This is a genomic window from Rugamonas sp. (assembly GCF_025354735.1).
Classification (GTDB): domain Bacteria; phylum Pseudomonadota; class Gammaproteobacteria; order Burkholderiales; family Burkholderiaceae_D; genus Rugamonas.
In genome coordinates this window covers 1-42400 of record NZ_JANXMI010000143.1, presented here as the reverse complement: position 1 = coordinate 42400, position 42400 = coordinate 1, and the positions used below count along the sequence as shown (strand labels likewise).

Annotated in this window: 39 protein-coding genes; 9 read left to right on the top strand and 30 right to left on the bottom strand. The window is 65.7% G+C overall.

Annotated elements, in window-relative coordinates:
• The 8 genes from Q0S71_RS12040 to rfbB form a co-directional block, all read right to left on the bottom strand.
• A partial coding sequence (locus tag Q0S71_RS12040; RefSeq protein ID WP_295995541.1) for a 3-deoxy-D-manno-octulosonic acid transferase occupies window positions 1-996 on the bottom strand: 996 nt, incomplete at its 3' end.
• Between the two features lie 2 nt (window positions 997-998).
• Complete coding sequence (waaC, locus tag Q0S71_RS12035) at window positions 999-2006, bottom strand: lipopolysaccharide heptosyltransferase I (protein WP_295995538.1); 1008 nt, start codon at window positions 2004-2006, stop codon at window positions 999-1001.
• Between the two features lie 4 nt (window positions 2007-2010).
• Entirely contained in the window at window positions 2011-3396 is a 1386-nt protein-coding gene (locus tag Q0S71_RS12030) for a phosphomannomutase/phosphoglucomutase (protein ID WP_295995536.1), read from the bottom strand.
• 148 nt (window positions 3397-3544) lie between these two features.
• The gene (locus tag Q0S71_RS12025) at window positions 3545-4639 is read right to left on the bottom strand and encodes a glycosyltransferase family 4 protein (RefSeq protein WP_295995533.1); all 1095 of its coding nucleotides are present in this window, start codon (window positions 4637-4639) and stop codon (window positions 3545-3547) included.
• 359 nt (window positions 4640-4998) lie between these two features.
• Complete coding sequence (gene rfbD / locus Q0S71_RS12020; protein WP_295995532.1) at window positions 4999-5871, bottom strand: dTDP-4-dehydrorhamnose reductase; 873 nt, start codon at window positions 5869-5871, stop codon at window positions 4999-5001.
• On the bottom strand, window positions 5868-6413 hold the full coding sequence (gene rfbC, locus Q0S71_RS12015) for a dTDP-4-dehydrorhamnose 3,5-epimerase (RefSeq protein ID WP_295995531.1): 546 nt from the start codon (window positions 6411-6413) through the stop codon (window positions 5868-5870). The genes rfbD and rfbC overlap by 4 nt, the downstream gene beginning before the upstream one ends.
• The gene (gene rfbA, locus Q0S71_RS12010) at window positions 6410-7312 is read right to left on the bottom strand and encodes a glucose-1-phosphate thymidylyltransferase RfbA (protein ID WP_295995529.1); all 903 of its coding nucleotides are present in this window, start codon (window positions 7310-7312) and stop codon (window positions 6410-6412) included. Before rfbA ends, rfbC begins: the two co-directional genes overlap by 4 nt.
• Complete coding sequence (gene rfbB / locus Q0S71_RS12005; RefSeq protein WP_295995526.1) at window positions 7312-8382, bottom strand: dTDP-glucose 4,6-dehydratase; 1071 nt, start codon at window positions 8380-8382, stop codon at window positions 7312-7314. Before rfbB ends, rfbA begins: the two co-directional genes overlap by 1 nt.
• A gap of 153 nt (window positions 8383-8535) precedes the next feature.
• Here rfbB and Q0S71_RS12000 point away from each other — a divergent pair, with 153 nt between their 5' ends.
• Complete coding sequence (locus tag Q0S71_RS12000) at window positions 8536-9387, top strand: symmetrical bis(5'-nucleosyl)-tetraphosphatase (RefSeq protein ID WP_295995523.1); 852 nt, start codon at window positions 8536-8538, stop codon at window positions 9385-9387.
• A 20-nt stretch (window positions 9388-9407) separates the two neighbouring features.
• On the opposite strand, the gene Q0S71_RS11995 is transcribed toward Q0S71_RS12000, so the two are convergent.
• The 6 genes from Q0S71_RS11995 to Q0S71_RS11970 form a co-directional block, all read right to left on the bottom strand.
• Window positions 9408-10154, bottom strand: a complete 747-nt coding sequence (locus tag Q0S71_RS11995) for a 1-acyl-sn-glycerol-3-phosphate acyltransferase (RefSeq protein ID WP_295995520.1) — start codon at window positions 10152-10154, stop codon at window positions 9408-9410.
• Window positions 10155-10246: 92 nt separating this feature from the next.
• On the bottom strand, window positions 10247-11584 hold the full coding sequence (locus Q0S71_RS11990) for a dihydroorotase (protein WP_295995517.1): 1338 nt from the start codon (window positions 11582-11584) through the stop codon (window positions 10247-10249).
• Entirely contained in the window at window positions 11581-12546 is a 966-nt protein-coding gene (locus tag Q0S71_RS11985; RefSeq protein ID WP_295995514.1) for an aspartate carbamoyltransferase catalytic subunit, read from the bottom strand. Before Q0S71_RS11985 ends, Q0S71_RS11990 begins: the two co-directional genes overlap by 4 nt.
• Window positions 12539-13069, bottom strand: coding sequence for a bifunctional pyr operon transcriptional regulator/uracil phosphoribosyltransferase PyrR (gene pyrR / locus Q0S71_RS11980; RefSeq protein ID WP_295995512.1), 531 nt, complete (start codon window positions 13067-13069; stop codon window positions 12539-12541). The genes Q0S71_RS11985 and pyrR overlap by 8 nt, the downstream gene beginning before the upstream one ends.
• On the bottom strand, window positions 13056-13457 hold the full coding sequence (ruvX, locus tag Q0S71_RS11975; protein ID WP_295995509.1) for a Holliday junction resolvase RuvX: 402 nt from the start codon (window positions 13455-13457) through the stop codon (window positions 13056-13058). The genes pyrR and ruvX overlap by 14 nt, the downstream gene beginning before the upstream one ends.
• A 36-nt stretch (window positions 13458-13493) precedes the next feature.
• A complete protein-coding gene (locus tag Q0S71_RS11970; RefSeq protein ID WP_295995505.1) occupies window positions 13494-14156 on the bottom strand; it encodes a YqgE/AlgH family protein in 663 nt (220 codons plus the stop codon).
• Window positions 14157-14358: 202 nt separating this feature from the next.
• Between Q0S71_RS11970 and Q0S71_RS11965 the strand changes: the two genes are divergently transcribed.
• On the top strand, window positions 14359-15819 hold the full coding sequence (locus Q0S71_RS11965; RefSeq protein WP_295995504.1) for a deoxyribodipyrimidine photo-lyase: 1461 nt from the start codon (window positions 14359-14361) through the stop codon (window positions 15817-15819).
• Window positions 15820-15871: 52 nt separating this feature from the next.
• On the opposite strand, the gene Q0S71_RS11960 is transcribed toward Q0S71_RS11965, so the two are convergent.
• The 6 genes from Q0S71_RS11960 to Q0S71_RS11935 all read right to left on the bottom strand — a co-directional run bounded on the left by Q0S71_RS11960 (window position 15872) and on the right by Q0S71_RS11935 (window position 26018).
• The gene (locus Q0S71_RS11960; RefSeq protein ID WP_295995501.1) at window positions 15872-21754 is read right to left on the bottom strand and encodes an Hpt domain-containing protein; all 5883 of its coding nucleotides are present in this window, start codon (window positions 21752-21754) and stop codon (window positions 15872-15874) included.
• Between the two features lie 69 nt (window positions 21755-21823).
• Window positions 21824-24163: a methyl-accepting chemotaxis protein gene (locus tag Q0S71_RS11955; RefSeq protein WP_295995497.1), complete on the bottom strand. Its 2340-nt coding sequence runs from the start codon at window positions 24161-24163 to the stop codon at window positions 21824-21826.
• Window positions 24164-24260: 97 nt separating this feature from the next.
• Entirely contained in the window at window positions 24261-24866 is a 606-nt protein-coding gene (locus Q0S71_RS11950) for a chemotaxis protein CheW (protein ID WP_295995495.1), read from the bottom strand.
• Window positions 24863-25234: a response regulator gene (locus tag Q0S71_RS11945; protein WP_295995492.1), complete on the bottom strand. Its 372-nt coding sequence runs from the start codon at window positions 25232-25234 to the stop codon at window positions 24863-24865. The genes Q0S71_RS11950 and Q0S71_RS11945 overlap by 4 nt, the downstream gene beginning before the upstream one ends.
• Window positions 25235-25269: 35 nt before the next feature.
• The gene (locus Q0S71_RS11940) at window positions 25270-25671 is read right to left on the bottom strand and encodes a response regulator (RefSeq protein WP_295995489.1); all 402 of its coding nucleotides are present in this window, start codon (window positions 25669-25671) and stop codon (window positions 25270-25272) included.
• 155 nt (window positions 25672-25826) lie between these two features.
• Window positions 25827-26018, bottom strand: coding sequence for a rubredoxin (locus Q0S71_RS11935; protein ID WP_295995486.1), 192 nt, complete (start codon window positions 26016-26018; stop codon window positions 25827-25829).
• A gap of 56 nt (window positions 26019-26074) precedes the next feature.
• Here Q0S71_RS11935 and Q0S71_RS11930 point away from each other — a divergent pair, with 56 nt between their 5' ends.
• Window positions 26075-26917 (top strand): hydroxymethylpyrimidine/phosphomethylpyrimidine kinase, encoded by an 843-nt coding sequence (locus Q0S71_RS11930; protein WP_295995483.1) that lies wholly within the window; start codon window positions 26075-26077, stop codon window positions 26915-26917.
• A 40-nt stretch (window positions 26918-26957) separates the two neighbouring features.
• Complete coding sequence (gene hemL / locus Q0S71_RS11925) at window positions 26958-28247, top strand: glutamate-1-semialdehyde 2,1-aminomutase (protein ID WP_295995482.1); 1290 nt, start codon at window positions 26958-26960, stop codon at window positions 28245-28247.
• Window positions 28248-28297: 50 nt separating this feature from the next.
• Here hemL and Q0S71_RS11920 read toward each other — a convergent pair whose 3' ends face one another.
• The 10 genes from Q0S71_RS11920 to mpl all read right to left on the bottom strand — a co-directional run bounded on the left by Q0S71_RS11920 (window position 28298) and on the right by mpl (window position 39257).
• Entirely contained in the window at window positions 28298-29605 is a 1308-nt protein-coding gene (locus Q0S71_RS11920; RefSeq protein ID WP_295995480.1) for a nitrate/sulfonate/bicarbonate ABC transporter ATP-binding protein, read from the bottom strand.
• A gap of 17 nt (window positions 29606-29622) precedes the next feature.
• Window positions 29623-31353: an ABC transporter permease subunit gene (locus tag Q0S71_RS11915; protein WP_295995477.1), complete on the bottom strand. Its 1731-nt coding sequence runs from the start codon at window positions 31351-31353 to the stop codon at window positions 29623-29625.
• A 218-nt stretch (window positions 31354-31571) separates the two neighbouring features.
• Complete coding sequence (locus Q0S71_RS11910; protein WP_295995475.1) at window positions 31572-32021, bottom strand: DUF4124 domain-containing protein; 450 nt, start codon at window positions 32019-32021, stop codon at window positions 31572-31574.
• A gap of 15 nt (window positions 32022-32036) precedes the next feature.
• The gene (mtgA, locus tag Q0S71_RS11905; protein ID WP_295995472.1) at window positions 32037-32750 is read right to left on the bottom strand and encodes a monofunctional biosynthetic peptidoglycan transglycosylase; all 714 of its coding nucleotides are present in this window, start codon (window positions 32748-32750) and stop codon (window positions 32037-32039) included.
• Window positions 32747-33565, bottom strand: a complete 819-nt coding sequence (gene aroE, locus Q0S71_RS11900) for a shikimate dehydrogenase (protein ID WP_295995470.1) — start codon at window positions 33563-33565, stop codon at window positions 32747-32749. The genes mtgA and aroE overlap by 4 nt, the downstream gene beginning before the upstream one ends.
• Window positions 33565-34458 (bottom strand): energy transducer TonB, encoded by an 894-nt coding sequence (locus Q0S71_RS11895; RefSeq protein WP_295995468.1) that lies wholly within the window; start codon window positions 34456-34458, stop codon window positions 33565-33567. The genes aroE and Q0S71_RS11895 overlap by 1 nt, the downstream gene beginning before the upstream one ends.
• A gap of 176 nt (window positions 34459-34634) precedes the next feature.
• Window positions 34635-36701, bottom strand: coding sequence for an RNB domain-containing ribonuclease (locus Q0S71_RS11890; RefSeq protein WP_295995465.1), 2067 nt, complete (start codon window positions 36699-36701; stop codon window positions 34635-34637).
• Between the two features lie 2 nt (window positions 36702-36703).
• Window positions 36704-37294 (bottom strand): chorismate lyase, encoded by a 591-nt coding sequence (locus Q0S71_RS11885; protein ID WP_295995462.1) that lies wholly within the window; start codon window positions 37292-37294, stop codon window positions 36704-36706.
• Window positions 37291-37869: a YqiA/YcfP family alpha/beta fold hydrolase gene (locus Q0S71_RS11880; protein WP_295995459.1), complete on the bottom strand. Its 579-nt coding sequence runs from the start codon at window positions 37867-37869 to the stop codon at window positions 37291-37293. Before Q0S71_RS11880 ends, Q0S71_RS11885 begins: the two co-directional genes overlap by 4 nt.
• Window positions 37866-39257, bottom strand: coding sequence for a UDP-N-acetylmuramate:L-alanyl-gamma-D-glutamyl-meso-diaminopimelate ligase (mpl, locus tag Q0S71_RS11875; RefSeq protein WP_295995456.1), 1392 nt, complete (start codon window positions 39255-39257; stop codon window positions 37866-37868). Before mpl ends, Q0S71_RS11880 begins: the two co-directional genes overlap by 4 nt.
• A 97-nt stretch (window positions 39258-39354) precedes the next feature.
• Here mpl and Q0S71_RS11870 point away from each other — a divergent pair, with 97 nt between their 5' ends.
• From Q0S71_RS11870 to Q0S71_RS11850, 5 genes are all read left to right on the top strand, one after another.
• Window positions 39355-39996 carry a hypothetical protein gene (locus tag Q0S71_RS11870; protein ID WP_295995453.1) on the top strand — a complete coding sequence of 214 codons (642 nt, stop codon included), beginning with the start codon at window positions 39355-39357 and terminating at the stop codon, window positions 39994-39996.
• On the top strand, window positions 39983-40573 hold the full coding sequence (locus Q0S71_RS11865; RefSeq protein ID WP_295995450.1) for a TlpA disulfide reductase family protein: 591 nt from the start codon (window positions 39983-39985) through the stop codon (window positions 40571-40573). The genes Q0S71_RS11870 and Q0S71_RS11865 overlap by 14 nt, the downstream gene beginning before the upstream one ends.
• A 95-nt stretch (window positions 40574-40668) precedes the next feature.
• Entirely contained in the window at window positions 40669-41106 is a 438-nt protein-coding gene (gene aroQ / locus Q0S71_RS11860; protein WP_295995447.1) for a type II 3-dehydroquinate dehydratase, read from the top strand.
• An 89-nt stretch (window positions 41107-41195) separates the two neighbouring features.
• Window positions 41196-41657 carry an acetyl-CoA carboxylase biotin carboxyl carrier protein gene (gene accB, locus Q0S71_RS11855; RefSeq protein WP_295995444.1) on the top strand — a complete coding sequence of 154 codons (462 nt, stop codon included), beginning with the start codon at window positions 41196-41198 and terminating at the stop codon, window positions 41655-41657.
• Between the two features lie 126 nt (window positions 41658-41783).
• Window positions 41784-42400: biotin carboxylase N-terminal domain-containing protein (locus Q0S71_RS11850; protein ID WP_295995441.1), on the top strand; the 617-nt coding region annotated here is incomplete at its 3' end.

Below are 42400 nucleotides of genomic sequence, written 5' to 3'. Positions count from 1 at the left end.
GGCGGCGTAGTAGGCGAACATCTCGCCCATCGAATCGCCCAGCAGCACCGTGACTTCGGCCGGCAGCGACGGCGCCTCGCCCTGCGCCGCGCCGTCGTCCAGCGCCAGCCTGCTGCGCCGTTGCAGCGCCAGGCCGCGCGCGGCGACCATCTTTTCCACTTCGTCGAAGCGCTGCGGGTGGCGCGGCACGATCAGCAGCAGCACGTCCGCCGGCAGCGCGGCCCGCGCGCGCGCGAAGGCGTCGAGTATCAATTCTTCCTCGCCTTCGCGGGTGCTGGCGCACAGCAGCACGGGACGCGCGCCGATCTGCGCGCGCAGCGCGGCGCCGGTCTTGAGCGCCGCATCGGGCACGACGACGTCGAACTTGATGCTGCCGGTGACTGCGACTTTCGCCACGCCGAGCGTACGCACGCGCGCCGCATCGGCCTCGGTCTGCGCGGCGACCAGCGAGATGCCGCGCGCCGCGTACAACATCAATTTGCCGATGCGGTAGGCGCGGCGCAGCGAACGCTCCGACAGCCGCGCATTGGCCAGCACCACCGGCACCTGATGGCTCACGCATTCGGCGATCAGGTTGGGCCACACTTCCGTCTCCATCAGGATGCAGATGCGCGGCGCGTAGTGCCGGATGAAACGGCGCACCATGGTCGCGGTGTCGTAGGGCAGATAAGACTGCGCCAGCCGCGCGCCATGTTTGGCGAACAGCTGCCTGCCGGTGGCGCGGCCGGTCGGCGTCATGTGGGTGAGGATGATGCGGCTGTCCGGATAGGCCAGCAGCAGCGCGTCGATCAGCGGCTCGGCGGCGCGCGTTTCGCCGACCGAGACGGCATGCACCCAGATCGCCGGCGAGCCAGCATCGGCGGGCCGGCCGCCATACAGGCCGAGGCGCTCGCTCCAATGCTGGCGATAGCCGGGCTCCTTGCGGCCGCGCAGCCACAGGCGCGCCAGCACCAGCGGCATCGCCAGCCACCACATCGCGGAATAAAAAATACGCATGCTCAGGCCAGCAGCCTTTGGGCCGCGCTGTACACTTCCGCGACCGACGGCGGCGCGCCAAGGTCGCCCAGGTTGATGATCCTGGACGACCAGTTGCCTTCGGTTTTCCAGCGCGGCGAGTCGGCGTAGATTTCGACGGTGGGACTGGTGAAGGCGGCGGCGATATGGGTCAGGCCCGTGTCGACGCCGACGGCCAGCGCGGCGTGGCGGGCCAGCAGCACGGCGTCGGCCATAGTCAGTTTCGGCAGCACGCGCGCGTTCGGCAGGCTGGCGGCCAAATGTTCGGCTTCAGCCTTTTCCTGGTCCGATCCCCACGGCAGCAAGATCGTCATCGGCGCCAGTCGCGCGCCGAGCGCGATCCAGTTTTGCGGCGACCATTTCTTGGCGTCGCGCGCGGTGCCGTGGAAGTAGACGGCGTAGGGTTCGGCCGGCATCCAGTGCGGCCGCGCGGCGTCGTGCGCGACGGTCGGCAGGCCGAAATCGGCCGGCGTGTCGACCGCATAGCCGAGCGCCGCGGCGGCCACCATGCGCCCGCGCGCCACCGCGTGGGTGCGCGGCGCCAGCGCGATGCTGTCGGTGTGGAAGAAGCGCGAGGCCGCTTCGTAGCCGGAACCTTCGCTGCCGTTGGCCAGGCCCACCTTGCGCCCGCCCCTGACCACGTGCGCGGCGCCCATGATGATGCCGGTCTTGAGCAGGCCCTGGGTGTCGAACACGTAGTCGTAGCGCTGCGCGCGCAGGGTGCGGAAGAAGGCCGCGATTTCAGCCCGCGTGCGCGCCTGCCAAAGGCTTTTGCGCCAGCGCCGCAGCGCGAACGGGATGATGGTGCGCACGCGCGGATTGAGGCGCACCAGGCTGACATAGCCCTCCTCGACCACCCAGTCGATGTTCGCGTCCGGATAATGGCGCACGATGTCGGCCACCATCGGCAGGTTGTGCAGCACGTCGCCCAGCGAGGACACGCGCACCAGCAAAATGTTCAGCGGCCGCTTGCCGCCGGCTTGCGCGTCCATCAAATCAGAACGGCAGGACCGCGTCCGGCTTGGCGGCCAGGATCACGTTCTTGAACTGGCCCTGGATGCGCGCCAGCGCGGCCGGCGTTTCCGCTTCGAAGCGCATCACGATCACCGGCGTGGTGTTGGACGAGCGCGCCAGGCCGAAGCCGTCGGCGTATTCGACGCGCAGGCCGTCGATGGTGATGATCCGCTCATGGCCGGGGAATTCGGCGTCGCTGCGCAGCTTGTCCATCAGCGCGACGTTCTCGCCCTCCTTCAGTTCCAGATGCAGTTCCGGCGTACTGTCCGATTGCGGCAGGGAGTTCAGCAGCTTCGATGGATCGGCTTCCTTCGTCAAGATTTCGAGCAGGCGCGCGCCGGCGTACATGCCGTCGTCGAAGCCGTACCAGCGGTCCTTGAAGAAGATATGGCCGCTCATTTCGCCGCCCAGCGGGGCGCCCGTTTCGCGCAGCTTGGCCTTGACCAGCGAGTGGCCGGTCTTGTACATCAGCGGCTGGCCGCCGTGCTTGGCGATCCACGGCGCCAGGTGGCGCGTGCATTTGACGTCGTACAAAATCTGCTGGCCCGGATTGCGGCTCAGGACATCGGCCGCGAACAACATCATCTGGCGGTCCGGATAAATGATCTGGCCATCCTTGGTGACGACGCCGAGGCGGTCGCCGTCGCCGTCGAAGGCGATGCCGATTTCGGCGTCGGTCTCTTGCAGGCAGCGGATCAGGTCTTGCAGGTTTTCCGGATGGGCCGGATCGGGATGGTGATTGGGGAAATTGCCATCGACTTCGCAGAACAATTCGACCACGTCGCAACCCATGCCGCGGAACAGGTCGCCGGCGAAGGCGCCGGCCACGCCGTTGCCGCAGTCGACGGCGATCTTGATCGGCCGCGCCAGCTTGACGTCGCCGATGATGCGTTGCAGATAGGCGGCGCGGATGTCGTGGGTCGAGTAGCTGCCCGGCGCGGGCTGGGCGGCGCCGGCGTCGTGGTCGACGATGCGCTGGTACAGCGAGGTGATGGCGTCGCCGTGGATCGCTTCGCCGGCCAGCACCATTTTAAAGCCGTTGTAGTCGGGTGGATTGTGGCTGCCGGTGACCATGATGCCGGACGTGGCGTCGAGCACGTGGGTGCCGAAGTAGACCATCGGCGTGGCGACGACGCCGAGGTCGATGACGTCGACGCCGGCCGCCTGCAAGCCCTGCGCCAGCGCCGCCGTCAGCTCGGGGCCGGACAGACGGCCGTCGCGGCCGATGACCACGCGCCGCTCGCCCTTGGCCAGCGCGGCCTGGCCGAACGCCAGTCCGATCTGCCTGGCGACGCCCGCGTCCAGGGTTTTATCGATGATGCCGCGGATATCGTAGGCTTTGAAGATAGTTTTTGACAGGGAGACCATAAGTATAGAAGTCGAGGGTTCGTGAAGTCGGGCCGGTCGCGCCGTCGCGGGCACGGTCCGGGCGCAAACAGGGGGTGGTTAAGGCCGCCCGCGCCTACGCGCGGACATAACAACGACATAGTAAGTGCGATGCCTGCGCCAGGCAATACTAATTCTTCTTATGCCGTATCATCCAGCGCGGCGCTTTAAAGCGGACGATGCGCACGTATAACCAGATGTAACAAACTATGAACAATAAACAGCAACACATCAGCGCCCAGGTATAACGCCATAATATCGTCGCCGGAATCACGGCCATCAGGGAAAACATCCACAGATACGGCGACGTCAGCGAATTGCGGCGGATCAGTGCGCGCGCATCCTTGCGCCCCACCGCCCATTGCACGATGCGGCGGAAAATCAGGCTGTGTAAATGTATGCCATCGGGCATGGCCGGCGATTTACCGCGTATAAACATGCGGCGATAGACCGAGAACAGCGTTTCAAACGTCGGATAGATTAATAACAGCGCCGCATACCAGGTCGACACCTGGGGATTGCGCATCACTAATAACAAGGCCAGTTCGCCGAGCATGAAGCCGATAAAATAGGCGCCGCCGTCGCCGAGGAATATCAGGCCGACCGGATAATTCCAGACCAGGAAACCGGCGGTGGCGCCGGCCACCATCAACGCGGCCACCAGCACGAACATATCGTTCACTTGCAAGGCGACATAGCCGAGCGACAACAGCATGCAAATGGTGACCACGCTGGCCAGGCCGTTGAAGCCATCGACGATATTGACGGCGTTGGCGATGCCGGCCACGGCCAGCACCGTCAGCGGCAACGTCAGCCACATATATTGCAGCGGCCACGCCGAGAAGGCCCAGTCGATGCGATCGATGCGGGCGTCGAGCAGGAAATAACCGAGCGTGGCGGCGGCCATCGTCAATAACAGCCGGCGGGTGGCGCTGACGCGGCCCGTATAATCTTCGACGATGCCGCCGATAAACGCCACCGAGGAACAGCCCAATAGCGACAGCAGCCAGCCGCTCATGGCCGGCACGCGCCAAATCGAAATACAGGAACTGAGCAGGACGGCCAGGAAAATCGACAAGCCGCCTATCCGCGCCACGGAATGCGCATGCACTTTTTGCACGCCTTGAAAATCGGCGTCTAGCGCTGGGCCGTGCAGTCGCGCTTCTTTAATGACCAACAGCGTCAAGAGCGCAGAAGCGACAAAGCTCAGTAAAAAAGAGAACATTATTTTATCAATACAAAAATATCGGGCGCGCTATTGATGGCGCTGGTTTTCGGCATATACCGTCGGCAATACCGACACCCAGCGACCCCGCACTGCAACATGATTATTATCAGCACGCCAATAGATGATTGTACCGGATTACCGCTGAGCTCCCGGGCCGCCGGGGGATAAAAATCGGACAAACCCGCCGCCATTCAACGGCAATAGCTGATTAGCAACAGCGATATGGACAGCCGAGCGGCAGCGAACAGAACCGGCGCGCGGCGATTCTAGCAAACGCCGCTGGCCGCGCGGTCCATGCTTACCAAACGATACAAATGAAGTAGGCGGGCCGGTCGCGATTATCGCACTGGCCGCGCTTATTTAAGGCACAGGCGCAGCGCCTCTTTCCAATGCGGCAAATGGACATCGGCGGCGGCCATCAGCTTGGCCGACGACAGCACCGAATACTGCGGGCGTTGCGCCGGCAGCGGATATTCGGCCGTCGTGATCGGCGTCAAACGGCAATCGATGCCGGTCTCCGCCAGGATGGCCGCGGTGAATTCGAACCAGGTGGTCTGGCCCTGGCTGCTCAGATGGTAGGTGCCGCCGTGCTGGCGCCACCATTGCTGCCACGCCGCCGGGTCGCCGGGCCGGGCCTGGGCCAGCATCAGCGCCGTGGTGTCGGCGATGGTGCGGCTCCAGGTCGGCGCGCCGTGCTGGTCGTTGACGATGCGCAGCTCGTCGCGCTCCCTGGCCAGGCGCATCATGGTGAGCAGGAAATTCTTGCCGCGCATGCCGTAGACCCAGCTGGTGCGCAAGATCAGGTGCGGTATGCCGGCGGCGGCGATGGCTTGCTCGCCGGCCAGCTTGCTGTGGCCGTAGACGCTGACCGGTCCGGTGGCGTCGCCCTCCACGCGCGGCTGCGGCGCCGTGCCGTCGAACACATAGTCGGTCGAATAGTGGACCATGGCCGCGCCCAGCCGCGCCGCCTCCTGCGCCATCACGCCCGGCGCCTCGGCGTTGACGCGGTGCGCCAGCTCGGGCTCGCTCTGCGCCTTGTCGACGGCCGTGTAGGCGGCCGGATTGACGATCAGGCCGGGCCGCACGCTGCGGATCACGTCGCGCACCTGGTCGAGGTCGGCCAAGTCCATGCGGTCGCGGTCGACCGCGATCACCTCGCCCAGGCCTTGCAGGCTGCGCTCGAGCTCGTAGCCCACCTGGCCGGTGCTGCCGGTCAGTAAGATTTTCATGCGAACACGTCCGCGTCCGCCAGCGGGCTGCCCTGCTGATCCTTGACCGACAGCAGCGGCGCGCCGTCCAGCGGCCAGGCGATGTTCAGCGCCGCATCGTTCCACAACAGCGAGCGTTCGAATTCCGGCGCCCAGTAATCGGTGGTTTTATACAGGAATTCGGCGTGTTCGCTGGTGACCATGAAGCCGTGCGCGAAACCGGGCGGTATCCACATTTGACGTTTGTTGGCGGCCGACAATTCGATGCCGAACGACTGGCCGAAGGTCGGCGAACTTTTGCGCAGGTCGACGGCGACGTCGTAGACGGCGCCCTCGGTCACCCGCACCAGCTTGCCCTGCGCCTGCTGGATTTGATAATGCAGGCCGCGCAGCACGTTGCGGGCCGAGCGCGAATGGTTGTCCTGCACGAAGGGCAGCGTCACGCCGGTCAGCTCGCTGAACCGGCGCGCGTTGTAACTCTCGAAGAAAAAGCCGCGATCGTCGCCGAACACGCGCGGTTCCAGCATCAACAAACCTTCCAGGGGAGTCGGTATGACATTCATCGCGCAATCACCTTGTCTTCGAGAATTTGCAGCAAATATTGGCCGTAATTGTTTTTCTTCAGCGGCTCGGCCAGCTTGCGCAGCTGGGCCGCATCGATATAGCCCTTGCGGTAGGCAATTTCTTCCGGGCACGCCACTTTCAGGCCCTGGCGCTTTTCTATCGTGGCGATGAATTGCGACGCTTCGAGCAGCGATTCATGGGTGCCGGTGTCCAGCCAGGCCATGCCACGGCCCATCAGCTCGACGTTCAGCTGTTTTGCTTCGAGATAAACGCGATTGACGTCGGTTATTTCCAGTTCGCCACGGGCGGACGGCTTGATGCCGGCGGCGATGTCGCACACTTGATTGTCGTAAAAATACAGGCCGGTGACGGCGTAATTCGATTTCGGCCGCAAGGGTTTTTCTTCGATGCTGACGGCCTGGCGTTCGTCATCGAATTCGACCACGCCATAACGCTCCGGGTCTTGCACGTGGTAGGCGAACACGGTGGCGCCGTCGCCGCGCTCGGCCGCGTGACGCAGCAAGGCGTCGAGGTCGTTGCCGTAATAAATATTGTCGCCGAGGATGAGCGCGGACGGCGAGTCGCCGACGAATTCCTTGCCGATGATAAAGGCCTGCGCCAGACCGTCCGGCGACGGCTGCACCGCATAGCTGAGATTAATCCCCCATTGCGTGCCATCGCCCAGCAAATCCCGGAAACGGGGCGTATCTTGCGGCGTCGAGATAATCAGGATGTCGCGCATGCCGGCCAGCATCAACGTCGTCAGCGGATGATAAATCATGGGCTTGTCGTAGATGGGCAGCAATTGCTTGGAAACGCTCATGGTCACCGGATACAGCCGCGTGCCGGAGCCGCCGGCCAGGATGATGCCCTTGCGGGATTGCACAGGATTCGTCATTACGCACCTTCGCGGTTGAAATAATTGCTTGCCACCCAGTTGGCGTAATCGCCAGACTGCACGTCGGCCAGCCAGGCCGGATGGTCCAGATACCACTGCACGGTCTTGGCGATGCCGCTCTCGAAGGTCTCGGCCGGCTTCCAGCCCAGTTCGCTCTCCAGCTTGCGGGCGTCGATGGCGTAGCGGCGGTCGTGGCCGGGCCTATCCTTGACGTAGCTGATCTGCGCGCGGTAGCTGCCACCGTCGGCCTTGGGCCGCATGCGGTCGAGCATGTCGCACAGTGTGTGGACCACGTCCAGGTTGGCCATCTCGTTCCAGCCGCCGACGTTGTAGACCTCGCCGACACGGCCCGCTTCCAGCACCCGGCGTATGGCCGCGCAGTGGTCGCTCACATACAGCCAGTCACGCACCTGCTGGCCGTCGCCGTAGACCGGCAGCGGTTTGCCGGCCTGGGCGTTGACGATCATCAGCGGTATCAGTTTTTCAGGGAAGTGGAAGGGGCCGTAATTATTGGAACAATTGGTGGTCAGCGTCGGCAGGCCGTAGGTGTGGTGATACGAGCGCACCAGGTGGTCGGAGGCCGCTTTCGAGGCCGAATACGGGCTGTTCGGCGCATACGCCGTCGTTTCGCTGAACGGCGCGTCGTCCGGACCCAGCGTGCCATAGACTTCATCGGTCGACACGTGCAGGAAGCGGAAGGCGCTCTTTTCGGAGTCCGGTAATGCGCTCCAGTAAGCACGGGTCGCTTCCAGCAGGCTGAAGGTGCCGTTGATGTTGGTGTTGATGAATTCGCCGGGACCGTGGATGGAACGGTCGACGTGGCTTTCCGCCGCGAAATGGACGATGGCGCGCGGCCGGTGTTCCAGCAGCAAAGCCAGCACCTGTTCGCCGTCGCAGATGTCGCCACGCACGAAGCGGTGGCGCACGTCCTGTTTCAGCGTGGCCAGGTTGTTGAGATTGCCGGCGTAGGTCAGCTTGTCGAAATTCAAAACAGGCTCGTCGGCTTGCGCCAACCAATCCAGCACGAAATTGGATCCGATGAAACCGGCACCACCTGTCACAAAAATCATTTAGTCTCCCGCACAGTGCGTCGAATTAGTCATGACCATGATTTTATGTGAAACTCCTGACCGCACGGGGAAAAATCACCGTAGGGCGGCGCTTTTAAAGCATATATCATTTATCACTACAACGACGGCCACGACGGCGACGACGACAGGCATATGAAAACTTATATCATTGGCGATTTACAGGGCTGCCATCAGCAAACGCTGGCCTTGCTGGAACGCATAGAACAGGCCGAGGCGGGCGCCGCCGCGCCGGCCATTTTATTCGCCGGCGACCTGATTAACCGGGGCCCCGAGTCGCTGGCCACGCTGCGCCATGTGCGCGCGCTGAACGAGGCCAGCGGCGGCCGCATCGACAGCGTGCTCGGCAACCATGACCTGCATTTGCTGGCCGTCGCCTACGGCATCCGCCCCGAGCACAAGTCCGACACGCTGGCCGGGATTCTGGAGGCGCCCGACCGGGATGAGCTGATCGCCTGGCTGCGGCGCCGGCCGCTGATGATAGACACCGACGGCCACTTGCTGGTCCATGCCGGCGTGCTGCCACAGTGGACGCCGGCGCAGGCCCTGGCGCTGGCGGGCGAAGTCGAAGCCATGCTGCGCGGGCCCGACGCGGCGGGATTTTTGCAGCAGATGTATGGCAATCAGCCCGACCAGTGGGACGATACATTGCGCGGCGCGGACCGGCTGCGCTGCATCATCAACGCGATGACGCGGCTGCGCTTTTGCACCCCGGACGGGGTGATGGATTTTAAGATGAAGGAAAGCGGCACGGCCGACAAAGGCTCGGGGCTGATGCCGTGGTTTGACGTCCCGGGCCGCAAGAGCGCGGAAACGACGGTGGTGTTCGGGCACTGGTCGGCGCTGGGCTTGCAGATGCGGCCCAATTTGATCGGACTCGATAGCGGCTGCGTGTGGGGCGGACAGCTGACGGCCGTGCGCTTGCAGGACAGGATGCTGTTGCAGGTGGCATGTCCGGCCTACCGCGAGCACTCAGGGAAGAAGTAGCGCCGCCAGGCAGCGGGCGCTTATCCGCCCAGCGACACGCCGAGCGCGCCGGCCACCGACGCCTGCGCGGCCTGCGCCACTTCGCGCCGGTGCGCGCCCATGGTCGATATCGCCGGCAGGCACACCAGCCGCGCGCGCACCGGCGGCCCGCCCAGTATCGCCATCAGGCTGGCCGCGAACGTCATGTCGCCGATGAAGTCGACCGACGGATGCAGCCGTCCCGCCGCGTCGACATACGACAGCGCGAACGGCTGCACCGGCACCTTCGCGTCGATCGCCGCCTCGAACAGATTGGCGTGAAACGCCAGCAGCCCGCCCTGCGCCGAGGTGGTCCCTTCCGGGAACACCCCCACCCGCTGGCCGCTCTGCAAACGCTGCACCAGCCCTTTGAAAATATGGCGCAGATCGCGCTTGCTGCCGCGCGAAATGAACACGGTGCCCGCCTGCTGCGCCAACCATCCCAGCATCGGCCAGGCGCGGATCTCGGCCTTGGCGACGAAGTGGCAGGGATGGAGCGCGTCGATGACGAAGATGTCCAGCCACGACACGTGATTCGACACGATCATCGCGTGCTCCAGCGCCTCGCTGGCGCCGGCGCTATGCTCGACCGTCACGTTGCAGATGGCGAGCAGGCGGCGCGACCAGCGCCGGATATGCGCGTTGCGCCGCTGATGGCCAATCCAGGGGAACACCAGGCCGCAGGTCGCCATGCCGGCCGCGATGTGAAAGAAGATCCGCACCAGGCGGAGTATCAGCAGAGGTTTCAAATCAGATCCGGGACGGGGACGGGACGAAAAGAGAGGCCGGCGCCGGTCCGGCGCGCCCGCAAGCGCGCCTTGTCGGCACTGGCCCGCCTGAATTAGAGCGATGCCGGCGCGCGCTGGTAAGCGACATGGCCGGCGACGATGGTGGCCCGCACTTGTCCGCTCAATTCGTAGCCGATGAAGGGCGTGTGCTTGCCCTGGCTGGCCAGCGCCGAGGCCTGCACCGTCCAGCGCGCGGCCGGATCGAACAGGCAGACGTCGGCCACGCTGCCGACCGACAGCGTGCCGCTGGCCAGCTTGGCCACGCGCGCCGGGTCGGACGTGATCTTGGCGACGGCCCGCGCCAGCGCGCTGCGGCCAACGCCGGCGTCGGGCGCCGGCTGACCTTCGGCATAATCGTCGGCCCACTTCAGCGCCAGCGACAGCAGCAGTTCCAGGCCGGTGGCGCCGGGCGACGCTTCGCCGAAGGGCAGCAGTTTTTCATCGTCGTCGACCGGCGTGTGGTCGGAGCAGACGGCGTCGATGGTGCCGTCCAGCAGGCCGGCGCGGATGGCGTCGCGGTCGCGCTGGCTGCGGAACGGCGGCGTGACGCGGGCGTTGGAATCGAAGAAGCCGATGTCGGCGTCGGTCATGTGGATGTGGTGGGCGCCGACGTCGCAGGTGACCGGCAAGCCTTCCTTCTTGGCGCTGCGCACCAGCTCCAGGCCGGCCGCCGACGACATGCGGCACAGGTGGACGCGGGCGCCGGTGGCGCGCATCAGTTCAAAGATGGTGTGCAGCGCGATGGTCTCGGACATCACCGGCACGCCGGACAGGCCGAGGCGCGACGCCAGCGGGCCGGCGTGGGCGATGCCGCCGCGGCCGATGTGGGCGTCCTGCGGCCGCAGCCAGACGGTGTACTCGAAGGTCTTCGCGTACTGCATGGCGCGCAGCAGCACGGTGGTGTCTTCGATCGGTTCTTCGGCGTGCGAGAAGCCGATGCAACCGGCTTCGGTCAGCTCGGCCATCTCGGTCAGCGCCTTGCCTTTCAGGCCGACGGTGAGCGCGCCCAATGGGTGTACATGCGCCTGGTTGAGCGTCTTGGCGCGGTGCTTGAGCATCTCGACCAGGCCCGGCTCGTCCAGCACCGGATCGGTGTCCGGCGGGCAAACCAGGCTGGTGACGCCGCCCTGCATCGCGGCCTGCATTTCCGATTCCAGCGTGGCCTTGTATTCGTAGCCCGGTTCGCGCAGGCGCGCCGACAGGTCGACGAAGCCCGGCGCCACGATCAGGCCGGTGGCGTCGATGGTCTGGCCGGCCGCGAAGCCGGCGGCGAATTCGGCCGATACCGCGCCCACCGCCAGCACCTTGCCGTCGGCGATAAAGAGGTCGTTCACGCCGTCGATGCCGTTGGCCGGGTCGATCACGCGGCCATTTTTAATATGTAGTTTCATCCCTGCGTCCCTGCCAAAATGCTCATCACCGCCATGCGGACCGCGATCCCGAACGTCACCTGCGGCAAAATCACCGCCTGCGGACCGTCGGCCACCGCCGAATCGATTTCCACGCCACGGTTCATGGGACCGGGGTGCATCACGATGGCGTCCGGCTTGGCCAGCGCCAGGCGCTCCGGCGTCAGGCCGTAGCTCTTGAAGTATTCCTGGGCCGACGGCAGCAGCGCGCCGCTCATGCGCTCGTTCTGCAAACGCAGCATGATGATGACGTCGACGCCCTTCAAGCCTTCATCCATATTGGTGAAGGTGCGCACGCCCATCTGCTCAAGGCCGCCCGGCAGCAGCGTGTGCGGGCCGATGGCGCGCACTTCCGGCACGCCCAGCGTGGTCAGGGCGTGGATGTCGGAACGGGCCACGCGGCTGTGCAGAATGTCGCCGACGATGGCCACCGTCAGGTTGGTGAAGTCCTTCTTGTAGTGGCGGATGGTGTACATGTCGAGCAGGCCTTGCGTCGGATGCGCGTGGCGGCCGTCGCCGGCGTTGACGACGTGGACGTGCGGCTGCTTGGTGTCGATCAGGTGCTTGGCGATCAGGTAGGGCGCGCCCGATTGCGCGTGGCGCACGACGAACATATCGGCGTGCATGGCCGACAGGTTGTCGATGGTGTCGAGCAGCGACTCGCCCTTGCTGGCCGAGGAGGCCTGGATATTCAGGTTGATGACGTCGGCCGACAACCGCTTGGACGCGATCTCGAACGTGGTGCGGGTGCGGGTGGAGTTTTCGAAGAACAGGTTGAAAACCGATTTGCCGCGCATCAGCGGCACCTTCTTGACGTCGCGGTCGGAGATGCCGACGAAGGACGAGGCGGTGTCCAGGATGTGGTTGACGATGGACTTGGGCAGGCCCTCTATCGTCAGCAGGTGCTGGAGTTCGCCGTGTTTATTCAGTTGCGGATTAAGCATGGTGGTCATCTATGGTAAGCGTGAATTGTCCCGGCAGTCCGGCGTCGGCGCGCCGCAGCACCAGCGCCTGTTCCGGCGGCAGCGTCACGGTGGCGGCGACGAAATCGGCGGCGATCGGCAACTGGCGCCCGCCGCGGTCGACCAGGGCGGCCAGCATGATGCGCGCCGGGCGGCCGTAGTCGAACAACTCGTTGATCGCGGCGCGCGTGGTGCGGCCGGTGTAGAGCACATCGTCGACCAGCAGCAGCGTGGCGCCGTTGACGTCGAAGCCGATCTGGGTCGGCTTGACGTCGGCGTGCAGCCCTTTTTGCGCGTAGTCGTCGCGGTAGAACGAGACGTCGATGAAGCCGAGGCGCGCCGTCAGCGACAGGTCGGCGGCCAGGCGTTCGGCCAGCCACGCGCCGCCGGAATGGATGCCGACGATGGCGACATCGGCGGCGCCGGCCAGGCCGGTGCGCACTTGCGCCAGCAGGGTCGCGTACAGCGCTTCGGCGTCGAGCCGGGAGGGATCAGTTGGATTCATTGTCGTTGGAAAGCGCGTCAAAGTATTGTTGCAGGATGATGGCGGCGGCGCGGTCGTCGATCACCTCGCCGCGTTTGGCCGAGATGACGGCCGACGAGTAGCGCTCGTCGACCAGCACCACCGGTAAATTGTAGCGGCCGTGCAGCTGGTTGGCGAAACGGCGGCAGCGCGCGCTCATCTCGTGTTCGACGCCATCGGGATGCGAGGGCAGGCCGACGATCAGGCGCGCCGGCGTCCACTCGGCGATCAGCGCGCCGATGGCGTCGAAACGGGCCGCGTTGTCGATGGCGCTGACCACCTTCAGGGGTTGCGCCTGGCGGATCAGGGTGTTCCCCATCGCCAGGCCGATGCGCTTGATGCCGAAGTCAAAACCGAATATCGTTTCCATGCTCAGCCCCGCCCCGATACGCCCAGGACAGCGGCATCACGCATGGCCGGCCTCGGAGGTCAGCATCAGCGGGTCGATGCCGAGCAGCCTCATGGCCGCCACGTAGCGTTCCTCGACCGGCATCTCGAACAGGATGCGGGCGTCGGCGCCGACGGTGAGCCAGCCGTTGCGGCCGATTTCATCTTCCAGCTGGCCCGGGCTCCAGCCCGAGTAACCGATCGACACCAGCATGCGCGACGGGCCGGTGCCGGCGGCCACCGCTTCGAGCACGTCGATCGACGTCGTGAACGCCACCTCGTCGGTCACCGTCAGCGACGACGAATAGCGCGTGCCCGGCGTGTGCAGCACGAAGCCGCGGTCGTCCTGCACCGGGCCTCCGAACATGATGGGGGCGTCGCTGATCGGCATGTCCAGGCCGGCCTGGAGTTTCAGGTCGATGCGCTCGAACAGCACCTGCATCGTCATGTCAGTGGGCTTGTTGATAACCACGCCGAGCACGCCGTTCTCGTTGTGCTCGCAGACGTAGACCACGGTACCGCTGAAGACCGGATCTTCCATCGACGGCATGGCGATCAAAAAGTGGTTCGCCAGGTTCAGGCCGGAGGCGGCGGCCGTCTCGGCGGACGACGGCAGGCGGTCGGAAGGATCCTGGATCAGACCCGGCACAGGTAGAGATTTATCGACTTTGCTTTTCTTCATACTCGTTACTCTCTCTGCTGGACTGCTCTATTCGGCTGTATTGCTCTTGTAATATTCGCACGGATCGCACGATTCGCTACGGCGACCATACCGATAGTTTACACTGAAAACCCGCCGCGGCCACACCGAACACCATGGCGCGCGCGGCCACGCTGGCCCTTGGGGCCAAAAATCCCCCTCAACCTTGACCGCAAGCACAACAATGGCACTCAACACCACCCTGGTCTGGTTCCGGCGCGACCTGCGCGCCTTCGACCATGCCGCCCTGCACCATGCCTTGCGCCACAGCGCCACCGTTTATTGCGTTTTTATCTACGACAGCGCCATTCTTGCCGGCTTGCCGCGCGCCGACCGCCGGCTTGAATTCATCCACGCCTGCATCGCCGAACTGGCGGCCGAACTGCAACAACTGGGCGGCCACCTGATCGTGCGCCACGCCGACGCCGCCCGCGCCATCCCGCAACTGGCGGCCGAACTGGGGGCCGACGCCGTTTACGCCAACGACGATTACGAGCCGCCAGCCATCGCGCGCGATGCCGCCGTGGCCGGGCAGCTGCGCGCCGCCGGCCGCCAGTGGCACAGCTACAAGGACCAGGTGATCTTTGAAAAAAGCGAAGTGCTGTCGCAGACCGGCGGCGTGTTCTCGGTCTACACGCCGTATAAAAACGCCTGGCGCAAGCGGCTCGAAGCCGATCCCTCGGTGCTGGCATCGTTCGATATCGAACCTTTTGCGGCGCGGCTGGCGCCCGGCGCCAGCGACTTGCCGACGCTGGCGCAACTGGGCTTCGAGCCGACCAATCTGACGCAGATGGCGATACCGACCGGGATGTCCGGCGCGGCCCGGCTGTTCGAGGATTTTTTGCCGCGCATGGCCAACTACCATGTCGCGCGCGACTTCCCTGCCATCAAGGGACCGTCCTACCTGTCGATGCATCTGCGTTTCGGCACGCTGTCGGTGCGCCACCTGGTGCGCACCGTGACCGATCTGATGGCGCGCGGCGGCGGCGGCGAAGGGGCGCTGGTGTGGTTGCAGGAACTGATCTGGCGCGAGTTCTATGCGATGATTTTATTCCATCATCCGCGCGTGGCGACGGCGTCCTTCAAGCCGGCCTACGACGCCATCGAGTGGGAAACCGGGGCCGATGCCGATGCGGCGTTCGAGGCCTGGTGCCAAGGCCGCACCGGCTATCCGCTGGTCGACGCCGCGATGGCGCAGCTGAACCAGACCGGCTATATGCACAACCGCCTGCGCATGGTCACGGCCTGCTTTTTAATCAAGGATCTGGGCATAGACTGGCGCCGTGGCGAGGCGTATTTCGCGCTGCATTTGAACGACTTCGACCTGGCGTCGAACAACGGCGGCTGGCAGTGGGCATCGTCGTCGGGCTGCGATGCGCAGCCCTACTTCCGCATCTTCAATCCGGTCACGCAGTCCGAGAAGTTCGATGCGGCGGGCAAGTTCATACGGCGCTATCTGCCGCAGCTGAAGGCACTGGACGACAAAGAGATTCACGCGCCATGGCTGGTGCCGCGCATGCTGCTGGAGCAAAAAGGTTTGCGGCTCGGACGCGACTATCCCGAACCGCTCGTGATGCACGACGAGGCGCGCAAACGCACGCTGGAGCGCTACGCGGTGGTGAAGCTGCCGGCGCCGGTTTTATAGAAGTGATTACGCCGCGGCGACGTCGGGGTCGGACCCCGATTTAGCTACGGCCTCACGACGCCAGCAGCCCCTTGATGGCGTCGAGCAGCACCGGCTCCTGGAACGGCTTGCCGAAGTAGGCGTTCACGCCCAGTTGCAGCGCGTAGTTGCGGTGCTTGTCGGCGCTGCGCGAGGTAATCATGATGATCGGGATCGCGCGCGTGCGCTCGTCGCCGCGCACGTTGCGGGTCAGGTCGAAACCGTCCATGCGCGGCATCTCGATATCGACCAGCATCAAATCCGGCGTCAAGCCCTGCAACTGCTCCAGCGCGTCGACGCCGTCCTTGGCCAGCGTCACCAGATAGCCTTCGCGTTCGAGCAGGCGCTGGGACACGCGCCGCACCGTCAGCGAATCATCGACCACCATGATGCTCTTTTGCTGCGACCGCGCCGGCGCCGTCTCGCTGGCCGCCGTCGTCCCCGACGCGTCGGCCGCATGCACCGGCCGCAGCACCGGATGGTGGGCCAGGTGCTGCGCCAGCGCCACCGGATTCAAAATCAGCACGATCTCGCCCGAACCGAGCACCGTCGCGCCGGCGATCCCCACCATGCGCGCCAGCTGCGGCCCGATATTCTTGATGACCACCTCGCGGTTGCCCAGCACCTCGTCGACCTGCACCGCCAGCCGCTCGTTGCCGTTCTTGAGCATCATCACGGGACTGGAGCGGTGCAGGGTGGCGCGCGGCGCGTCGTCGCCCAGCAGCGCCGGCAAATAATGCAGCGTGGCGTGCTGGCCCTGGATCGGCACGTAGCCGTGCGTGTGCGCTTCCACCAGCGCGGCCTGCTTCATTTGCAGCACCTGCTCGACCAGTATCGACGGCATCGCATAGGTCTTGCCGCCGGCCGACAGCAGCACCACCTGCGTCACCGCCAGCGTCAGTGGCAGACGGATGGTGAAGCGCGCGCCCTTGCCGCTGGCGGTGGCGGTGTCGACCCGGCCGCCCAGCGCCTGCGCCTCGGAACGGACGATGTCCATGCCGACGCCGCGTCCCGACAATTCGGTCAGCGCCTCGGCGGTGGTGAAGCCCGGCTCGAAAATCAGTTCGGCCGCTTCGGCGTCGCTGACTTCCTCGCCCGCTTCGAGCAGGCCGACGCTGCGCGCCTTGGCGCGGATGCGATCGAGATCGAGTCCGCCGCCATCGTCGCTGAATTCGATCACGACCTCGTTGCCCTGCTGGCTGACCTGCACCAGCAGCTCGCCGGTCTCGTTCTTGCCGGCGCCGCCGCGCTGCTCGCGCGTTTCGATGCCGTGGGCGATGGCGTTGCGCAGCAAGTGCTCGAACGGCGCGGCCATGCGCTCCAACACGCTGCGGTCGATTTCGACCGAGCTGCCGCGGATATCGAGGTTGACGCGCTTGTCGACCTCCTTGGCGCTCTGGCGCGCGACCCGGAACAGGCGCTCGGAAATACTGGCGAAGGGCACCATCCGCACCCGCATCAGATCGCGCTGAAGGTCGCGCGTCAGGCGCGCCTGCAGCACCAGGTCTTCGCTGGCGCTGTCGATGCTGCGGCCCAGGCTTTCGTGGAAGGAGGCGACGTCGTTGACGCTTTCGGCCATCATCCGCGTCAGCTCCTGCAGGCGCGTGAATCGGTCGAATTCCAGCGGATCGAATTCGCGCTCGCTGGAAATCGACATGCGCGAAGCGATTTGCGATTCGGCCTGCATTTCCACTTCGCGCAGCTGGCGGCGCAGGCGCGTGAGGTTTTCCGAGAAGTCGGACAGCGAGGAGCGCAGCGAGTCCACTTCGTTTTCCAGCTTGGAACGCGAAATCGACACCTCGCCGGCCTGGTTGACCAGGCGGTCCAGAATATCGGCACGCACCCGCACCAGCGGCGACTTGACGGCGGCCGGCAGGTCGCTGTCGGCGCTGTCGGCGTTGTCGAAATCGACGAAGACAGGCGCGCTGTCGAGCGATGCCGCGCCAACTGCCGGCGCTGCGGCGTCGCTTGCATCGGCGGCGGCCTGCTCCAGCGCGGCCGGCTGCTGCAATTGTTCGAACAGCAGCAGCGCGTGGTCGTAATGCGCCAGCAGTTCGTCGAAGGCCTGCGGCGTCGCCGTGCCGGCATGGACCATGTTTTCGATGTGCGTTTCGATTTCATGGGCGTGCTGGCCCAGGCGCATCGCGCCGGCCATGCGCGCGCTGCCCTTGACCGTGTGCAGAGTACGCAACAGCGCCTGCGCCGGCGCGGTGTCGGCCGGATTGTGCTGCCATGCGCGCAGCGCTTCGCCCACCTGCGGCAGCAAATCGGCGCCCTCCTCCAGGAACACCGGCAGCAAATCGATATCGATTTCGTCGTGGAAGAGCGCCGGCGCGGCGGTCAGGATTTCCGCTTCGGCTGGTGCCAGCGGAATGATTTCGATGTCCAGTTCCGTCAGCGGTTCGAACTCTGGTTCCGGTTCGGATTCGGGCGCCGGGACGGGCTCCAATTCGGATTCCAACTCCAATTCCGGTTCGGCCACGGGCTGCGCTTCGGACACGGGCTCGAACCCCAGCGCCTCGGCTTCCTCGACTTGCCCGGCTTCCTCGTCCTCAAACTGCGACACGATTTCCGGTACCGTCGCCGGCTCCCGCTGCGGCTCGTGCGCCTCAGGCATTGCGATCTGCGTCAGCGCGGGGTCGGCGAAGGCGTCATCGAAAGCGGAATCGAACAGGTCGTCGATGCCATCATCGACCGCCGCTCCGGCGTTGGCCGGCTTGTTCGCCGACGCCGCCGGCGCCACAGCGGCCATGCTGCCGCTGATGCTGTCGTAAGCGGCGCGGAACAGCTGATCGAGCGCGGACTCCTCGCCGTCGGCCAGCGCCGCAACGCCTTCCAGCTGCGATTCGGCCGGCACGGCATCGAGCTTCTCGTCTTCTATCGGCGACAGCGATTCGGCGACCGGAACTTGCGGCGCTTGCTCCATGGCCGCGGTACTGGTGATGCTGTCGAGCGTCTCGACGAACAGGGCGTCGAGGCGCGCTTCGATATCGTCGCTGGCGGCGGGCGGCGTGGTGGCCAGCTGCGTGCGCAGGTCCAGCAACGCGGCCATCAGCTCCGGCTGCGGCGCCGGCATCGCGCCGGCCGCGAAGCTTTGCAGCATCTGGCGTATGCGTTCAATCGTGAAGTCCAGCAGGTCGTGCTGGGCCGGATCGAGATGCGGCGCCGGCGGCAGCAGCGCTTCGAGCGTCAGCTCCAGCGCGTGCGCCACCTCGCGCAGCAGCGTGAAGCCGACGGTGCCCGAGGTGCCGCTCAGCGTATGCGCCGCCTGTAGCGCTTCGCCGGTGACGGGACGGCGCGGCTCATGGCGCCATTCGCCGAAGTCGCGCGTCAGCAGCCGTACCAGTTCGTCCGTTTCAGCCAGATAGATGTTGTACAGCGGCAGAGGGATTTCGAGCGCGCCGATATGACGGAAGTTGTCGTCGCGCGGCGGCGGCATCGTCACCGACGGGAAGTCGATGATATTGCCGCCGGCCGGCGCGGCGACGGCGGTGGCTTCCTCCTCGGGCGCTGGCGCTTCGACGCCGCTGTCCTCGCGCTTCGCGGCGCCATCGTCGGATGCATCCAGCGCTTCCACTTCATCCGGTGCTGCCACTTCGTGCGATGCTTCCGGCGCATCGGACAGCTCCAGCACCGGCGGCTGCGCGTCGATGGCGTCGGCCGGCGCCGGCGCCATGTCGAAGGCCGCGCCTTGCTGCACCCTGGCCGCGGCGGCGGACAAGGCGTCGGCGTTGCGCGCCGAAACACCGGTCGCCACCAGCTCGGCCACCCACAGATCGAGATCGTGCGCGGCGCGTTCGAGCAGCGCGAACAGGTCGTCGCTGGCGGGGCGGGCTTCGGACAGCCACACATTCATCACGCGTTCGATGCTGGCGGCGGCTTCGGCAAACTGGTTCAGGCCGACCATGCGTCCACTGCCCTTGAGGGTGTGGAAGGAGCGGCGCAACATCGTCAGATATTCTTCGCTGCCCGCCTCGGCGCGCGGCCTGGCCAGCGTGGCGCCGACAAAGGCCAGCACTTCCTGCGCTTCGCTGATGAAGATCTCGAGCAGCTCGGCTTCGACGCCGGCGTCGCTGGCCGGAATGCGCTGCGGCGGCGCCGCCGACGCCGGCACGGGCGCGGGCGCTGGTGCGACCTGCTCTTCCAGCACCGGGATCAATTCGGCCGCCGGCATTTTGCGGAACGGGACGGCGCGGAACGTGCCGTGTTCCGCGTCGAAGGCGAAGCGCTCCCTGGCGCCGGCCGGATTCTGCGCCAGCATGTCGACGAAGAAGCCGAGCGCGCCGACGTTCTGCGCGATGTCGTCGAGCGCGCGCGGCTCGTGGGCCGCGTCATTGACGCCGCCGGCCAGCTGCTGCACCGCCGTGCGGACCTGCGTCGCCGCGTGCATCGCGTCGTCCTGGTCGAGCATCGCCAGCGCGCCCTGCAACTGGTGCAGCACCGGGTCCAGCTCCTTGAGCGACGGTCGCTTCGATGGATCGGCATAGTATTCGTCGAGGACTTTTTCGACCTGGCGCAAGCCGGTCTTCATCTCGATGGCCAGCGCGACGACGGTGTCGTCCTGCTGCATCTGCTGGGCCAGCGCGCCCTGCCAGCGGGCCGCTTCCGGCGGCGTGTGGCCGGCCACCAGCGCCAGCAGGCGCGCGCCTATGGTGTCGGCGTGGGCGGCGAAATCGTCGGGCAGGTGGCGGATCTGTTCCAGTCCGTGTTCGGCGAACAGCAGCGCCGACGCCATTTCCAGCGCCAGCTCTTCGCTGCGGCCGGCGCTGATGGCGGTGTTGGCGACGTCGGCCAACTGGCGCAGCAGCGTGCCCAGTGCGGGCATGCCCAGTTTGTCGCAGGCGACGGCCGCTTGCGCCAGCGCGCGGCCGAAGGTGGCGTCGAGCGCCGGATCGATTTCGGCGTTGGCCAAACGGTCCCACGCGGCCTTCGCCTGCGCCATGCCGTCCTTGGCCAGCGCCAGCGCTTCGAGGTCGATCTGGCCGTAGCGGCGCGCTTCGTAATCGGACGGCACCAGGCCGTCGAGCGCGAACACGCGGCGCAGTTGCAGCGCGCTGTCCGGCATGGCCAGGTTGGCGTCGGCATGGGCGCCGGCGATGAAGAACAGCGCGTCGCGCAGCACGGCCTCCGGCTGCGCGGCCGTGCCCTGGCTCAAACGGCGGATCTGCAAATTGATCAAGCCGAACAGCTGCTTCACATACAGGCCGCCGGCCACATGGCCGCTGGCCACCAGCTCGGCGAAGCTTTGCATCGCCAGCCAGAAGGTGCGCGCCTTGGCGTCGGTCTGCGCGTCGGCCACCAGCGTGAGCGCGGCCAGCAGCGCGCCGGCGTTGGCTTGCCGGGCGGCGGCGTCGGCGCTTTTCAGGTAGGGCAGCAGCGCCTTCTCGAAGCGCTGCCGGTAGGCGCCGTAGTCGGCGTTCACCGCGTCGGCCGCCAGCGGCAGGCCCGGTATCTGCGACAGGTCGGGATAAAACAGGTCGGCCGGATGGATGCGCTCCGCGCCCAGCATTTCCTGCAACGCGCGGTAGTAGGGGAACAGCCGCACCGGCTGCGACGGCGCGCCGTCCAGCAGCGCTTCCAGATATTCGACCAGCGCCTGGTACATCTGCGTGACCGCCTGCACATGGTCGGTGCTGCATTTGAGCGTGCCGGCCTTGAAGCGGTCCAGCACTTCCTCGGCCGCCTGGGTCAGCAGGCCGACGCCGTCGAGATCGACCATCAGCAGCGCGCCGTGGGCCTGGTGCAGATGCGATTTCGCGTGCTGCAACTGGGTCGCCTGGTCTTCCGGCTCGCGTCCGCCCGCCTCGAACAGCGCGGTCTTGGAGCGGCCCAGCGCCTCGCGAATTTCCACCATCACCCAGGACAAAGGTCCGGTGTCGAATTGCGGCGCTGTGTACGGAAGATCTATATTGCTCATTGCTTGCCTCGGCCTTTCAATGGTGAGCGCAGTCTTTACATGCGGCTCGTCGGTGCTGTTGCTCGCGCCTTAATGCGCGATGCGGAACCGCGATACCGAGTTTTTCAGCTCCTGCGCCAGCATCGACAGCTGGTGAATCGATTGCGCGGTTTGCTGGGTGCCGTCCTGGGTCTGTTCGGTCACCTGCAAAATGTGCTGGATGTTTTGCGCCACGCCGTTGGCCGACGTGGCCTGCAGGCCGGTCGCGAACGAGATCCCGGAAATCAGTTCGGCCAGCCGGTTCGACACCTGCGAAATGTCGTTCAGCGCGGCGCCGGCGGCGTCGGACAGGCGCGCCCCCTCGACCACGCCCTGGGTCGATTTTTCCATCGCGGCCACGGCGTCGTGGGTGTCGGTCTGAATGGTGCGCACCAGCGCGCCGATCTGCTTGGCCGCTTCGGCCGAGCGTTCGGCCAGGCGCTGCACCTCCTCGGCCACGACCGAGAAGCCGCGTCCCGCCTCGCCGGCCGACGCGGCCTGGATCGCCGCGTTCAGCGCCAGCACGTTGGTCTGTTCGGTGATGTCGGAAATCAGTTCGGTGATCTCGCCGATCTCCTGCGACGATTCGCCCAGGCGCTTGATGCGCTTGGAGGTTTCCTGGATCTGCTCGCGGATCTCGTGCATGCCCTTGATCGAGTTTTCCACCGCCGTCGAACCCTGGCGGGCCGCCGCCACCGACTGGCGCGCCACGTCGGCCGATTCGCTGGCCGATTTCGACACTTCGGTGATCTCGTTGGCCATCTTGACCACGGTGGCGCTGGCGTCCTGGATTTCGCGCGACTGCTGCTGCGACGCCAGCAGCAGGTCGCTGGCGATGCTCTGCGCGTGGCTGGACGCGCGCGTGACCTGCTCGGCGGTGTTGGTGACGCGTCCCACCAGGCCGCGCAATTCCTCGACCGTGTAGTTGACCGAGTCGGCGATGGCGCCGGTGATGTCTTCCGACACCGTGGCCTGCACCGTCAAGTCGCCGTCCGCCACTTCCTGCAACTCGTTCATCAGGCGCAGAATCGCGGCCTGATTCTGGTCGTTCATGGCCTTGGCGTCTTCTTCCTGGCGCTGCGATTGCTGGCGCATGGTTTCGGCCTCATGGCGGCGCCGCTCGGCGCCACGGGTACGGTTGTACGAGTCTTGCAGCAGCACCCGGCCGATGGCCGCCGCCGACAACAGCGTCAGCATGCCGCCGGCCACCATCAGCCAGAAGGTGCCGTTGAGCGAATCCTGGTCGGCGCGGTAGGCCTGCTGCAAATTGACCAGGCTTTGGCGCAGGTCTTCGTTCTGGCTGAAGATCAGCTGCTCGGCGGTTTTGGCGGAGCTGAACTTGTCGAGGCGGTCGAGTATCGAACTGACCTGCTTCTGGTATTGCTCGAAGCGGGCCTTGAGCGTCACGAACTGCGCGCGCAAGTCCGGGTCGCGCGTGGCCGGCACGCCGAGCGCCTCGCTGCCGTTCAAAAAGGCGTCGATGGTGTTGCGGAACACGGTGGTGTCGCGTCCCAGCAGGAAGGCGGTCTCGGAGCTGCCGCCGCCGCCGGCGACGAACTGGCCGGCGCTGCGGCTCATGCGCTGGGTCAGCATGGTCAGCTTGCCGATGGCGGCCAGCTCGCGCGCGGTGCCGCCGCTTTGCACCTTGTGGGCGGAAATGGCTTCGGTCTCGGACAGCAGCTCGGGCGACAGCGCGTTCAGCGACAGCAGCGTTTTATCGACCCACTTCAAATCGTTTTGCAGGAACAGGATGGTGGTCGCCGCCTGGTAGGTGGCGGCCCATTTCTTGTTGGTCTGCGCCAGCACCGGCGCGATGGCCGAACCCGGGGTGCCGATGGAGTGGCCCTGATAGCGGCCGCCGTTTTGCATCAGCTGCAGGTCGTGGTTCAATTCATTGCGGCTGTTTTCCAGTTCGCGGAACGCTTCCGCATTGCCCTGCACCGCGTTCGGCGCGGCCTTGCCGATGCGCTGCGAGTGCATCAGCGCATCGCTGGCGATCTGGGTCTGGGTCGAGGTGCTGGTGTTGTTGTGCGAGTTGAGCGCGACGAAGCCGCCGCTGATGACCAGGCTGACGGCCAGCGTCGTCGACAAAATACTCAGTTGGCGCTGCGTGGCCAGGTGGCCGATCAGCGGCAGCTTGAAACCGGGATTGACTTCGGTCGATGCAACGGCGCCGCCGCTGCGCAGGGCGTCGCGCAGCCGCAGCGGCGTGTCGCTCGCGGTATCGGCGGCGGCGCCAGCATCGCCCCCCGCCACGGCGTTGACCGCCACGCCCGCCATCGGCATCGTGCTGGTGTCGAGGAACTGCGAATCGCCGCCGACGAATTCCGAATTGGCCGCCGTTTCCGCCGCAGCGTTCCCGCGCGAGAATAAAACCGTTTTGAATCCCATTACACCATCTCCCGATTGCCTAAGTGTGACCAACTATTTACTCTGGCGCCGCGCCGGCCGCCCTGAACCAACGAAACGTATTACAAGCCTAAACCCGTTACAAGCCTACTTGCAGGAAGCGCGCCTCGCGCACCAGCAGCGACAGGTCGATGCGGGTCCAGCGCCGCGCGTCGGCGTCGCTGAACTGCTGGCGGCACCACGGCGGCGTCTCGACCAGCGCGTCGCCGGCCGGCGCCACGCGCTCCATGTCGCCCAGGTTGCGCAGCCCCAGCACCCGCTCCACGCGCAGCGCGCAGTTGAACGACAGGGCCGGCGCGAAGGTCACGTAGCGGCCGTCGGCGGCGGTGGCCGGCGCGGCGGCCTGGCCGTCATGGCCGTAGGGAGTGTGGTAGAGCGCCAGGTCGACGATGCCGGTCAGGTTGCCGCGGATATTGGACAGGCCCTGATACCAGGGCTGCGCCAGCGGCACCGCCGTCAGCGCCTGCAAGGACACGATCTCGCTGATCTGGGTCAGGTCGAGCAGGAAGCGCTGGCCGCCGATCAGCACACCGAGTTCGCGGCCGCCCACGGCGGCCCCGCTTTTGGCGGCCTGCATGCGTTCGAGCAGCTGCACCTGATACTGGCGCAAACGGCTGCGCCGCTCGGCGCCGTCGGGCACCGGCTGGCCGCCGCGCGCGCGGGAGGGGTCGCCGGCGCCGCTCATCGCTCGCCGAGCGCCTTGATCTTGGCCAGCAGTTCGGCCGCGTCGACCGGTTTCACCAGGTAGTCCTTGGCGCCCTGGCGCAGGCCCCAGATGCGGTCCGTCTCCTGGTTCTTGCTGGAGCAGATAATCACCGGCACGTCCTGCAGATCGGGATCACGGGCGATGGCGCGCGTGACCTGGAAGCCGTTCGCGCCGGGCATGACGACGTCCATCAGGATCAGCTGCGGCTTGTCGATCTTAATCTTGAGCAGCGCCTCCTCGCCTGTTTCGGCGGTGGTCACGGAGAAGCCGTTCTTGACCAGGATATCGGTCAGGTAGTAACGCTCGGTCGGCGAATCGTCTACGATCAGAATTTTTTGTATGGCCATTGCTTCCTCCTGCTGCTCGATCTGAGAGCGCGAGCTTATTCTGTAAGGGCGCCGCCGGTGTGCTCGCGCACCGCCGTCAGCAGACTGTCTTTGGTAAAGGGTTTGGTCAGATAGGCGGCCGAACCGACCATGGCGCCGCGCGCGCGGTCGAACAGGCCGTCCTTGGACGACAGCATCAGCACCGGCGTGGCATGGAATTTCGCGCTCTTTTTAATCAGCGCGCAGGTCTGGTAGCCGTCGAGGCGCGGCATCAGGATGTCGCAGAAAATCAGCGCCGGATGGTGGTCGTTGATCTTGGCCAGCGCATCGAAACCGTCTTCGGCCAGCACCACCTGATAACCGGCCTGGGTCAAAAAAATCTCGGCCGAGCGACGGATCGTGGAACTGTCGTCTATCACCATGATTTTCAAAGCGTTTGCTTGCGGCGTTGTCGTCATATTTCAGTTCGCTGAAAAGATGCCATACGATAACATTGAATGGCGTCGCGCGCCGGTGTTTCGGTGGCCCGCCCGCCCGGTGGCGAACGAAAAAACCGCGGCGGCGGCGGCGGCCGAAACGGCGCCGCCGGCGATGGCGCCGGCGCGGCCCGCCGTTACAGGGCGACCATCTCGAAATCGTCCTTGCGCGCGCCGCATTCCGGACAGCTCCAGTTCATCGGCACGTCGGCCCAGCGCGTGCCCGGCGCGATGCCCTCGTCCGGCAGGCCGGCCGCTTCGTCGTAGATCCAGCCGCAGATCAAACACATCCAGGTCTGGAACTGCTGCGTTGTTTCATTACTACTCACGTCTGCCACCCTTCAATCAAGTAAAATGCTGAATTAGGTATCTTAATCTACCCGACGTGCAAAACCAAACTTCTCCTCTCATATTGACGTTCGGCGTCTCCGATCCGGTCGGCGCCATCGGCGTCCAGGCCGACCTGGCCGTCTTCTCCGCGCTGTCCTGCAACGGCCTGTCGGTCACCACCGCGTTGCTGATCGGCGACAGCGCCCGCATCGAGGACAGCCAGGACGTCGATCCCGACTGGGTCTCCGACCAGGCCCGCGTGGTGCTCGAAGACGCCGCCGTCTCGGCCTTCAAGGTCGGCGCCCTCGATCATGTCGAACACGTCACCGCCATCGCCGAAATCCTGTCCGACTATCCGGACGCGCCGCTGATCCTCGACCCGTTTTCGTCGCGCCTGCCCGAACGCGGCGACGACGGCGACCACGACGAGGAGGAACTGCTGACGGCCATGCGCCAGCTGCTGGTGCCGCAGGCCACGCTGCTGATGCTGTCGCTGGTGGAGCTGGGCCGGCTGGCCGAGACCTGGCGCGAATCGGCCGACGAGACGATGGAGTCCGACGTCGAGCACCTGCTCGCGCTGGGCTGCGAATTCGTGCTGGTGACCGGCACCGCGGCCGGCGCCGGCCACGGCGACTCGGTGCTGGCCAACACCCTGTTCGGCGCCGAGGGCATGGTCAGCCATGAACTGTGGCAGCACCTGCCCGGCCCCTTCATCGGCGCCGGCGGCACGCTGTCGGCCGCGATCACGGCCCACATGGCGCGCGGCGCCGAGGTGCCGGACGCGGTGCTGGCCGCGCAGGCCTACACCGTCGGCGCGCTGGCGCACGCGCAGCGCTACGGCATGGGCAAGCTGGTGCCGAACCGATTTTTCCAACTGCGGACCCCCGCGCTGTCGTAAGCGGCGGCCGCGCTCCCACTCCTTTAGCGAAGACACCGACATGACCATCTCGAAAAACGATACGCTGTTCGCCCGCGCCCAGAAAACCACGCCCGGCGGCGTCAACTCGCCGGTGCGCGCCTTCCGCTCGGTCGGCGGCACGCCGCGCTTCATCACGCGCGCCGAGGGCCCGTATTTCTGGGACGCCGACGACAAGCGCTATATCGACTACATCGGTTCCTGGGGTCCGGCCATCGTCGGCCACGCCCACCCGCAGGTGGTCAAGGCGGTGCAGGACGCGGCCACACGCGGCCTGTCGTTCGGCGCGCCGACCGAAGGCGAGGTCGAGATGGCCGAGGAAATCTGCAAGCTGGTGCCGTCGATCGAACAGGTGCGCCTGGTGTCGTCGGGCACCGAGGCCACCATGAGCGCGCTGCGCCTGGCACGCGGCGCCACGGGGCGCGACAAGATCGTCAAGTTCGAAGGCTGCTACCACGGCCACGCCGACTCGCTGCTGGTCAAAGCCGGCAGCGGCCTGCTCACCTTCGGCAACCCGACGTCGGCCGGCGTGCCGGAGGACTTCGTCAAGCACACCCTGGTCCTCGACTACAACGACGTCGAACAGCTGGAGCGGGCCTTCGCCTCCTTCGGCGACGAGATCGCGTGCGTGATCGTCGAGCCGGTGGCCGGCAATATGAACCTCATCAAGGCCACGCCCGCGTTCCTGCAAGCCATGCGCGCGCTGTGCACCGAGCATGGCGCGGTGCTGATCTTCGATGAAGTGATGTGCGGCTTCCGCGTGGCGCTGGGCGGCGCGCAGGCGCTGTACGGCATCAAGCCCGATCTGACGGCGCTGGGCAAGGTGATAGGCGGCGGCCTGCCGGTGGCGGCCTTCGGCGGCAGCGCGGCCTTGATGGGCAATATGGCGCCGCTGGGCGCGGTCTACCAGGCCGGCACGCTGTCGGGCAATCCGGTGGCGGTGGCGGCCGGCATGACGACCTTGAAGCTGATCCAGGAAGACGGCTTCTACGACCGGCTAAGCGCGACGGCCGCGCGGCTGGCGCAAGGCTTGACGGCGGCCGCGCGGGAGGCCGGCATCGCCTTCTGCGCCGACTCGGTGGGCGGCATGTTCGGCCTGTACTTCAGCGCCACGCCACCCGACAACTACGCCGAAATGATGGCCGGCGACCGCGCCCGCTTCAATGTGTTCTTCCACGCCATGCTCGACGAAGGCGTGTACTTCGCGCCGGCCGCCTTCGAGGCCGGCTTCGTCTCTGCGCAGCACAGCGACGCCGTCATCGACGAGACCATCGCCGCGGCGCGCCGCGTGTTCAAGAAGCTGGCGAAATAATCGCCGATAGCGCAAAAAAAGGGACAGTTTAAAAACTGTCCCTTTTTTATTTAGTCGTCCGGCTGGTCGTCCTTAGGCAGCTGGATCACGCCGGTGTTGAAGTTGTACTCGAACAGGTCGCCGTAGCGGCCCCACTCGATGGCCACGCGCAGCGCGCGTTCGGCCTCCTCCTCGTTGAGCGTGAAGCGCAGCAGCTTGAGGAACAGGTCCTCCGGCAGATCGCCCGAGCGGTCCTGCTGCAAGCCGTGGCAGATGTAGGCCACCAGCGGCACATGCTCGAGCAGCTGCTTGCCGAAGATCTCCTGGCGCTCGGCGTTGTTGGCGGCGACGTACTCGCTGCCCAACAGCGTCAACAAAATATCGCCGTCGGTCAGATACGCGAAGCCCAGCAAAATCAGCGCGTTCAACACCTGCAGCAGTTCGGCGTCGGTCAACTCGGTTTCTTCGGCCAGTTGCGGCAGGTCGGCGCGGCCCGAGAACGGCTCCTCGGCCAGCAGCTCCAGTATGCCCTCCATGTGCGAGATGTCGGCCTGCGGCAGACGGTCGCCCAGTTGCAGCTTGACTTCCTTCTCGCTGATCAGGCCCTTGCGCGAGGAACCGGCCGTCATCAACTCATACACCTTGTCGATCAGCGCCCGCACGTCCGCGCTGGCGGCCTTGCGCGGCTGCGGCAGCGAAATCGGCAGCTCGGCGCGCACCCGTCCCGGATCGCTGGCGAAGATCAGCACGCGGTCGGCCATCATCACCGCTTCCTCGATATTGTGCGACACCACCAAAATCGCCTTGGTCGGGATCTGGCCCGACTGCCACAGCTCGAGTATCTCTTCGCGCAGCCGTTCGCCGGTCAGCACGTCGAGCGCGGAAAACGCCTCGTCCATCAGCAGCACTTCCGGCTCCATCACCAGCGCGCGCGCGATGCCGACGCGCTGGCGCATGCCGCCCGACAGCTCGCGCGGCAGCGCGCCCTCGAAGCCGGACAGGCCGATCAGGTCGATGACTTTTTCGGCGCGCACCGCGCGCTCGGCCGCCGGCATGCCCTGCGCCTCCAGCCCCAGTTCCACGTTCTTTTGCACCGTCAGCCACGGGAACAGCGCGAACGACTGGAACACCATGCGGATGCCGCGCGCGGTGCCGTACAGCGGCATGCCGCGATACAGCACCTGGCCGCTGTCGGCTTGCAGCAGGCCGGCCATGATGCGCAACATGGTCGATTTGCCGGAGCCGGATTGGCCCAGCAGCGCGACGATCTCGCCTTCATGCAGCGCGAAGTCGACGCCTTCGAGCACCGAACGGGCGGTGCCGTCGGCCGATTTGAAGTGTTTGCCGACCGACTTCAGTTCGACGATTGCTTGAGTCATAAGAATTTCTCGCTATGCTAAAAGTGCAGCCGGCTCTCGGCCATGCGGTACAGCCGGCGCCAGACGAAGTGGTTGAAGCTCATGACGAAGATGCACATCACGCCGATGCCCAGCGCGATGCGCGGGAAGTCGCCGGCGGCCGTCATCTCGGCGATGTAACTGCCCAGGCCATGGGCCTGCAAGGTGGTCGGACCCCAGCTGACGTATTCGGCCACGATGGACGCGTTCCACGAACCGCCGGTGGCGGTGATGGCGCCGGTGACGAAACTGGGGAAGATCGCCGGCAGCAGGTAGCGCCGCCATTTGAGCCAGCCGGTCAGGCCGAAATTCTGCGCCGCGTGGCGCAATTCGGTCGGCACGGTGGAGGCGCCGGCGATCACGTTGAACAGCAAATACCATTGTGTCCCCAAGATCATCAGCGGCGACAGCCAGATGTCGGGATTGAGGTGGAAGCGCACGATCAGCACCACCGCCACCGGGAACATCAAATTGGCCGGGAAGGCGGCGAGGAACTGGGCCACGGCCTGCGTGCGCGAGGCCCAGCGCGGATTCATGCCGATCCAGACCCCGACCGGGACCCAGATCAGCGCCGCCAGCGCCAGCAACAGCAGCACGCGCGACAGGGTGTAGAGGCCCAGCACGCAGACCCGCATCACTTCCGACCAGCCCACTTCGGCGCTGATGAAGTGGCCCAGCTCCCACAAGGCGTAGAACACGACGGCGGCGATGACGGCGTCCCAGATGCGCTGCGGCGCCAGCGACGATTGCAGCGGCCGCGCGCGGATCGAGGTGCCGTCGTGCTGAAGGCGGAACATGGCGATCGAGCGCTCCAGCAGGCCGCCGAACATTTCGACCAGTTGCTGCGTGCGGTCGGTGCGGCGCAACCACGTCAGCAGCCACGACTCCTGCGCCGTGTCGCTGCCGGTTTCCTCGTAGCGGAATTTGTCGGCCCAGGCCAGCAGGGGGCGGAAGAATAATTGGTCGTACATCAGGATGCCGATCAACATGGTGAGGATGGCCCAGCCGATCGCGCCCAGGTTCTGCTGCTCGATCGCCATCGCGATGTAGGAGCCGATGCCGGGCAGTTTGATGTTTTGGCCGGACACCGAAATCGCTTCCGAGGCCACCACGAAGAACCAGCCGCCGGACATCGACATCATCATGTTCCACAACAGGCCGGGCATGGCGAACGGCAGTTCCAGGCGCCAGAAACGCTGCCAGCCCGAGAGCTGGAACACGCTGGCCGCTTCCGACAATTCGGCCGGCACGGTGCGGAAACCCTGATAGGCGCTGAAGGCCATATTCCACGCCTGCGAGGTGAAGATGGCGAAGATGGCGGCGAATTCGACGCCCAGCAAATTACCGGGGAACAGGGCGATGAAGGCCGTCACCGTGATCGACAGGAAGCCGAGGATGGGGATCGATTGCAGGATGTCGAGCAGCGGCACCAGCACTTTTTCGGCGACGCGGAATTTGGTGGTCAGCGCCGCGAACACGCAGCTGAAGACGACCGAGGCGCCCAGCGCGATGACCATGCGCAGCGTGGTGCGCAGCAGATAGTAGGGCAGGTAATAGGGTTCCAGCGACAGCGGCAGCGTCTCGCCGACCTGGTAGGGCCGCACCATTTGCTGGCTGCCGTAGGCCAGCAGCACGAACAGCGCCAGCACGATGGGCAGCAAGGCCCAGTCCCAGCGATTGCCGCCGGCTTCGACCACCTGGCGCGGGAAAAACTGCCGTTTTTTTATCATTCGTGGACTTTCTCTGGCAACGGCGGGCGTTACGGATGGTGGATACGTGGAGCTTAACGAACTAGTTTAACTGATCGAGGTGACAGCAGAATGACAGTATGCGCGACGCGGGGGCCGGCGGCGTCATTCTAATTGATCTGCCGCCGCAAAGGAACGGCGCGCGCCGACAGTCGCCGGCCCGCCAGCGCCGCGGCGGCGTCCATCGCGGGCGGCCCGCGTCAGCGCGTCGCTTTCTCGATGGCCTGGTCCTGCAGGCTTTGCGGGGTCGAGGCGGCCGCCTCGGGCGCCGCGACTTTGGGCGCTTCGAAACCGTGGGTCTGGTGGACTTCGACCACGCGGCTGGTCGGATTGCCAGCCTTGCAGTCGACGTCGGAGTACACCGTCCTGCCGTCGATGACGCACTTGCGCAGCACGCCGGCAGGCGCCACGTTCACGGGCGCCGCGTTCACGGCCGGGCCGGGCATGGCGGCGGCGCGTCCCCTGCCCGCCGGTTTGATATCCTGCGACAGCGGGCGGCCGCTCAATTTATCGATGGCGTCGATCAGCGGATTGCGCTCGTAACGCATGCCGTACAGCGCCGCCATCGCGATCGCGGCCAGCGCGGCCGAGGCGATCGCCACCTGAATCAGGTTGATGCCGCGCTGGCTAGTGGATTTTGTGCGACGCATGCGCCTTCCTTTATATTAGTCCGGCAGTTCGGCGGAACCCATGCGGCGCAAGATCACGCCGCTGCGCTTGGCCAGGTAGGGCGAGTCGCGATGCTTGTCGAAGAAGCGCGGATTGGGCAGCAGCACCGCCAGCCGGGCCGCCTGCGCCGCGCCCAGCTTGGCCGCGCTGGTGTTGTAGTAATGGCGCGACGCCGCTTCGGCGCCATAAATGCCGCTGCCGAATTCGACCACGTTCAGATAGATTTCGAAGATGCGTTCCTTGTCCATCAGCGTCTCGAGCATGTAGGTGATGACCAGCTCCTGCCCTTTGCGCAGATAGCTGCGCGAGCCTGACAGGAACAAATTCTTGGCCAGCTGCTGGGTGATGGTGGAGCCGCCCGAGACCACCTTGTGCTTCTTGCTGTTTTTGGCGTAGGCCTTTTCCAGCGCATCCCAATCGACGCCGTCATGCTCGTTGAAGTTGGAATCCTCGGAGGCGATGATGGCGCGTTTCAGATTGGTCGAGATGCGGTCGTAGGGCACCCACAACTGCTCGATGTTCGCGTTCGGATTCGTTTCGCGCAGCACGGCCTGCTGCTCGCGCATGAAACTGGTGGTGCCGGGATTGTGGTCGACCCACCACCAGATCTGCAGCAGAAAATACAGCTGCACCGCCAGCACCAGCGCGATGGGCACGATGCAGATCCACTTGATCCACGCCCGGCCGCCGGACTTGCGCGCCCTGCTCATGCGCCGGCCCGCAGCTGCGCCAGCACGGCCGCCGTGTCGGGGTGGACGCCGCGCCACAGCGCGAACGCTTCGGCGGCCTGCTCGACCAGCATGCCGAGGCCATCGCGCGTCAACGCGCCATGGTCGGCGGCGAACTGCATGAACACCGTCGGCTGCTCGCCGTACATCATGTCCAGCGCCAGCGTGCCGCACTCGAAGACCGAGGCCGGCACCGGCGGCAGGTCGGCATCGAGGCTGGCCGAGGTGGCGTTGATGACGATGTCGAACGGGCCGGCGAGGTCCGCGTAGTCGAGCGCCGACACCACGCCGGCGCCGCCCAGCGCGGCGAAGCGCTCGACCAGGGCGGCGGCCGTGGCCACGGTGCGGTTGGCGATCACCAGCTGGCGCGGGCGATGTTCGAGCAGGGGCAGCACGACGCCGCGCGCGGCGCCGCCGGCGCCCAGCAGCAGCACGCGCTTGGCGGTGATAGGCACGCCGGCGTTGTTGACGATGTCGGCCACCAGGCCGGCGCCGTCGGTGTTGTCGCCGATGATGCCGTCGTCGGTGAAGTGCAGCGTGTTGACGGCGCCGGCGGCCTGGGCCCGTATCGTCAGCGCCTGCGCCACGCGCACCGCTTCGAGCTTGAACGGCACGGTGACGTTGGCGCCCTTGCCGCCTTCCGCGATGAAGGCGTGGACGGCGGCGGCGAAGCCGTCGAGCGGCGCCAGGCGCTTATCGTAATCGAGCCGCTGGCCGGTCTGGCGCGCGAACGCGGCGTGGATGGCCGGCGATTTGCTGTGGGCGACCGGGTTGCCGAAGACGCAGTAGCGGTCCATCACTGGCCTCCGCCGCCGTTGCTCAGGCTCGCTTCCATTTTTTCTTCGCGGGTGAATTTGAAACCGGTGATGATGACCCACAGGTCTTCGCGTTCGTTCGACAGCATCTTGGGCGGGAAGCGGCCGAACGGCGCGGCGCGGCGCACGATCTCCAGCGCCTTGGCGTCGAGCGCCGGGTTGCCCGAGCTTTTCTCGACGTGGGCGCCGCCGTCGCGCATATAGATCGAGCCGTCCTGCGTGACCGGGATGTAGATCACCAGCTGGCCGTACAGCTTGCGGCCGTTCGCCTGCGGGAAGTTGAGCGTGCCGATGTCCTCGATGCGCTTTTGCATCGTCTTGTAATAGTCGGCGTAACCGACTTCGCGCGTGCTCGGCGTGATGAAGGTCTTCTTGGGCCGCTTGTTCTGGTCGTCGATGGTTTCGCTGATCTCGGCGGCCGAGCGGGCGATGGCCTTGCTGATGTCGAGCAGGTCGGCGCCGGTCGGTGTCGGATCGGGCTTGCTCTTTTCGGTCACGGGCGGCGCCGTGAACGGCGTCGGCCTGCTGACCTGGGTCAGCAGGTTTTGCTGCTGCGCTTCGAGTTCGGCGATGCGGCGGCGCGCGGCCTTGACGCTGTCGCCGGTCTCCTGCTTGCGCATGTCCGGCAGCGGCGACTTGGCCCGTCCCAGGTCGGCGTTGCCGCCGCCGTCAAGGTTGGCCTGGGCCAGCGCCTCGGCCTTGAGCGGCGCGTGCGCGTGCTTGGCGTTGACCAAAATGACTTCCAGGCCCGGATCTTTGGGCTCGATGCGAAAGGCGTCCGGCGCGACGAAATGCACCGCGAGCAGCGCGCCATGCGCCAGCAGCGAGATGCCGATGGCGGTGTACAGGAATCGGTTTTCTTGAAAAGACTTCACTCGGTGCCAGGCAATCAGGATGCTGCGTGAAAAGGATGGCTGATTTTACGACAAACACGGGGAGGCCTTGAATGTTTTTGGCGCCATGGCGCGCAACGGGGCAAGTTGGGCGCGCCCGGCGTCGCCTTTTTGCCGGCGGACCGGCATCGGCGGCGAGACCGGGGTCCCCGGTTGCGCTACTCGGCCAGCGGCGCTTCGCTGGCGATTTCGGCGGCTTCGACTTCGGGGCCGGAGGCACCGTCGACTTCGGCCGCATCCGCCGCTTCGCCGGCGCCGGCTTCGCCCTCGGCGCCCTCTTCCTCATCCTCGTAATCGAGCTCGGCATCGCCGGACACCGTCACGGCCGCCGGAATTTCCAGCAAGCGCGCTTCGATCGTCAGGTCGACCTCATCCCAGCGCAGGATGTCGAGCTTGACCTGGGCGCCGCGCGCCACCGACGGCATGCCCGGCAAACGGATAATCAGCGGGATGTCGACCAGGCGCAGCACTTCATCCTTCAGCACGACGGCCTCGACCTGGCGCGCCTCCTGCTGGCCCAGCCAGCGCAAGCACCAGTAGCGTTCCATATTCGACTGGAAGTCGCCGTAGGCCGCGTACGCCGCGTCGAACTGCGAGACGATGGCGAACAAATTCGCGTCCTTGGGCTTGAACGGCGCCACCAGCGGCGCCGTCACGCCGTGCTCGGCGCAGGCCAGGATCTGCCACTGGTTGACCAGGTCGGTATACCGGCGCAGCGGCGACGTCGACCACGCATACTGGTCCACGCCCAGCCCCTGATGCGGGGCCGCGTGCGTGACCATGCGCACCTGCATCTTGGCGGCCCAGCCGCCGGTGCCGCCGCCCTGGCTGCGGTAGATGCCGGGCACGCCGTGCTCGTGCATCAGCTTGCCCCAGCTGCTGTTGGCGAAGATCATCAGCTCGGCGACGATCTTGTCGAGCGGCGCGCCGCGCTTGCGGCGGGTGACGGTGACGACGTCGTCCTCGACGTAGAAATTGAAGTCGACGCGGTTGTTCTGCTCCGGCTTGAGGCCGAAACCTTCGCGCTTTTTCATGCGGCCCTGTTCCAGCTGCTGGGCCCACTGCCACAACAGCGCCAGCTCGTCCTTGTGGGCGTAGTCGCCCACGCCGCTGGCCAGGGTTTCCTCGTTGACCAGCTCGTCGAGGTCGTTGTGGCGCAGGTTGCTGGCGATGGGCACCAGCTCGGCCCGCGTTTCGGTGCTGATGACGCTCCAGTCGGCCGGGTCCAGCGTGGCGTACAGCGACAGCGCCGGGCAGGTCTTGCCTTCGGCCAGCGTGAACGCTTGCACGATGGCGTCCGGCAGCATGGTGATCTTGTCGCCCGGCATATAGACGGTGGACATGCGCGCGCGCGCCATCTTGTCGACCGCGTCGTCGGGCTTGATGCCCAGCGCCGGCGCGGCGATGTGGATGCCGACCCGCACCATGCCGTCGTCCAGCCGGACGACCGAGAAGGCGTCGTCGATCTCGGTGGTGGTGACGTCGTCGATGGAGAACGCGGCCACGGCGGCGGTCGGCAGCTTGGTGGCCGCCGACGGCACGGGCACGTCGGGGAAGCCGGCGCCGCGCGGGAAGTTCTCGAACAGGAATTTGGACAGGTGCAGTTCCTTCGGCGAGGCCACGCCGCCGCAGGCCAGCATCAGCTGCTGCGGGTTGGTGTGCAGCTCGTTGCAGGCCGCTTCCATGGCCTTGTATTCGATGGTGTTCTTGTCCGGCTTGAACAACAGTTGCAGCACCATGTTTTGCATGGCGGCAGGCAGGCGGTTGGCCTTGAGTTCCTCGACGTATTCGGCTTGCACCAGCGCCTGCTGTTTCTTTTTCTCGATGCCGGCCTGGGCCGCGCGCAGCGATTGCTCGGGCGCGGCCTTGTAGCGGCCGCGCCCCTTTTTATAGAAGTAGATCGGCGCCGAGTGCAGGCTCAGGATCAGGCCGGCCGCCTCGAAGGGCAGCGGCGCGTGGCCGAAATATTCGGCGCCCAGCTCGGCGAAGTCGAACTCCTCCTCGCCCGCCACTTCCCACAGGAAGTCGAGGTCCATGTCGGCCGCCACTTTCCTGGCCTGTTCCATCAGGTCGGCCGGGGCCGGTTTCTCGTATTGCAGCAGCACGTCCTTGATCTTGACCTTGGTGCGCTTGCCGCTGGCCATCTCCACCTGGTAGGCCTCGCCCGCCTGCGACAGCACGGTGCCGACTTTGAAGTCGCCGGATTCTTCGAAAAATAGATTCATTGCTAGCTTATGTTGGTTGTTGTTATGGGCTGCGGCAGCAGGTCCAGCACGCTCGGCAGGAAGACCTCGGTCACCAGCAGCAATCCCTGGCGGCGCTGATACAGACAGCGCCGCGCATACAGCGCTTGTTCTTCATGGGCGCCGGCCCCCAGCGCAGCGCGGGCGCGCTGCATCAGGGGATGACTTTCCCGCAATCTTGCAAATTCCAAAACGCCACGCCGCACGCGCGGGTCGCCGAACAGCGTGCTGCCCAGCGAACGCTCGCCCAGCGCGCTGAACAGCGGCCAGTCGGTGGCCGTGGCCGACATCGGCACCACCGTGTGGCCGAACACCACCGGCGTATTATCACACCGCAGCAGCACTTCGCGCTCCCACACGCGGCCGGGCTGGTGCAGGCCGATGGCGCCGGCCTCGTCGCTCAGGCAGCGCGCCGTGCGCTGGTGCAGACACTGTACGCGGAATTGTTCGCTGTGCCGTTTCAGTTTGGCCGTCAGCGAACCGCCGCCGCTGAGCCAGTGGCGCAGCGCCGCCGGCGGGTTCGGGCCGCCGATGTGGGTGTGCCATGGCGCTTGCCGCAGCGACTGCCCCCTCACCGCGCGCCTTCGATGCCGCAGAAGGCCAGCACCGTGTCGACGTAGTCCGCGAACTCGGCGATGGCGTGGTCGCTGCCGGCAATGATCCGCTGGCGCGCGCCCGCATAGTGCGCCACCATGTCGCGATAGTCCAGCACTTCGTCGCCGGTGGCGGCGATCAGGAAATAGCGCTGCGGATCGGTGATGCCGGCCACGGCCAGCGCCCGCAACTCCTCTATATAAGAGCGCTTGAATTCGAACGGTTCGTCGGAGTGGAACTGGGTGGTGACGCCGACGTGCTTATCCAGATCCTGAAGCGGCACGATGGCCGGATTGAGCAGCACGGCGCGGCAGCCGATGCGCTCGGCCAGCCAGGTCGCGTAATAGCCGCCCAGCGAGGAGCCGACGATGGCCAATTGATCGGCCGGCACGCCGGCGATCAAGCTGTCGGCCAACGCCATCGCCGCCTTCGGCGAGGCCGGCAGCTGCGGGCAGACGTAGTCGGCCGCCAGCCCCAGCCGCGCCATGCGCTCGCCGACCAGGCGCGCCTTCATCGATTTCGGCGACGAGCGGAAACCGTGCAGATATAAAATCATCGCGCCAGCGCTTCCAGGATTTTCTGGTGCACGCCGCCGAAGCCGCCGTTGCTCATGACGACGATGTGGTCGCCCGGCCGGGCCGCCGTGGCGATGGCGGCCACCAGCAGGCTGATATCTTCATAGGCGCCGGCCCGTTCGCCCAGCGGCGCCAGCGCGTCGGCCAGGCTCCAGCCGAGCGCCTCGTGGCTGCCGTAGCCGAACACCAGGTCGGCGTCCGCCAGGCTGCCCGGCAAGGCGTCCTTCATGGCGCCCAGCTTCATGGTGTTTGAGCGCGGTTCGAGCACGGCCAGGATGCGGCCGGCGGCGGCCTCGTGCCTGAGCTTCTGGCGCAAGCCGCCGACGGTGGTGGCGATGGCCGTCGGATGGTGGGCGAAGTCGTCATACACGGTGATACCGTCGACCACGCCGCGCACCTCCATGCGCCGCTTGACGTTCTCGAAGCGGCCCAGCGATGCGGCCGCCTGCGCCACCGGCACGCCGACGTGGCGGGCGGCGGCGATGGCGGCCAGCCCGTTGGCGCGGTTGTGCTTGCCCGTCAGTTGCCAGCGCACGGTGGCGGACGGCGCGCCATTGAAGAGGACGTCGAAACTGCCATCGTCATGCTCGGTCATGGCCCAGTCGACGCCGTCGGCGCGGCCGAAGTGTTCACGCTCGCTCCAGCAGCCACGGTCAAGCACGCGCTGCAAGGCCGGTTCGTCGCCGTTGACGATCAGGCGGCCTATGCCGGGCACGGTGCGCACCAGGTGGTGGAATTGGGTTTCAATCGCGGCCAGATCGGGGAAGATGTCGGCGTGATCGTATTCGAGGTTGTTGAGGACGGCGGTCTTGGCGTGGTAGTGGACGAACTTGCTGCGCTTGTCGAAGAAGGCGGTGTCGTACTCGTCGGCCTCGATGACGAAGAAGGCCGAGTCGGCGCTCTTGCCGCCGGCCGAACCGGACAGCCGGGCCGAGACGCCGAAGTTCATCGGCACGCCGCCGATCAGGAAGCCGGGCGCGTAGCCGGCGTCTTCCAGTATCCAGGCCAGCATGGCCGAGGTGGTGGTCTTGCCGTGCGTGCCGGCCACGGCCAGCACCCAGCGGTCTTGCAGGATGTGCTCGCCCATCCATTGCGGCCCCGACGTGAACGGCAGGTTGCGGTTCATGATGGCTTCGATCAGCGGATTGCCGCGCGAGACCACGTTGCCGATCACATACAGATCCGGCTTGAGGTCGATCTGCTCGGGGCCGTAGCCCTCGATCAGTTCTATGCCCTGGGCTTGCAGCTGGGTGCTCATCGGCGGATAGACATGGGCGTCGCAGCCGGTGACGCGGTGGCCCGCTTCTTTCGCCAGGACCGCGAGGCCGCCCATGAAGGTGCCGCAGATGCCGAGTATGTGTATGTGCATGTGGTGTGAGGATTGAACCTGATAGATATGGGATTTTACCCGAATGGGATTTTACCCGAGGCGGCGGCTTTATCCGCTTCAGAGTATCATCTCGGCCATGACGTCCCTTCCCTTTGCCGAAGTCCAGCTGCTGCGAGCCGAGATCGCCGCCGCCGCCGCGCGCCTGATCGCGCAGGACGGGGCCGACTACGGCAGCGCCAAGCGCAAGGCCGCGCGCCAGATCCTCGGCGAATCTCACGGCAACGAACAGCTATTGCCCGACAACGCGCAAATCGAAAACGAAGTGCGCCTGTATCACGCGCTGTTCCAGGCCGACAGCCAGCCGGCGCGGCTGTTCCAGCTGCGCACGGTGGCCGTGCAGGTCATGGAGGAGCTGGAACGGTTCAACCCCTTCCTGACCGGCGCCGTCTTGAACGGCACGGCCGGGCCGCATGACGACATCCACTTGCAGCTGTTCGCCGACAGCGCCAAGGATGTCGAAATCTATTTGTTGAACAAAAACCTGACGGTCGACATTTCCGAGTCGCCCCACTTCAAGGGACCGCGCTTCGAGCCGGTCGAGACCGTCAGTTTCCTTTGGCGCCAGGAAGGCGTGCACGCCGCCCTGTATGATCTGGACGACTTGCGCGGCGCCCTCAAGGCTCGCAGCGACGGCAAGCCGCTGCGCGCCGACCTGGCCGGCGTGCGCGCACTCTTAATTAGCAATCCACTCACTGTACAAGACCATGAAGAAAAATAATCTCATCGCCATCGCCGTCATCGCCCTGGCCTTCGGCGCCGCCGGCGCCTGGTACGGTTCGCATCAAAACCAGAAGGAAGCGGCGGCGCTGGCCGCCATCGCTCCGGTTCCCGCCCCCGCCAGCGCTGCGGCGGCCCCGGGCGCGGCCGGCGCGACCGGTCCGGTCGACAAGCTGTTCCAGCAGTCGCTGCCGGACAGCCAGGGCGTCAAGCAGGCGCTGGCGCAATGGAAGGGCAAGCCCATGCTGGTCAACTTCTGGGCCCCGTGGTGCGGCCCTTGCGTGCGCGAAATGCCGGAATTGTCGGCGCTGGCGACGTCGGAAGCGGGAAAAAAACTGCAAATCATTGGCATCGGCATCGATAGCCAGGCCAATATCGCCGAGTTCGCCGGCCGCATGAAGATCAGCTACCCGGTCTACGTGGGCGGCATGGAAGGCACGGACTTGTCGCGCGACCTGGGCAACACGGCCGGCGGCCTGCCCTACACGGTGTTGATCGGCGCCGACGGCCAGGTCAAGAAGACCTATTTGGGCCAGTTGAAGTTTGAGCAGCTGCGCGCGGACCTGGCAACTCTGTAACCAGCAGTACAAGTTTTCTTCGCAATTTTTTCTCTTGCCAAGGTGGGCCGCAGGCGGCAAAATGCGGAACTTTCGCGGAAAACGGTCTAGACGACATGGCAACAAAGCTTCTACTGCTCAACGGCCCCAACCTGAATTTGCTGGGAACGCGCGAGCCTGAGGTGTACGGTGCAAGCACGCTGGCCGACATCGAACACGCAGCCGTGGCGCAAGCGACGGCCGGCGGCGCCAGCTTGTCCTGTTTCCAGAGCAACCACGAAGGCGCGCTGATAGACCGCATCCACGCGGCCCGCACGGAAGGCGTGGACGCCATCGTCATCAATCCGGGCGGCCTCACCCACACCAGCGTCGCCCTGCGCGATGCCCTCGCCGGTGTCGCCATTCCCTTCGTGGAAGTCCACATTTCCAACATCCATCAGCGCGAAACATTTCGCCACCATTCCTTTCTCAGCGCGATCGCGCAAGGGACAATCTGCGGCCTCGGTATCGATGGATATCGCTTAGCCATCGACTTTGTTCTTAAAAAGCGTTAATCTACGCGATCTGCGCGCATTTAGCGCGGCCGCGCCCACAAGGCGTTGCCGTACACACTTATATAACAAGATATTCCTGGGGGTTTCACATGGATCTACGCAAGCTCAAGACGTTGATAGACTTGGTTGCTGAATCGGATATTGCAGAGCTGGAAGTGACCGAGGGCGAAAGCAAAGTCCGCATCGTCAAGTCGTCCGCGCTGGCGCACAACCAGGTCATGATGATGCCGTCGCAAGGCATGCAGCAATACCAGCCCGCCCCCGCCCCGGCGGCCGCGCCGGCCGCTGCCAGCGTCCCCGCTGTCGTGGAGCCGACCGGCTACGTCGTCAAGTCGCCCATGGTCGGCACCTTCTACCGCTCGTCGTCGCCCGGCTCCGCCGCCTTCGTCGAAGTCGGTTCTTCCGTCAAGGAAGGCGATACCCTGTGCATCATCGAGGCCATGAAGCTGCTCAATGAAATCGATACCGACAAAGCCGGCATCGTGACCCAGATCCTGGTCGAAAACGGCCAGCCGGTCGAATTCGGTCAACCCTTGTTTGTGATAGGCTAAGTCCGGCTCGCGGCCCCGTTTTCGTCGCCCACCGCGCGTTTCAGGGCCGCCCGGATTTCGTACCGCATTCTTCCTCTCCATGGTGTTGCCGGCTTGCCGGCGCTCACAGACCTACGCGAACCTATCATGTTTGAAAAAATCCTCATTGCCAACCGTGGCGAAATTGCCCTTCGTATCCAGCGCGCTTGCCGCGAAATGGGCATCAAGACGGTTGTGGTCCACTCGGAAGCCGATAAAGACGCCAAATACGTGAAGTTGGCCGATGAATCGGTGTGCATCGGACCAGCGTCGTCGGCGCTGAGTTATCTGAACATGCCAGCCATCATCAGCGCCGCCGAAGTGACGGACGCCCAGGCCATCCACCCCGGCTACGGCTTCCTGTCGGAAAACGCCGACTTCGCCGAACGGGTGGAAAAATCGGGCTTCGTCTTCATCGGTCCCCGCTCGGAATCGATCCGTCTGATGGGTGACAAAGTGTCGGCCAAGCAGACCATGATCAAGGCCGGCGTGCCCTGCGTGCCGGGTTCGGAAGGCGCGTTGCCGGACGATCCCAAGGCGATTGTGCAAATTGCCCGCAAGGTCGGCTACCCGGTCATCATCAAGGCGGCCGGCGGCGGCGGCGGGCGCGGCATGCGCGTGGTCCACACGGAAGCGGCGCTGATCAACGCGGTCGCCATGACCAAAACCGAGGCCGGCTCCGCTTTCGGCAATCCGGAAGTGTATATGGAAAAGTATCTGGAAAA

Bases quoted from the DNA above. Each gene is read 5' to 3' on its own strand.
- Q0S71_RS11880 (WP_295995459.1), bottom strand. From the start codon at position 37,869: ATGATTTTATATCTGCACGGTTTCCGCTCGTCGCCGAAATCGATGAAG.
- Q0S71_RS11985 (WP_295995514.1), bottom strand. From the start codon at position 12,546: ATGCTTAATCCGCAACTGAATAAACACGGCGAACTCCAGCACCTGCTG.
- Q0S71_RS11890 (WP_295995465.1), bottom strand. From the start codon at position 36,701: ATGAATCTATTTTTCGAAGAATCCGGCGACTTCAAAGTCGGCACCGTG.
- rfbA (WP_295995529.1), bottom strand. From the start codon at position 7,312: ATGACGAATCCTGTGCAATCCCGCAAGGGCATCATCCTGGCCGGCGGC.
- Q0S71_RS11940 (WP_295995489.1), bottom strand. From the start codon at position 25,671: ATGACGACAACGCCGCAAGCAAACGCTTTGAAAATCATGGTGATAGAC.
- rfbB (WP_295995526.1), bottom strand. From the start codon at position 8,382: ATGATTTTTGTGACAGGTGGTGCCGGTTTCATCGGATCCAATTTCGTG.
- Q0S71_RS12030 (WP_295995536.1), bottom strand. From the start codon at position 3,396: ATGGTCTCCCTGTCAAAAACTATCTTCAAAGCCTACGATATCCGCGGC.
- Q0S71_RS11870 (WP_295995453.1), top strand. From the start codon at position 39,355: ATGACGTCCCTTCCCTTTGCCGAAGTCCAGCTGCTGCGAGCCGAGATC.
- Q0S71_RS11915 (WP_295995477.1), bottom strand. From the start codon at position 31,353: ATGATAAAAAAACGGCAGTTTTTCCCGCGCCAGGTGGTCGAAGCCGGC.
- aroQ (WP_295995447.1), top strand. From the start codon at position 40,669: ATGGCAACAAAGCTTCTACTGCTCAACGGCCCCAACCTGAATTTGCTG.
- mpl (WP_295995456.1), bottom strand. From the start codon at position 39,257: ATGCACATACACATACTCGGCATCTGCGGCACCTTCATGGGCGGCCTC.
- Q0S71_RS11910 (WP_295995475.1), bottom strand. From the start codon at position 32,021: ATGCGTCGCACAAAATCCACTAGCCAGCGCGGCATCAACCTGATTCAG.
- Q0S71_RS11955 (WP_295995497.1), bottom strand. From the start codon at position 24,163: ATGGGATTCAAAACGGTTTTATTCTCGCGCGGGAACGCTGCGGCGGAA.
- accB (WP_295995444.1), top strand. From the start codon at position 41,196: ATGGATCTACGCAAGCTCAAGACGTTGATAGACTTGGTTGCTGAATCG.
- rfbC (WP_295995531.1), bottom strand. From the start codon at position 6,413: ATGAATGTCATACCGACTCCCCTGGAAGGTTTGTTGATGCTGGAACCG.
- waaC (WP_295995538.1), bottom strand. From the start codon at position 2,006: ATGGACGCGCAAGCCGGCGGCAAGCGGCCGCTGAACATTTTGCTGGTG.
- Q0S71_RS11965 (WP_295995504.1), top strand. From the start codon at position 14,359: ATGGCACTCAACACCACCCTGGTCTGGTTCCGGCGCGACCTGCGCGCC.
- rfbD (WP_295995532.1), bottom strand. From the start codon at position 5,871: ATGAAAATCTTACTGACCGGCAGCACCGGCCAGGTGGGCTACGAGCTC.
- hemL (WP_295995482.1), top strand. From the start codon at position 26,958: ATGACCATCTCGAAAAACGATACGCTGTTCGCCCGCGCCCAGAAAACC.
- Q0S71_RS12025 (WP_295995533.1), bottom strand. From the start codon at position 4,639: ATGTTCTCTTTTTTACTGAGCTTTGTCGCTTCTGCGCTCTTGACGCTG.
- Q0S71_RS11865 (WP_295995450.1), top strand. From the start codon at position 39,983: ATGAAGAAAAATAATCTCATCGCCATCGCCGTCATCGCCCTGGCCTTC.
- Q0S71_RS11990 (WP_295995517.1), bottom strand. From the start codon at position 11,584: ATGAAACTACATATTAAAAATGGCCGCGTGATCGACCCGGCCAACGGC.
- mtgA (WP_295995472.1), bottom strand. From the start codon at position 32,750: ATGAGCAGGGCGCGCAAGTCCGGCGGCCGGGCGTGGATCAAGTGGATC.
- Q0S71_RS11920 (WP_295995480.1), bottom strand. From the start codon at position 29,605: ATGACTCAAGCAATCGTCGAACTGAAGTCGGTCGGCAAACACTTCAAA.
- aroE (WP_295995470.1), bottom strand. From the start codon at position 33,565: ATGGACCGCTACTGCGTCTTCGGCAACCCGGTCGCCCACAGCAAATCG.
- pyrR (WP_295995512.1), bottom strand. From the start codon at position 13,069: ATGAATCCAACTGATCCCTCCCGGCTCGACGCCGAAGCGCTGTACGCG.
- Q0S71_RS11970 (WP_295995505.1), bottom strand. From the start codon at position 14,156: ATGAAGAAAAGCAAAGTCGATAAATCTCTACCTGTGCCGGGTCTGATC.
- ruvX (WP_295995509.1), bottom strand. From the start codon at position 13,457: ATGGAAACGATATTCGGTTTTGACTTCGGCATCAAGCGCATCGGCCTG.
- Q0S71_RS11960 (WP_295995501.1), bottom strand. From the start codon at position 21,754: ATGAGCAATATAGATCTTCCGTACACAGCGCCGCAATTCGACACCGGA.
- Q0S71_RS12000 (WP_295995523.1), top strand. From the start codon at position 8,536: ATGAAAACTTATATCATTGGCGATTTACAGGGCTGCCATCAGCAAACG.
- Q0S71_RS11945 (WP_295995492.1), bottom strand. From the start codon at position 25,234: ATGGCCATACAAAAAATTCTGATCGTAGACGATTCGCCGACCGAGCGT.
- Q0S71_RS11950 (WP_295995495.1), bottom strand. From the start codon at position 24,866: ATGAGCGGCGCCGGCGACCCCTCCCGCGCGCGCGGCGGCCAGCCGGTG.